Source organism: Chryseobacterium endalhagicum (assembly GCF_016745235.1).
GTDB classification, from domain to species: Bacteria; Bacteroidota; Bacteroidia; order Flavobacteriales; family Weeksellaceae; genus Chryseobacterium; species Chryseobacterium endalhagicum.
Genome location: NZ_JAELVM010000002.1, coordinates 288357 through 346027 on the forward strand (window position 1 = coordinate 288357; position 57671 = coordinate 346027).

General features: G+C 39.0%; 50 protein-coding genes (1 of these 50 only partly in view). 35 read left to right on the top strand and 15 right to left on the bottom strand.

The window, feature by feature from the left end; genetic code table 11:
• The 7 genes from JET18_RS11570 to msrA form a co-directional block, all read left to right on the top strand.
• A protein-coding gene (locus JET18_RS11570) for a TonB-dependent siderophore receptor (RefSeq protein WP_202091217.1) crosses the window boundary here: on the top strand, positions 1 to 921 show its 3' portion. 1254 nt of this gene lie to the left of the window's left edge; 921 of the gene's 2175 nt are visible here — the last part of the coding sequence; the start codon falls outside the window, past its left edge; its stop codon occupies positions 919 to 921.
• A 23-nt stretch (positions 922 to 944) separates the two neighbouring features.
• On the top strand, positions 945 to 3089 hold the full coding sequence (locus JET18_RS11575; protein WP_202091219.1) for a TonB-dependent siderophore receptor: 2145 nt from the start codon (positions 945 to 947) through the stop codon (positions 3087 to 3089).
• A 40-nt stretch (positions 3090 to 3129) separates the two neighbouring features.
• Entirely contained in the window at positions 3130 to 4326 is a 1197-nt protein-coding gene (locus tag JET18_RS11580) for a PepSY-associated TM helix domain-containing protein (RefSeq protein WP_202091220.1), read from the top strand.
• Positions 4326 to 6443 (top strand): TonB-dependent receptor, encoded by a 2118-nt coding sequence (locus tag JET18_RS11585; RefSeq protein ID WP_202091221.1) that lies wholly within the window; start codon positions 4326 to 4328, stop codon positions 6441 to 6443. The genes JET18_RS11580 and JET18_RS11585 overlap by 1 nt, the downstream gene beginning before the upstream one ends.
• Before the next feature lie 50 nt (positions 6444 to 6493).
• Positions 6494 to 7705, top strand: coding sequence for a PepSY-associated TM helix domain-containing protein (locus JET18_RS11590; RefSeq protein ID WP_202091222.1), 1212 nt, complete (start codon positions 6494 to 6496; stop codon positions 7703 to 7705).
• A gap of 83 nt (positions 7706 to 7788) precedes the next feature.
• Positions 7789 to 8760 carry an ROK family protein gene (locus tag JET18_RS11595; RefSeq protein ID WP_202091224.1) on the top strand — a complete coding sequence of 324 codons (972 nt, stop codon included), beginning with the start codon at positions 7789 to 7791 and terminating at the stop codon, positions 8758 to 8760.
• 478 nt (positions 8761 to 9238) lie between these two features.
• Complete coding sequence (gene msrA / locus JET18_RS11600; RefSeq protein ID WP_202091225.1) at positions 9239 to 9793, top strand: peptide-methionine (S)-S-oxide reductase MsrA; 555 nt, start codon at positions 9239 to 9241, stop codon at positions 9791 to 9793.
• A gap of 46 nt (positions 9794 to 9839) precedes the next feature.
• Here the strand turns inward: msrA and JET18_RS11605 are convergent, their stop codons facing one another.
• Positions 9840 to 10697 carry a hypothetical protein gene (locus tag JET18_RS11605; RefSeq protein ID WP_202091226.1) on the bottom strand — a complete coding sequence of 286 codons (858 nt, stop codon included), beginning with the start codon at positions 10695 to 10697 and terminating at the stop codon, positions 9840 to 9842.
• 384 nt (positions 10698 to 11081) lie between these two features.
• Here JET18_RS11605 and JET18_RS11610 point away from each other — a divergent pair, with 384 nt between their 5' ends.
• The 5 genes from JET18_RS11610 (at position 11082) to JET18_RS11630 (ending at position 14689) form a co-directional block, all read left to right on the top strand.
• On the top strand, positions 11082 to 11270 hold the full coding sequence (locus tag JET18_RS11610) for a hypothetical protein (protein ID WP_202091227.1): 189 nt from the start codon (positions 11082 to 11084) through the stop codon (positions 11268 to 11270).
• Between the two features lie 44 nt (positions 11271 to 11314).
• Positions 11315 to 12964, top strand: a complete 1650-nt coding sequence (locus tag JET18_RS11615) for a tetratricopeptide repeat-containing sensor histidine kinase (protein WP_202091228.1) — start codon at positions 11315 to 11317, stop codon at positions 12962 to 12964.
• Between the two features lie 14 nt (positions 12965 to 12978).
• Positions 12979 to 13644 (top strand): response regulator, encoded by a 666-nt coding sequence (locus tag JET18_RS11620; RefSeq protein ID WP_202091229.1) that lies wholly within the window; start codon positions 12979 to 12981, stop codon positions 13642 to 13644.
• 359 nt (positions 13645 to 14003) lie between these two features.
• Entirely contained in the window at positions 14004 to 14378 is a 375-nt protein-coding gene (locus JET18_RS11625; protein ID WP_202091230.1) for a DUF6232 family protein, read from the top strand.
• A gap of 14 nt (positions 14379 to 14392) precedes the next feature.
• Entirely contained in the window at positions 14393 to 14689 is a 297-nt protein-coding gene (locus JET18_RS11630; protein ID WP_202091232.1) for a hypothetical protein, read from the top strand.
• Between the two features lie 136 nt (positions 14690 to 14825).
• Here the strand turns inward: JET18_RS11630 and JET18_RS11635 are convergent, their stop codons facing one another.
• The 3 genes from JET18_RS11635 to JET18_RS11645 form a co-directional block, all read right to left on the bottom strand.
• Positions 14826 to 15275 (bottom strand): GNAT family N-acetyltransferase, encoded by a 450-nt coding sequence (locus tag JET18_RS11635; RefSeq protein ID WP_202091234.1) that lies wholly within the window; start codon positions 15273 to 15275, stop codon positions 14826 to 14828.
• Positions 15268 to 15891 (bottom strand): ribosome biogenesis GTP-binding protein YihA/YsxC, encoded by a 624-nt coding sequence (gene yihA / locus JET18_RS11640; protein WP_202091236.1) that lies wholly within the window; start codon positions 15889 to 15891, stop codon positions 15268 to 15270. Before yihA ends, JET18_RS11635 begins: the two co-directional genes overlap by 8 nt.
• Positions 15892 to 15957: 66 nt before the next feature.
• A complete protein-coding gene (locus JET18_RS11645; protein WP_202091237.1) occupies positions 15958 to 16719 on the bottom strand; it encodes an alpha/beta fold hydrolase in 762 nt (253 codons plus the stop codon).
• Between the two features lie 272 nt (positions 16720 to 16991).
• Here JET18_RS11645 and mraZ point away from each other — a divergent pair, with 272 nt between their 5' ends.
• From mraZ to JET18_RS11730, 17 genes are all read left to right on the top strand, one after another.
• Positions 16992 to 17450, top strand: coding sequence for a division/cell wall cluster transcriptional repressor MraZ (mraZ, locus tag JET18_RS11650; protein ID WP_202091238.1), 459 nt, complete (start codon positions 16992 to 16994; stop codon positions 17448 to 17450).
• Positions 17451 to 17492: 42 nt separating this feature from the next.
• On the top strand, positions 17493 to 18386 hold the full coding sequence (gene rsmH / locus JET18_RS11655; protein WP_202091239.1) for a 16S rRNA (cytosine(1402)-N(4))-methyltransferase RsmH: 894 nt from the start codon (positions 17493 to 17495) through the stop codon (positions 18384 to 18386).
• 104 nt (positions 18387 to 18490) lie between these two features.
• Positions 18491 to 18856, top strand: coding sequence for an FtsL-like putative cell division protein (locus JET18_RS11660; RefSeq protein WP_034701184.1), 366 nt, complete (start codon positions 18491 to 18493; stop codon positions 18854 to 18856).
• Positions 18840 to 20831 (top strand): penicillin-binding transpeptidase domain-containing protein, encoded by a 1992-nt coding sequence (locus tag JET18_RS11665; RefSeq protein WP_202091241.1) that lies wholly within the window; start codon positions 18840 to 18842, stop codon positions 20829 to 20831. Before JET18_RS11660 ends, JET18_RS11665 begins: the two co-directional genes overlap by 17 nt.
• Before the next feature lie 67 nt (positions 20832 to 20898).
• Complete coding sequence (locus JET18_RS11670) at positions 20899 to 22359, top strand: UDP-N-acetylmuramoyl-L-alanyl-D-glutamate--2,6-diaminopimelate ligase (protein ID WP_202091242.1); 1461 nt, start codon at positions 20899 to 20901, stop codon at positions 22357 to 22359.
• An 84-nt stretch (positions 22360 to 22443) separates the two neighbouring features.
• The gene (locus JET18_RS11675; RefSeq protein ID WP_317193264.1) at positions 22444 to 22788 is read left to right on the top strand and encodes a four helix bundle protein; all 345 of its coding nucleotides are present in this window, start codon (positions 22444 to 22446) and stop codon (positions 22786 to 22788) included.
• A 39-nt stretch (positions 22789 to 22827) separates the two neighbouring features.
• Complete coding sequence (gene mraY / locus JET18_RS11680) at positions 22828 to 24069, top strand: phospho-N-acetylmuramoyl-pentapeptide-transferase (protein ID WP_202091243.1); 1242 nt, start codon at positions 22828 to 22830, stop codon at positions 24067 to 24069.
• Positions 24070 to 24153: 84 nt separating this feature from the next.
• Entirely contained in the window at positions 24154 to 25479 is a 1326-nt protein-coding gene (gene murD, locus JET18_RS11685) for a UDP-N-acetylmuramoyl-L-alanine--D-glutamate ligase (protein ID WP_202091244.1), read from the top strand.
• Between the two features lie 67 nt (positions 25480 to 25546).
• Positions 25547 to 26785 carry an FtsW/RodA/SpoVE family cell cycle protein gene (locus JET18_RS11690; RefSeq protein ID WP_202091245.1) on the top strand — a complete coding sequence of 413 codons (1239 nt, stop codon included), beginning with the start codon at positions 25547 to 25549 and terminating at the stop codon, positions 26783 to 26785.
• Between the two features lie 140 nt (positions 26786 to 26925).
• On the top strand, positions 26926 to 28038 hold the full coding sequence (gene murG, locus JET18_RS11695; protein WP_202091247.1) for an undecaprenyldiphospho-muramoylpentapeptide beta-N-acetylglucosaminyltransferase: 1113 nt from the start codon (positions 26926 to 26928) through the stop codon (positions 28036 to 28038).
• A gap of 61 nt (positions 28039 to 28099) precedes the next feature.
• On the top strand, positions 28100 to 29473 hold the full coding sequence (gene murC / locus JET18_RS11700; protein WP_202091249.1) for a UDP-N-acetylmuramate--L-alanine ligase: 1374 nt from the start codon (positions 28100 to 28102) through the stop codon (positions 29471 to 29473).
• An 83-nt stretch (positions 29474 to 29556) separates the two neighbouring features.
• A complete protein-coding gene (locus JET18_RS11705) occupies positions 29557 to 30522 on the top strand; it encodes a cell division protein FtsQ/DivIB (RefSeq protein ID WP_202091251.1) in 966 nt (321 codons plus the stop codon).
• 86 nt (positions 30523 to 30608) lie between these two features.
• Complete coding sequence (gene ftsA / locus JET18_RS11710; RefSeq protein WP_202091253.1) at positions 30609 to 31991, top strand: cell division protein FtsA; 1383 nt, start codon at positions 30609 to 30611, stop codon at positions 31989 to 31991.
• Positions 31992 to 32105: 114 nt separating this feature from the next.
• Positions 32106 to 34031, top strand: a complete 1926-nt coding sequence (gene ftsZ, locus JET18_RS11715; protein WP_202091255.1) for a cell division protein FtsZ — start codon at positions 32106 to 32108, stop codon at positions 34029 to 34031.
• An 84-nt stretch (positions 34032 to 34115) separates the two neighbouring features.
• Positions 34116 to 34562, top strand: a complete 447-nt coding sequence (locus tag JET18_RS11720; protein WP_202091257.1) for a GatB/YqeY domain-containing protein — start codon at positions 34116 to 34118, stop codon at positions 34560 to 34562.
• Positions 34563 to 35040: 478 nt separating this feature from the next.
• Positions 35041 to 35451 (top strand): BrxA/BrxB family bacilliredoxin, encoded by a 411-nt coding sequence (locus JET18_RS11725; protein WP_048505288.1) that lies wholly within the window; start codon positions 35041 to 35043, stop codon positions 35449 to 35451.
• A 105-nt stretch (positions 35452 to 35556) separates the two neighbouring features.
• Complete coding sequence (locus JET18_RS11730) at positions 35557 to 37071, top strand: GH3 auxin-responsive promoter family protein (protein ID WP_202091259.1); 1515 nt, start codon at positions 35557 to 35559, stop codon at positions 37069 to 37071.
• Positions 37072 to 37264: 193 nt separating this feature from the next.
• Here the strand turns inward: JET18_RS11730 and JET18_RS11735 are convergent, their stop codons facing one another.
• The 10 genes from JET18_RS11735 to JET18_RS11780 form a co-directional block, all read right to left on the bottom strand.
• Positions 37265 to 37642 (bottom strand): hypothetical protein, encoded by a 378-nt coding sequence (locus JET18_RS11735; RefSeq protein ID WP_202091261.1) that lies wholly within the window; start codon positions 37640 to 37642, stop codon positions 37265 to 37267.
• A gap of 40 nt (positions 37643 to 37682) precedes the next feature.
• Positions 37683 to 38045 (bottom strand): hypothetical protein, encoded by a 363-nt coding sequence (locus JET18_RS11740; RefSeq protein ID WP_202091262.1) that lies wholly within the window; start codon positions 38043 to 38045, stop codon positions 37683 to 37685.
• A gap of 4 nt (positions 38046 to 38049) precedes the next feature.
• The gene (locus JET18_RS11745) at positions 38050 to 39024 is read right to left on the bottom strand and encodes an endonuclease/exonuclease/phosphatase family protein (protein WP_202091263.1); all 975 of its coding nucleotides are present in this window, start codon (positions 39022 to 39024) and stop codon (positions 38050 to 38052) included.
• Between the two features lie 79 nt (positions 39025 to 39103).
• Positions 39104 to 40093 carry an endonuclease/exonuclease/phosphatase family protein gene (locus JET18_RS11750; RefSeq protein WP_202091264.1) on the bottom strand — a complete coding sequence of 330 codons (990 nt, stop codon included), beginning with the start codon at positions 40091 to 40093 and terminating at the stop codon, positions 39104 to 39106.
• Between the two features lie 8 nt (positions 40094 to 40101).
• Positions 40102 to 40830 carry a rhomboid family intramembrane serine protease gene (locus JET18_RS11755; RefSeq protein ID WP_202091265.1) on the bottom strand — a complete coding sequence of 243 codons (729 nt, stop codon included), beginning with the start codon at positions 40828 to 40830 and terminating at the stop codon, positions 40102 to 40104.
• Positions 40831 to 40832: 2 nt separating this feature from the next.
• The gene (mutL, locus tag JET18_RS11760; protein ID WP_202091266.1) at positions 40833 to 42632 is read right to left on the bottom strand and encodes a DNA mismatch repair endonuclease MutL; all 1800 of its coding nucleotides are present in this window, start codon (positions 42630 to 42632) and stop codon (positions 40833 to 40835) included.
• Positions 42633 to 43183: 551 nt separating this feature from the next.
• Entirely contained in the window at positions 43184 to 44011 is an 828-nt protein-coding gene (locus JET18_RS11765) for a YoaK family protein (protein WP_202091267.1), read from the bottom strand.
• Positions 44012 to 44046: 35 nt separating this feature from the next.
• Positions 44047 to 44541, bottom strand: coding sequence for a hypothetical protein (locus tag JET18_RS11770; RefSeq protein WP_202091268.1), 495 nt, complete (start codon positions 44539 to 44541; stop codon positions 44047 to 44049).
• Positions 44542 to 45116: 575 nt separating this feature from the next.
• The gene (locus JET18_RS11775) at positions 45117 to 46517 is read right to left on the bottom strand and encodes a sensor histidine kinase (protein WP_202091269.1); all 1401 of its coding nucleotides are present in this window, start codon (positions 46515 to 46517) and stop codon (positions 45117 to 45119) included.
• A gap of 3 nt (positions 46518 to 46520) precedes the next feature.
• The gene (locus JET18_RS11780; RefSeq protein WP_202091270.1) at positions 46521 to 47228 is read right to left on the bottom strand and encodes a response regulator transcription factor; all 708 of its coding nucleotides are present in this window, start codon (positions 47226 to 47228) and stop codon (positions 46521 to 46523) included.
• Positions 47229 to 47433: 205 nt separating this feature from the next.
• On the opposite strand from JET18_RS11780, the gene JET18_RS11785 reads away from it, so the two are divergent.
• The 6 genes from JET18_RS11785 (at position 47434) to JET18_RS11810 (ending at position 56732) form a co-directional block, all read left to right on the top strand.
• Complete coding sequence (locus tag JET18_RS11785) at positions 47434 to 48003, top strand: helix-turn-helix domain-containing protein (RefSeq protein ID WP_202091271.1); 570 nt, start codon at positions 47434 to 47436, stop codon at positions 48001 to 48003.
• A gap of 627 nt (positions 48004 to 48630) precedes the next feature.
• Positions 48631 to 51456, top strand: coding sequence for a TonB-dependent receptor (locus JET18_RS11790; protein ID WP_202091272.1), 2826 nt, complete (start codon positions 48631 to 48633; stop codon positions 51454 to 51456).
• A gap of 10 nt (positions 51457 to 51466) precedes the next feature.
• A complete protein-coding gene (locus JET18_RS11795) occupies positions 51467 to 52765 on the top strand; it encodes a DUF5690 family protein (protein WP_202091273.1) in 1299 nt (432 codons plus the stop codon).
• 11 nt (positions 52766 to 52776) lie between these two features.
• Complete coding sequence (locus JET18_RS11800) at positions 52777 to 53931, top strand: TIGR03364 family FAD-dependent oxidoreductase (protein WP_202091274.1); 1155 nt, start codon at positions 52777 to 52779, stop codon at positions 53929 to 53931.
• A 7-nt stretch (positions 53932 to 53938) separates the two neighbouring features.
• Positions 53939 to 54607: an HAD-IA family hydrolase gene (locus JET18_RS11805; protein WP_202091275.1), complete on the top strand. Its 669-nt coding sequence runs from the start codon at positions 53939 to 53941 to the stop codon at positions 54605 to 54607.
• Between the two features lie 271 nt (positions 54608 to 54878).
• Entirely contained in the window at positions 54879 to 56732 is a 1854-nt protein-coding gene (locus JET18_RS11810) for a LamG-like jellyroll fold domain-containing protein (protein WP_202091277.1), read from the top strand.
• Between the two features lie 405 nt (positions 56733 to 57137).
• On the opposite strand, the gene JET18_RS11815 is transcribed toward JET18_RS11810, so the two are convergent.
• Positions 57138 to 57623 carry a GNAT family N-acetyltransferase gene (locus JET18_RS11815; protein ID WP_202091280.1) on the bottom strand — a complete coding sequence of 162 codons (486 nt, stop codon included), beginning with the start codon at positions 57621 to 57623 and terminating at the stop codon, positions 57138 to 57140.
• Positions 57624 to 57671 lie beyond the last annotated feature (48 nt).

Sequence of the window (57671 nt, forward strand, 5' to 3'; positions counted from 1 at the left end):
TACAACAGCATGGCAGGAAATGAAAAACCGTACTTAATTACAGGAAAACAGGAGAACTATGCCGTATATGTTTCCAATGTACTTAATATCACCAATAACCTGAATGTGTTGATGGCTTTACGTGTTGATAATTTCGTCAATAAGCCTGACACTGCCGCAGGTGCAGATGAACGTAAAAAATTAAATCAAACCTTCTTCTCTCCTAAATTTGGGGTAGTATATGAAGTGATTAAAGATAAGATTTCCATTTTCGGAAACTATCAGAACAGCTTCAAAAATCTTGATTATTATACCGATGCTTCAGATGTTACAAGGACTCCTGTACCGGAACAGGCCAATCAGATGGAAGGAGGGATTAAAACCAGCCTTTTTAACGGAAAAGTATCTTCTACATTCAGTTATTATAACATCAAGGTAAAAGATGTTTTAAGAAGTGCTCAGATTGCAGCAAATCCGCGTGCACAAATACAGGACGGAACCATCGTAAGCAGAGGAGTAGATCTTGAAATCAATGCTTATCTGGTAAAAGGATTTACAGCAATTGCAGGATTCAGCTACAATGATTCAAAATATACAAAAGCTGACCAGAATGTTCTGGATAGAAGACCGAGTACATCCGGATCTCCATATCTGGCGAATTTATATGCAAGCTATCAGTTTTTAGATGGAAATCTGAAAGGATTAGGATTTGGAGTGGGCGGAAACTACGCCAGCGAAAATAAGATCTACAATTCTTCAGATGGTGTATTCTCTTTACCATCATACATCGTACTGAATGCCAGTGCTTATTATGATGCCAAAAAATTCAGAATAGGCGTAAAAGTAGACAACTTCACTAACGAGCGTTACTGGGTGGGCTACACTACAGCAAATCCTCAGAAGCTTATTAACGCAGTGGGAACTGTTACTTACAAATTTTAACATTTAGACACTACTTATTTACAATGAAAAAAATAACTATAGGAGCCGCATTATTAACATCTCTGTTAACTTTTGCCCAGGAAAAAGATACAATTAAGTCTAATGACATCGAGGAAGTGGTTGTCAATGGAAGATATTATCAGAAATATAAACTTAACGAAGTTTCAGGGTCTCTGAGGCTGCAGACTCCGCTTATTGAGCTTCCACAGAACGTACAGTCTATCAGTGGTCAGGTCTTAGCGGATCAGATCACCTTAAATATGTCCGAAGGAATTGTCCGTAACGTAAGTGGCGCCAGAAAAGTAGAACACTGGGACAACGTTTATTCCAATGTCTTTATGAGAGGAGCAAGTATCGCTACCTATATGAATGGAATGAATGTTTCTTCAACCTGGGGACCAATCAACCCTGATGCAGCGATTATCGACAGAATAGAGTTTGTAAAAGGGCCTGCTGGTTTCATGGGTTCTATGGGAGATCCGGCCGGATTCTATAATGTAGTAACAAAGAAACCTACCGGAAAATTTGCCAACAGCGTAAGATTCACAACAGGAAGCTATAACCTTTTCAGGGGAGAAGCGGATCTTGACGGCGTTATCGTGAAGGATGGTGTTTTGGATTACCGTTTAAATTTAATGGGAAGTTCCAACAAATCATGGTCAGAAAATGACAAAACAAGCAAAATTATCATTGCTCCGTCTATCACATTCAGACCTACAAAAACAACGACATTTACAGCACAGTATAACTATCAGTATTTAAAATTCAACCAGCCGGGAGCGTATCTGATGTCTAAGGACGGCTATGCTTCATTAAATGTTCATACCAACTTCAATGATCCTAATTTCAAAAAGACAGAAGTAAAAGATCAGAGTTTATTCTTAACCCTGGATCAGAAACTGTTCAAGGACTGGGTTTGGAGTACACAGTATGCCTATATGGATATGAACTATGACGGCGGTTCATGGTGGGGCGGTTTCTATGGTTCAGATCCAAATATCCTCAGCAGATCTTTAAGCAACTGGCAGGCTCTGGGAAAAAACAATATATTCCAGACCTATGTGAGAGGAAGTTTACAAACAGGGAATATTACGCATAAAATCATTGCCGGATTCGATTACGGGAATAGAAAATACCAGGCCGATTTCTCTTATTTAGGAGATGGAGGATCTATTGATGTTCATAACATTGTTTACGGTGTAAATCCAAGTACACTGCCTTCTGAAAGTGCTTATTATCTGAACAGAAATGCCGACTATTATAATGATCAGGGAGTGAAATATACTTCTTATTATGCTCAGGATCAAATAGAAATGCTTAATAAAAAATTACGCATCACACTTGCAGGAAGATATACCAGCGGAACAACATTCTCAGGATATCCTAATTTAGATCCTATAAAAGCTGATCAGGCTGGAGAGTTCACTCCAAGAGTGGGTGCCAGCTACTCTATTAAAGATGATTTTTCAGTGTATGGAGTTTTTGATAAAACGTTTGCACCTCAATCTGCAATGGGGATTCACGGCACTTCAATTACAGATCCTTTAAAAGGACAGAATATTGAATTTGGACTAAAAAAAGACTGGATGGGAGGAAAATGGAATTCTACCTTTGCAGTATATGAAATCCGAAGAAAAAACATTTTGGTTGCAGGAAATTCAAATGATAACAACGGAAATGCTTTTATGATTCCAACCGGGGAACAAAGATCCCGTGGTTTTGAAGCCGATATTAAAGGGGAAATTGTAAAAGGGTTGAATATTGTGGTAAACTATGCTTATACGGACGCCAAAACAATCAAAGATTCCGATGCAAGCAGAATAGGAGTACAGTCTCCCGGAAATGCCAAAAATGTTCAGAATACATGGTTAAGCTACAGATTTGAACATGGTAATTTAAAAGGATTCGGTATTTCTGCAGGCTATCAGTACCAGGGAGGAAGACAGTCATGGTTCGGAACAACGGCAAAATATGATCAGAGCCTTGAAGATTATTTTGACACCAACTTCGGGATTTCTTATGTGGCTAAAAAATTCGATGTCAATCTATTGCTGAATAACGTCCTGAACAGAAAGCTTTACAGCGGTTACAGATCAGATGACGGTTCTTATGCATGGATCTACAATGCTCCACGCAACTGGAGACTATCAATAGGATATAAATTTTAAATAATTAAAAGTTAGCCTCTTCGGAGGTTAACTTTTTGCTATGAAGAAAAAGCACGTTCATAAAAAGAAAATTTCCGGTACAAAGAAATGGTCTGCCAAACTGCATTTGTGGTTTGGTTTATCCGTTGGTATCATTGTTTTCATTGTAGCGCTTACCGGAACCATGTATGTATTCAAAGATGAGATACAAGGCGTTCTCCGGAAAGAAGCGATCTATGTAAAAGAAACGAAAGCATCAGCTATTCCGCTTACTGTTCTGAAGGAAAAAATCAGCCTGGAACTCAATGAGAAATTCCCGATCAATGCGGTGGAAATTCCTTTGGATAAAAATAAATCCTACCGCTTTTCTTATTATGAAAAGAACAAAAAAGGCTGGAATTATTTTCAAGAGGTTAAAATCAATAAACTGGTCTATGTAGATCAGTACAGCGGGAAAATTTTAGCCGTTTACAATGAAAAATATGATCTTTTTCCTATTTTAAAATCCATTCACTGGAGTTTACTCTTAAAGGCAGATTGGGGAAAATATGTCATCGGAATTCCCACCGTCCTGTTTATCATCATGCTGATCACCGGAATTATTCTGTGGTGGCCGAAGAATAAGAAAGCCAGAAAAGGACGCTTCTGGTTCAGCTGGGAAAATGTGAAGACCTGGAAACGCAAAAACTATGACCTTCATAATGTATTAGGGTTTTATGCTTCATTTTTAGCATTGCTGATGAGCATTACAGGGATTTATTTTGCCTATCCTTACGTGAAAAACACCTTCAATCTTGCATTATCCGGCACTCTGGAACTGCCGAAAGAAAAAGAAATCAAGTCTCCGGATTCCCTGATGGTTAAAAATGCCTCTGTTTTTGACATCACGGCTCAGGAAACCAGAAAACTATACCCCAACTCTTCCAGCTTCAGAATTCCTTTAAACGGAAAAAATAAGAAAGGGAAAGAATTAAAAAATATCCCGGTCACTATCTATGGCCAGGAAGGTCGTTACAGTGAGAGAAATACACTGGTCTTCGACAAATACTCAGGAAAATTACTGGCAGAAAAACCTCATCAGAAACTGGCCAATGCCGAAAAATATGCCAATGCCAATTATGATATCCATACAGGCTCCTATTTCGGGCTGTTTGGAAAGATTTTATGGTTCATCACCGGGCTCATCTGCACTTCACTTCCTGTAACAGGATTTTTGGTATGGTGGGGAAAACAAAAGAAACAAGGAAAGAAAATATAATGAAAAAAGCGCTATTATCAGTCGCATGCTTAGGATCAGCAACTATTTTTGCACAGGTTAAAGACAGCCTGCAGACCAATAATGTAGATGAAGTTGTAATGACGGCTTCCAGAAAAAAAGAAAGCATCAAAGAAATACCAAGCTCAGTAACGATTGTTGCAGAAAAGCAGATCCAGTCTCAGCTGACCGTTAATTCCGATATTACCAGCATTCTTCAATATACCGTCCCCAGTTTGGGAACCAATACGGGACAGACTTCCAACTCAGGACAAACTTTGAGAGGAAGACAGGTTCTTGTCCTTATTGACGGAATTCCACAATCTACTCCGCTGAGAAACGGAGCAAGAGACATCAGAAGTATTGACCCTTCCGTGATCGAAAGAATTGAAGTGATCAAAGGAGCATCATCCATCTACGGTAACGGTGCAGATGGTGGAATCATCAATTACATCACCAGAAGAAGCCAGTCCGACAAGAAAATTTCCGGCCTTACCCAGCTTGGTTTCACTGGCCAGACATATGGCGGAACTCTGGGAGTAAGAGCCAGCCAGCTTTTATCCGGAAAGGTGAATAAATTTGATTATGTTTTCTCCCTTGCCTATGAAAGAACCGGCTATATGAAAGATGCCGATGGCGTAAACCTTACCCCAACCTACAGCACTGCCAAAATGGACAACTACAACGGAATGCTGAAAGTAGGTTATAATATCAATAATGACCAGAGAATCGAGGCCTCTTACATCGGGTATTCTTCCAGATCTGATCTTAATTTAGGGTTGGTAACCGGAAAATACGGTATTAAGCCAACGATTGGTGAAGGTGTGGGAAAAAACCTTGAAACCACCCCTCAGGGAACGCCAAGAAACCATAATTTAAGAATCAACTACGACAACCAGAACCTTTTCTGGGGGACTACATCTTTGAATTTCAATGCTTATATGCAGGATTTCAGAACGGTGTACGGATACAGTGACACCTTTTTCGGAGGAGGACAGTCCAACGTGATTTCTAAAAAATACGGAGCCCGATTCAACTTCGATACAAAACTTTGGAACGCAGCCAATTCACAGGGTGAAATTATGTACGGAATGGATATTCTTAATGACCAGACCGTTCAGAAGCTGGAAGACGGACGTTACTGGACTCCAGATATGAATATGACGAACCTTGCCCCTTTTGTTTTGGTTAAAATTGATTTACTGAAAAAATTAACCATCAAAGGAGGTCTCCGCTACGAAAATATGAACGTTAAAGTAGGAGATTTCAATACGCTTTCTTCTATTAAAAGTGACGGAACCTTCACCACAAGTATTTTCGTGACAGGTGGTGAGTTAAAATACAATGCTTTGGTTGCTAATCTAGGCGTACGTTATAATATTGAACCTTTTGTTAATTTATTCGGAAGCTTCTCTCAGTCCTACTCTATCAATGAATTAGGAAGAATTCTGAGAACATCCACTCAGGGAACCATTCAGAATCTTGAAACCAAGCCCATTATTGTGAACAACTATGAGTTTGGTGCAACGGGACAGATTGCAAAGTGGGTTAATTATGAAATTACTTCCTATGTAAGTACCTCAAAACTTGGAGCCTCATTCGTACAGAGTGCAGACAGAGCTTTAACGATACAGAGATCGCCGGAAATTGTGTACGGTGTGGAAGGATTCCTGCATTTTACCCCTGCCAAATGGATCAATTTCGGAGGAAGCTACAGCTGGATGGAAGGAATTACATCCATAAAAGACGACGGAGATTATTCCGCAAAAATCAATAACAGCAGAATTTCTGCTCCTAAAGTACTTGCTTATATTCAGGCAAGACCCATCAAGACTCTATCTATAGGCGTTGATATGCTGCATGCATTCCAGCAGGACAGATTCCAGCCTAATGCAAAAACAGGAATGTTCGTATATGGAGAAGGTTATGTCCCTGAATACACTGTATTTAACTTCAAATCAAGCTATGAAATCAATAAAAACTGGAAAGTTTCAGTAGGGGTTGAGAATGTATTCAACAAAATGTACCAGCCGGCAATCGCCTGGTGGTCTGCCCGTGACAGCGAATTCGTGAATGCACCGGGAAGAAGAGGGACTGCCATGCTTGAGTACAAATTTTAATTAATCTAAATAAAAAGTTAGACTATCTTTGCAAGACTTTGAACTGCGATATGAAGAAAAAACATCATCATAAAAATAAACCGGGTTTCTTTAAAAAATGGTCTGCCAAACTGCACTTGTGGTTTGGTCTGGGGATAGGATTCCTCATCTTTATCATTTCCATCACAGGAGCGCTTTATGTTTTTAAAGACGAAATAGAAAACATCACCAGAAAAGATGTCATCTATCACAGCGAGCAGAATATAGAGCAGAAACAGGTTCTTCCGATCCGGATGCTGGAGAAATCCGTTGCCGCACAGGTAAAGGAAAAGTATCCTATACACTGGGTAAATGTTCCCATCGACAAGAAGATGTCCTATGTATTTTACTGGTATGAACACAACACCAAGGCCTGGAATTATTTTGATGAACTGCCGATTTATAAAGCAGCCTATGTAAATCCATACACAGGAAAAGTCCTAAGAACCTATGATGAAAGACTGGGCTTCTTCAATATTGTAAAAATGATTCACTGGAGTTTTCTGCTCAAGCAGGACTGGGGGCCGTATGTCGTGGGAATTCCTGTGATTATCTTCGTAATCATGCTGATTACCGGAATTGTACTCTGGTGGCCTAAAAACAAGGCTGCAAGAAAGCAGCGTTTTTCATTCAAATGGAAAAATATCAAAAGCTGGAAGAGAAAGAATTATGACCTTCACAATGTGCTTGGTTTCTACGCTTCCATCTTTGCTTTAATATTTTCAATTACCGGATTGTTCTATGCATATTTCGTGGTACAGGCCATTATTTACGTCATCTTCTCTGGTGGAGAAACAAAATATCCGGATTTCTCCCACATTAAAACAAAGGCTCCTATAGAATTACGAACTGAAGGAACGCTAGATAAAGTCATTCATACCGTGCAGGAAAAATATCCGGATGCTTTCGGATTTTCCATAGATTTGGGACATGAGCATATGGATGATCACGAGCACCCGAATTTCGAGGTTTATGTAAAGCATCTTTCCTATTCTTACCACAAGAGCAGCAGCCTGATCTTTGACGAAAACTCCGGAGAGCTTCTTCATACCCATGATCCGAAGGATAAAAATTTCGGGGAGAAAACAGTAAATGCCAACTATGACATTCATGTTGGAGCCATCCTGGGACTGCCTACAAAGATCATTGCATTCATTGTCAGCCTGATCTGTGCATCACTGCCGGTAACAGGATTTTTGGTATGGTGGGGAAGAAGAAAAAAGAAACCGGCCAGAACCGCTTAAAAGTTTTTTAAATAAAATTTTTGTTAATAATCCATTAATACAATCTTTTTTATAATTTTAACCCCCTAGAATGTATCAAAGAAATGTCATTAATAGATTTATCAAAACAGGTTGCCCTCGGAATTGATATCGGTGGAACCAATACCAAATTCGGAGTAGTAAACCACCGCGGTGAAGTTCTTGAAAAAGGAAGTCTGAGAACCGATGAATATGAGAAAGTGGAAGACTTTATCGATGCTTTATATGAGCATGTAAGTCCCCTGATCGAAAAACATGGTACAGAGAAAAACTTTGACGGAATCGGAGTAGGTGCTCCTAATGCCAACTATTATAAAGGCACCATAGAACAGGCACCCAATTTACCCTGGAAAGGCTTAGTTCCTTTCACGGACCTGATGAAGGCGAAATTCAACCTGCCATGCACCATCACCAATGATGCCAATGCAGCAGCTCTTGGAGAAATGCTTTTCGGAGCCGCAAGAGGAATGAAGGATTTCATTATGATCACACTGGGAACCGGCGTAGGAAGCGGAATTATTTCAAACGGAAGCCTGATCTACGGACATGACGGTTTCGCCGGAGAATTGGGACATACGATCGTAAAACCGGGTGGAAGAAAACACTGGAGCACAGGATCTGAAGGGAGCCTGGAAGCCTATGCCTCAGCAACAGGAATTGCCATCACCGCTAAAAAGATGAGAGCAGAATTCCCTGAATCCATGCTGAACCAGTATCCTGAAGAAGCGATCAATTCTAAAACAGTACATGAATGTGCCCTGACAGGAGATCCTATCGCGCTGGAAGTCTTCAGATATACAGGACAGAAGCTGGGTGAAGCTTTGGCCAATTTCGTGATGTTTTCATCCCCTGAAGCTATCCTTTTATTTGGAGGCGTAATCAAAGCCGGAGATTTTATCCTGAAGCCTGCCAAACTTCATATGGAAAGAAACCTTCTTCCGATCTTTAGAAATAAAGTTAAATTGGTTTTCAGCGAGCTGGATGAAGCTGATGCTGCCATACTTGGAGCTAGTGCCCTGGTTTGGGAAAAGAAATAGAGATAATTATTATACAATATATAGAGCATCCGTTTTTGGGTGCTTTTTTTGTTTGATACAGATTACTTATTTTCTAACCAAGCGCCTAATCCTCTGTTTTTTTTGTTGGTTATCGCAAAGGCGCAAGATTTCTTTCTGATTCAAATGCTTTAAGGCGCAAGGATTTTATCTCTGATAAAATTGTTTACCGCTGTCATTGCGAGGAGCGCAACGACGAAGCAATCTCATCATCATTTTACTGAAAACTTTCGACTTTCCTGCGTCTTAAAAACGTTCTTTAACGTAGAGCCTTGCGTCATTGCGTTTATCCAACTTACCAGGTTTATATTCCTGAACAATTACAAAACAGCGTGTAAATTCTGTTTTAAATCATCGTATTCCTCACCCAAAATGAAAAACTTTTCCTTATTTTTGATTGGTTTTTTACTCATTTAGCCAAAATCTAACGGGTAAAACTGCAAATAAATAATCAACAATAATGGATAATAATAATTTAGAACAGGTTACTTTCGGGGGCGGATGCTTCTGGTGTGTGGAAAGCTGTTTCAATATGCTTAAAGGCGTTCACTCTGCCATCTCCGGCTACTCCGGGGGCCACAAAGACAATCCTACTTATGAAGAAGTGTGTACAGGAGAAACGGGACATGCAGAAGTGGTACAGATCACTTTTGATCCCCAGATCATTTCTTATGCGCAACTGATGGATGTTTTCTTTTTCCTTCATGACCCAACCCAGCTCAACAGACAGGGTAATGACATCGGTACGCAATACCGTTCTGTCATTTATTACAAAGATGAAGCGGAAAAACAAAATGCGGAAGAAGCGCTTAAAAAATCTGAAGCTTCAGGAAAATGGCCCGGAACATATGTAACGGAAGTTACCCAGTTTGAGAAATTCTGGCCTGCAGAACAGTATCATCAAGGTTATTATAATGAAAATCCTACACAGCCTTACTGCAGCGCGGTGGTAGGTCCTAAAATCCAGAAGTTTAAGAAACATTTCGGAGAACTGGGAATGCTGAATGTAGAGTAAATAAAAAGCGAATATCTGGTTGATATTCGCTTTTTTTATGCAAAATTTATTCTTCTATTTCTACCGAATCTTTCTGCTTTCCGGCATATTTGTAAATAATCAGCGAGGTAGATTTCCTCAATTCCCGCCCGTTATCAGGATCTATACCGTCATCGGTAAAGAACTCAACTTCGTTGTTATATTTTGAATACCAGGTTCTTCCCAAGGCATTTACATCTGTCAGGGTATCCTTTCTCATAATCTTCTTAAAATGAAGAAACTGATGCTCATTCATCGCCACCACATCAAGTCCCGGTCTGATATAACTACTATCTGTCGCAATATACTTTTCCCCATTCCAGTACATATATTTTTTCTCAATCCCTGACTGTATACCTGACATAAAGCCTAATGGAAATGACGAAGTATTGGTCATTTTCTTGTTATTAGAAAATACAACATTTCCTGTTACGAGACAGATCAGTAAAGCGATTTCCATAATACCCAAGCCATTCTGCTTTAAAAACTCAGGCATTTTAAAATGCTGCTCATTGGTAATATTAATATTCAGATTCGAGAATTTGTCAGATAATGACTGTTCATCTTCGTCTACTTTAATTTTAACGGTTGTTTTATTAGCCATTTCATCTTTCTTCACGAAAGTTCTGGAAAAGTCACTAAAATCTTCATACCCGATATATTTACTAAATATATCCAATTTGTAGGGCTCAATATTCATTTCCTTTATGGTCTCTGCTATAAATGCATCATAATACCTCACAAGAGTTCTTTCATCAATACTCAATTTCAGAGTTTCCTTTAAATACACACTTAAAAAAACAGCGATCCCATTCTTTTTATTTCTTCGGGAATCAATTTCTCCCTGCTTGAAAACCTCATGGATTAGTAGTTTTATTTTGGACATAATTAGTTTTTAAGAGTAATTACAAAATAGGTGATTTTCTACCATGTCGCATTACGGATTCCCATAATACACTCCCTGTCTATTTCCTGTCTATCGATGTCCATGTTTTGCCTAACACCTGCGTCATCATTTGTCGCAACTTTGCCATAGAAATCAGTGAGAAACAAAACATTACAAAAACAAAAATACGAAACTGATTTCAAAAATCACCAGATAAAACGGAGGAAAACTCCGGGTTGGGAAGCAGATGTTTCTCCTCCGTTTTTGAAGGTTTACTTCCCAAAAATTTAAGAAGCGCTTCAATTTTTTTTAACCGTGTAACACTGTCTGCGATCTGTTTCGCAGGGAAGAACACCAGTGCCAATTTTTTAAATTTTTAAACCAATGTTAGAATTAATATTGATGCTACTGGGATTAGCATTTTCAAATAACAACGCAAACACAACACCAACAGATAACAATCAGACACCACCGGTAACCATAACCGCAGACTCCGGCTCAGGAACAGTACCGACTCCAGACCCAGGAGATACGGGAGGAGAGACAGGAACAACACTACCTCCTAAAAAATAAAATTTTGACCACTCTTTTAGAGTGGTTTTTTTTATTTTAGTAAAATGATACGAAATTTATTATTTTCCCTTTTTTCATTCTTTCTTATTGCTTCATGTAAGGAAAATTCCAAAACGCATTCCAATATAGAAAAAGCAGATAAATTGTATGAAGAAGCCATTAAACTTCTTGAAAAAAATGATGTTAAATCCTATGAAAAACTTCAGGTAGCCATAACCTATTATAGTAAAGAAAATGATTTTTCTAATATTTCTAAAAGTTTAATTGTACAAGCAAACGCTCAAAAAAACAGAGGTGATTTTTTAGGTGCAGAATCAACATTAGTAGAAGCCCTAAAAATGATGACGGAAAACGATGAAAGCCTTTATTCATTATATGATACGATGGCGACTTTGAAATTAAATCAAAATCAATATTCTCAGGCAATTGAATGGTATGATAAGGCTCTTTCTGTTAAGATTGAATCAGAACAAAAAAGACTAAGTATATTAAATAATAAATCTGTAGCAGAATATAAATTAGGAAAATATGGACAAGCATTGGATATTTTACAAAAACTTGATTTATCTAAACTTACAGATCTAAACTTAAAGAACAGGATTAAAGACAATATCGAATACATAAAATGGCTTGACAACAATAATGCAGAAGCTCAAACTAATATAGAAAATATACTAAAACTTAAGCTGGAAAATAATGACTTTTGGGGAGCCAATTCAAGCTACTCCCATTTGGCAGAAATAAATAAGAAATCAAATCCTGAAAAATCACTTTACTATGCAAAAAAAATGCTTGATATTGCTCAATTAAACAAAAGTCCTGAAGATAGACTTGAAGCTATTGAAAGAATAATCTATGTTGAGAAACCGGCAAATACAAATAGTTATTTTCAAATATATAAAAACTTATCAGACAGCATACAAACAAGTCGTAATGATTACACAACTAAGTTTGCCTTTATAAAATATGAAAATACAAAAGTTAAGGCTGAAAACGCTGAAAAAGAAAACCAACTATTATGGCAGTATTTGCTCTCAGGATTACTTGTTGCTCTATTAATAATTATTATCATTTTATATAAGAAAAGACAAAAAAAACTTCAACAAGAAAAAGAAATTGAAGTGAAAAACACTCAGCTCAAAATATCCAAAAGAGTCCACGACGTAGTAGCCAATGGAATCTACCAAGTAATGACCAAGATCGAAAACCAAGAAAATTTTGATAAGGAAAATGCATTGGATGAACTGGAATTCGTTTACGAAAAATCGAGGGATATATCTTATGAAAAGCCAGACCCTGAAAATGACAAGAAGGATTACAAGGAAGAAATTTCCAGCCTTATAGCCTCCTTTAAAAATGAAAATACTGAAACTTATACCGTTGGAAACGAACATGAGATCTGGGCAGATGTTTCTCCATCTGTTTTTACAGAAGTATACCAGATCATCCGGGAACTTTTGGTGAATATGAAAAAGCACAGCCAGGCATCCCGGGTTATTTTCAAATTTGAGAACATAAATCATCATATTAAAATTCAATATTCAGATGACGGAATCGGGATTCCCGGGGATATGATCTACAAAAACGGACTGACAAATACGGGAACCCGTATTGCAGCTATCGGTGGAGAAATTATTTTTGACAATAAATCCGAAAAAGGACTGAAGGTCATTATTTCATTTCCTGTTTCTTAAAAGCCCAAAAAAGAATGTTTAAAAAAATTTTAATAGCCGAAGACCACGAAAGCAGCAGCATTTCCGTTCAGAAAACACTGGAAGATCTCAATATATCCCACACCGATTATGTGTATTATTGTGATGATGCACTGGCGAAAGTAAAAAAATCTATCCGTGAGGGCAACCTGTACGATTTACTAATTACAGACCTGTCTTTTGAAGAAGATCATCATCAGCAAAATATCAAAGACGGAAAGGAATTAATTCAGGAAGTCCGGAAGCTGATCCCGGATTTGAAAGTCATTGTGTTTTCCGGACAGCATAAATCAGGAATCATAGACTCTCTTTTTAACAAGTATAAGATCAATGGTTATGTCCGGAAAGCCCGGCATGATTCCAAAGATCTGAAAAAAGCCATCTCATCCGTTTGCATCAACGAGAAGTATCTATCGCTGGATCTCCGGCAGGAAGTAAAAAAGCTGAACAACTACGAGTTTACATCCTATGATATTACCTTGGTCTCTTTATTGGCTCAGGGAGTACTGCAAAAAAACATTCCAACGTATCTACAGAACAATAATATTAAGCCCAACAGCCTGAGCAGCGTAGAAAAAAGGCTGAACAGCTTAAAAGAGAACCTTAATGTAGCCAGTAATGAACAGCTAGTCGCTTTCTGCAAAGACTTGGGAATTATTTAATTCTGCTTTTATCATGATATACAAACCTTTCAGATTCTTTGGAAGGTTTTTCTTTTTTTACGGAATCCCGTAAGGAATAGACTTACACACGTGATACTTTTGAAGTATTAAATAAATTAAAATTTTAAATATGGAAAGATATTCAAATAGCAATGGTGATTCAGGAGTTTCCGCATACTCTATAGGACCGGATTTTATACAAGTAGAGTTTTCAACTGGCAGTATCTATGAATATACCCACTCTAGCGCGGGGAAGTCTAATATTGACATGATGATAAACTTAGCCCGGTCAGGAAGTGGTCTTAATGGGTTTATAAATAAATATGTAAAAAATAAATATTCAAGAAAAATAAGATAGCATGGAAACTCAAAATGAAACTAAATTTTATCAGGATAGTTCCGTTACTGTAACACAATCCCGATTTGTAACACAATCAAAAACATATGCAATGAGAAATATTTCCTCTGTTCATGTTTTTGAAATTATTAAGAGTAAAACAAAAGCAGTATTGATGATCATTTTTGGATTACTCTTCCTTTTTTCCAAAGATATTTTCTGGGTAGGTCTTATAATTATTGCACTAGGAATATGGTGGCTAGTTTCAATTAAAAATGAGTATGCAGTGAGAATAAGTACAAATGCAGGAGAGGCCAACAGCATTATTTCAAAAAACAAAGATTACATTCAAAAAATTGTTAATGCACTAAATAGTGCAATCATTCACAGAGGATAATAAAACTAATAACCATGAAAAAACTACTATTCACAGCCCTTTTGGCTACAGGACTGCTTATTCCGGCAAGCTTTACAGCAACAGGAAACACCGCCATTTCCAAAACAGAACTATCTTCTAAAAAACAAAAGAAAAAGGCAAAAAAGAACAAAGGCAGTTCCAGCTCTAAAAGATCAAAATCTTATTCACAATCCAAAGGATGTTCTTATAATGGAAATCAACTTTACGTTGGTTCAAGAGGAGGCTGCTATTATTATACCGGAAGCAGCAAACAATATGTAGACAGATCATATTGTTCCGGATGCAACTAATCTAAAGTCATGTGGGAGTCACAAAGGGAAATTATATTGAACTTCTAAGCTCAATAATTTCCCTCCTCCAGCTTCGAACTTCCTAACTAAAAACACTCACCATAAATAAAAAAGCGAAGATCCCTCTTCGCTTTTTCTATTTTCTTATCATTTCCGTATGGGGAATATCGTCTTCCAGATATTTCTTTCCGGTATCTACAAATCCGAATTCGGAATAAAATCTCAATAAATAATCCTGCGCGGAAATCTTGATCTCAGACGTATGGAAACGGTTTTCTATAGTTTCCACCGCATATCGGATCAGTTGTCTTCCCAAGTTTTTACCTCTCGCTTTCTCTGTCGTAAGAACCCTTCCGAAAGAAGTTTCATCATATTTGATTCCTTTATCAAAAACACGGCAGTACGCAAGAATTTCTCCGTTCTCTTCAGCCCAGATATGAATACCTTTCTGGTCGTTATTATCCAGGTCAGGATACGGACAGTTCTGTTCAATCACAAAAACATCAATACGCGCCTTCAGGATGGCATACAGTTCAGGAACCGTAAACTCATCGAAGGTTTTAATTTTCCAGATTATATTACTCATCGAAGCTTACATTATTATTTTTCAGGAATTCATTCGTTGTCTGGATAAAATTAAGGATTTCCTCACCTCCCGTTTTCTTTTCCGCAGAAGTCAGATACAATTCAGGAAGATCATCCCACGTTTTATGCAGCTCATTTTTATAATTTTCTACATTTTGAATGGCTACATTCGGTTTCAGCTTGTCCGCTTTCGTGAAAACAATCGAAAAAGGAATTCCGCTTTCTCCGCACCACTGGATAAATTCAAGATCGATCTTTTGAGGTGTATGTCTGGAATCTACCAAAACAAAAAGATTCACCAGGTTTCTTCTGTTCAGGATATAATTCGTGATTAATTTTTCAAAATCTTTTCTGATGGATTTTGAAACTTTTGCATATCCATAACCCGGTAAATCCGTCAGGTACCAGTCTTCATTCACTAAAAAATGATTGATCAGCTGGGTTTTACCCGGGGTTCCGGAGGTTTTTGCCAGATCTTTGTGATTCATCATCGCATTAATCAGTGACGATTTTCCCACATTAGACCTTCCGATAAAAGCATATTCAGGCATAGTAGGCTCCGGGCATTCCTGCCATTTCCCGCTACTCTTTACAAAATTTGCTGTTTTAATAACCATCTTTCGAATATTTTTTAGAAAAACAAACCATTAAGAAAAGCTCTTAATGGTTTGTTATTATTTGTTTTAAACTTTATCTTTTAACCAGCTGTAGAGAATTTCATTGAACTCATCCGGTTTTTCCATCATCGCAGCATGTCCGCACTGCTCTATCCAGAACAGATCTGAATTCGGGATAAACTTATGCATATCCTCAGCCACTTCAGGAGGCGTTACATTATCCTGTCTTCCCCAGATCAGACACGTTGGCGTTACAATCTTTGGAAGATCGTTCAGCATATTGTGTTTGATGGCGCTTCTGGCCAGCATGACCGTCTTTATCCCTTTCATTCTGTCATTCACTACAGAAAAAACTTCGTCTACAAGATCTTCTGTGGCAATAGCCGGATCATAGAACACTTCTTCCGTTTTCTTTCTTATATAGGAACGGTCGTTCTTTCTCGGGAAACTGTCCCCGAAAGTTCTTTCATATAATCCCGAGCTTCCTGTCAAAACAAGATTCTTTACCAGATCCGGTCTTGCGAGTGTCAGGATAAGACCCACATGGCCGCCCATAGAATTACCTACAATGGTTACAGGTCCGGAGATATGACTCTCTATAAATTTGATAATATATTTTGCAAGTGTAGTCAGATTTGTATTGAGTACCGGCAGATCGTAGATCGGCAGCTGGGGAACATATACCCTGAACCCTTTTTCCGAAAAAAAATCTACCATCTTATCGAAATTACTCAAACCACCCATTAACCCGTGCAACAGCACCAATGGATGTCCTTCTCCCGCCTCTACAAAAGTATATTTCTTTTCTTTTTTTGTACTAAATATCATAAAATGCCTTAATAAAGCTCTGCAAAAATACAAATTAAACCTCAAAAAAATTTTGATTACCCTAATTTAAAGTAAAAATAATATAATATCCCCCTTTTTATTGACTTTTTTCAAAACCCCTTTGCTATGGGCTGAATAATAGTTTTTACAACACTCAAAATATCAAATACTTACCCTGCCGAAATTCAATCTTTGATAAAACTTATTAACATTAAGTCAAAAAGTGGGAAAAAGTGGGAAATTTTGGAAATTATTATATAAATTTGTCCCAAATGAAAAGTTTCATTGGAACATATGAGTGTAAAATTGACGACAAAGGCCGGTTAAAAGTTCCCTCCTCCCTGATCAAACAGATGGAAAACTTCGACGATAAGGCGTTTGTAGTCAAGAGATCTGTGTTCCAACCTTGCCTCGAAGTCTATCCCATGAATGCATGGGACAAACTGATGGGCAAAATAAATAAACTGAACAGATTCATTAAAAAGAATGCTGATTTCATTCGAATGTTTACGGCAGGGGTAAAAACCGTGGAGCTGGACAATGCAGGAAGACTTCAGATCTCAAAAGATCTGGTGAATTTCGCAAACCTTCAGAAAGATACCGTGATTACCAGCGCAGGAGAGCTTTTTGAGATTTGGGATAAAGAAGCCTATGAAAAGGTAATCTCTACCAATGAAGCTGATTTTGCGAGCCTGGCCGAAGATGTGATGGGCGCTTTCGATGAAGAATAAACCGCGTCTGCTGTAAAAAGCAGAGTAAAAACACAATTTAGTATGTACCACAACCCCGTTTTATTGAAGCAGAGCGTTGATGATTTGGTGACGAATCCTGACGGAATATACGTGGACTGCACTTTTGGAGGAGGAGGCCACTCAAGGGAAATCCTGAGCAGACTTTCAGAGAAAGGAAAACTTTTCAGTTTTGACCAGGATCTGGATGCGCTTAAAAATACAATCGATGATCCCAGATTTACGCTGGTGAATCAGAATTTCAGGTTTCTGGAAAATTCCATGCTTGCGTATGGGATTTCTCAGGTTGACGGCGTATTGGCCGATCTTGGCGTTTCATCTCATCAGTTCGATGAAGCAGAAAGAGGTTTTTCCACAAGAAACAATGCTCCTCTGGATATGAGAATGAATGTGATGCAGAGCCTTGATGCCAAGAGAGTGATCAATGAATATGAGGAAACCGAGCTTGCAGACATCTTTTATCATTACGGAGAACTGAGAGAAGCAAGAAAACTGGCGAGAGACATCGTTCACCACAGAAAAACAAAAACCATAACCACTACTGAGGATCTGAAGAAGCTTTTCAGCTACCTTCCGCCTCATAAAGTGAATAAATTTTATGCACAGCTTTTCCAGGCAATAAGAATCGAGGTGAATCAGGAGCTTGAAGCACTGAAGGAGATGCTGGTTCAGGCACTGAATGTTTTGAGACCGGAAGGAAGACTGGTTGTAATTTCTTACCACTCACTGGAAGACCGTCTGGTAAAAAGATTCCTGAAAAACGGAATGTTTGAGGGAGAGCAGCAGAGAGATATCTACGGGAATTATAAAAAGGTATTTGAATTGCTTAAGAGTAAAGCCATCATCCCGGATGATAAGGAAATTGAGGAAAACTCAAGAGCAAGAAGTGCAAAAATGAGAACAGGAATAAAGGTGTAAACGTGAATAAGTGAATTGTCAATTGTGAATTGTGAATTTGAAACTCATAATATTGACCATTGACAAGCAAAGCGGATTCACTGCAAAGCAAATTGACATAAAAATTGGCAAAAAGAACAACAAACCGCCCTCAGAAGAAGCTCACTTTTATAGACATTATAAAAGGAAACTTTCTGAACCGTGATGAGATCAAAACTCATTACAAGTATTTTTTACTGTTGTTCATTCTGATGATGGCAATGATTTACAGCAATCACCTCGTCAACAAAAAGATCAAAATTGTCAACGCTTTAAAAGAAGAAACAGAAGAATATAAATCGAGAAACGCTTACGCCCAGAGTAAGCTGATCAAAGTAAAAATGGAATCACAGCTGGGGAAGGAAGTAGCAAAGGACTCACTGATGACTTTGGAAAACCATCCTCATAAATTACTGATAAAATTAGACAGTACAGATGCAAAAACAAAATGAGTACGATAACAAACGTAAAAAAACGTTAAGGTGGGGCTACCTCTTCGCAGTGGGAGCTCTGTGCGTATTTGTGATGTTTCTTACCAGGATTGTAATCCTGCAAAACACTAATGTTCAGGAAATTAAAGACGATTACATTAATAAAAATTACCGGGAAGCCACTTTAAAAGCTGCCCGCGGAAACCTGTTTGCCTCGGACGGTTCCATTCTGGCCACAACTGTGATGCGCTACGACATCTATCTTGATTTTAAAACAATGAAAGATACGATCTACAGCAACAATATCGGGGCGCTGACAGATTCTTTAAGCAAGATGTTCGGGAAATCAAGAGGAGAATTCAGACAGAAATTCGACGAACAGAAGAAAAAGAAAAACCAATACTACACCCTGGTGAAAGGCCTTGATTTTGACCAGTACGACAGGATCAGAAACTTTCCAATCTTTAAAAAAGGTAAAAATAAAGGCGGTTTTATCGTAGACCGAAATTATAAGCGTGAACTTGCCACCTCAGAGATCGGATCCGGAACTATCGGTATTGATAACGGTGAAGTAAAAGCAGGTCTTGAAGGGGCTTTCTCAAAGTATCTTACCGGAACTGATGGTAAAAGACTAGAACAGAGAATCAACTCCTCCCAATGGAAACCGATTGATTACTGGAAAGTAAAAGAACCGGTGGACGGAGAAGATGTGTATACTACCTTAGACCTTAGAATTCAGGACATTGCCCACTCCGCTCTGGAGAAGCAGCTGATCACTTACGAAGCCAAACACGGAACCGTGATTGTGATGGAAACAGAAACCGGAAAAGTAAGAGCTTTGGTGAATCTGAGAAGAACGGACGAAGGAGAATATGAGGATTCTTACAACTACGCCTTAAAAGATAATATAGAACCTGGTTCCACATTCAAAACGATTTCTCTTTTGGCCGCTATGGACGACGGATTTATCGATGAAAACACAACCGTAGACGTAGGAGGAGGAGTCTGGACCTATGCAAAGCAGAGAATATCTGACGGACACGGAGGCGGAACTTACGATATCAGTGATGTTTTAGCGAAATCAAGTAACGTAGGAACGGCAAAACTGATCACAAAGTATTATGCTGAAAAACCTCAGATCTTCCTTGACCACCTGAAAAGATGGAAATTATTTGACAAAATGGACATCGAGCTTCCGGGAATCACAAAACCGAAGATCGTAACCCCTCAGAATAAAAGATGGAACGCCGCAACACTGGCTTCCATTTCATACGGATATTCATCAAATATCAACCTATTGCAATTAACAACTTTCTACAACGGAGTTGCTAACGGCGGTAAAATGCTTAAACCATTATTCATCGACAAGATCATGAAAGATGGTAAAATAATGTACAGCGCAAAACCTGAGGTAATGGTGAACAAAATGGCCTCAGAAAAAGCCATTAAAATGATGACCAGCGCACTGACCAAAGCAGTAGAAAAAGGAACAGGACGAAGCATCTTCACCCCTAACCTTAAAATGGCCGGAAAAACGGGTACCGCAAGGTTTGAATACTGGCTTCCTGGTCCAATGAAATACCGCGCATCATTCGCAGGCTTCTACCCGGCAGACCATCCGAAATACACCTGCTATGTAATGATCAGCGAACCGAACACAGCAAAAGGTTTTTATGGAGGATCAGTTTCAGCACCGGTGTTTAAGGAAATTGCAGGAAAAACATTCCTGAAGACACCGCAGAACATAGAAAAAGAAATGCTGGTAGACAGAAAGGTGAACCTGAGTAAAATGGTAGAGCCTAATGTAAAAGTAGCAGTCAATAATAAACAGATGCCCAATGTAGTAGGCCTTATCGGGAAAAATGTAATTCCCCAACTGGAAAATTTAGGGTACCGTGTAGACTATAAAGGCGTTGGAAGGATCAAAGAGCAATTTCCACTGGAAGGCACAGCGATCAGCAGAAACCAGAGAATTTATTTATCTCTGCAAAATTAAAATAAAAGAAACCAGTCCCAAAGGGACGATTTAATAAAGGGCAGGAAAAATTCCTGTCAAATAAAAAATGATAATAACAGAATTATTAAAAAGAATCCCAGTTGTAGAAATTCACGGCAACAACAGCCGCGAAATTTCAGAATTGGTATTCGACAGCAGGAAGATCACGGAAAACTCACTCTATGTAGCAGTGAGAGGAACCGTTGCAGACGGACATTCATACATTGCATCATCTGTTGAAAAAGGTGCAAAAGCAGTGGTGTGCGAAGAGTTTCCGGAAGATTTGAATGAAAATGTAACCTATATCAAGGTAAAAGATTCATCAAAAGCATTGGGACATCTTGCCTCTAATTTTTACGGAAATCCATCCCAGAAACTTAAATTAATAGGCGTTACGGGAACCAATGGAAAAACATCTGTATCCACCCTTCTTTTTGATGTGTTCAAAAATTTAGGCTATGATTCTGCATTGCTTTCCACGGTGGAAATCCGTATTGGCGAAAAAATTATTCCTGCTACCCACACGACTCCGGATGTTATTACAATCAATAAGATCTTAGCTCAGGCTGTTGAAGAAGGCTGTGAGTTTGCTTTCATGGAAGTAAGTTCTCACGGAATTTCCCAAAACAGAATTGAAGGGTTTCATTTTAAAGTGGCCGGTTTTACCAATCTTACCCACGATCATTTGGATTACCATAAAACGTTTGATGAATATCTGAAAACGAAAAAAAGGTTTTTTGATGACCTGGAAGATACAGCCGTAGCCATCACGAATGTTGATGATAAAAACGGAATGGTAATGCTTCAGAATACAAAAGCTAAGAAAAAATCTTATGCGCTGAAGACCATGGCAGATTACCACGGAAAATCTTTAGAAATTGATTTCAACGGAATGCTGCTGAATTTCAATGGAAAAGAATTCTGGACCACACTCACAGGAAGATTCAATGTATATAACCTCTTGTTGGTGTTCGGAATTGCCGAAGAGCTTGGTTTTGAACAGGACGAAATCCTTCAGGCAATCAGCAAACTGAAAAGAGTTTCCGGAAGATTTGAAACATTTAAATCAGACGGCGGAATTTTCTTCATCGTGGATTATGCACACACGCCGGATGCTTTGGAAAATATTCTGGACAGCATTAATGACATCAGAACAAAGAATGAGAGACTGATCACCGTTTTTGGATGCGGAGGCGACAGAGATCACTCCAAAAGACCTGAAATGGGAAATATTGCCACTAAAAAATCAACGCTGGCAATCATCACTTCAGATAATCCGAGAACAGAAGATCCTGCGCAGATCATCAAAGAAATTGAAGCAGGTGTTGAATCTCAGAACTTCAGCAAATACACTTCAATTCCCGACAGAAAAGAAGCGATAAAAATGGCAATCAGGTTCGCAGAACCAAAAGATATAGTATTAGTTGCCGGAAAAGGCCACGAAAACTATCAGGACATCAATGGCGTAAAACACCATTTTGACGACAAAGAAACGATCAACGAACTTTGGAAGTTAATGAGTAAATAAACTGATATTAATTTAAAAATTGAATTTATTTAATGATTTAAAAATTTGATGATGACTAAGAATTTTGAAAATTTCCCGGTTTAGATCAAGAGTTTAGATCTTATTGAAAAAGTGTATCAGTTTATCAGAAGCGGAAATTTAGAAAGAGAATTTGAATTTAATAACCAAATAAAAAGAGCCGGATTTTCAATATCCAACAATATTGCAGAAGGCTCGGAATATAATAATAACAGACAGTTTATTAAATATTTAAAAATTGCAAAAGGCAGTTGTGCCGAAGTTAGAAGTATGATGATTGTAAGTAAAAGATTAAAACTGGGAGACGAAAACAAGGCGGAAGAAATCATTAATCTTTCACGGGAAGTTTCTTCTAATATTTCAAACTTTATTAAGTATTTAAGTGAAAACATGGAGAAACCCCATCTTTAATCTTTAAATAAATTAAATTTTTAAATTAAAAAAAAGGACATGCTATACTATCTATACGAATATCTAACCAGTCAGGGAATCCACATACCGGGATTGGGAATGCTGAAATACATTTCTTTCCGCGCCGGGATTGCTGTGCTGTTTTCTCTTATCATTGCATTGGTCTATGGAAAGAGAATCATCAACTATCTGAGAGCAAAACAGATGGGCGAGCTGGTACGTGACCTTGGATTAGACGGACAAAAGCAAAAAGAGGGAACCCCAACCATGGGAGGACTGATCATCATTATTGCCACGATTATTCCCGTACTTCTGTTTACCCGCATCACCAATGTATATATCGTCCTGCTGCTGGTTTCAATGTTGTGGATGGGTGCCATAGGTTTCGTAGATGATTATTTGAAGAAAGTAAAGAAAAATAAAGACGGGCTTAGCGGAAAATTTAAAATCGTAGGCCAGGTCGGATTGGGGCTAATTGTCGGAATTACAATGTATTTCCATCCCGATATTACCGTTAAAAGAAAATATGCAGATGCAAAAGTAGTAAACAGAAACAATGTAGAGCAGAATTTCATGCCTACCGAAAAAATTACTGTTTCTACCGTTCCGTTTGCCAAGAATAATGAATTCGATTACAGTGGAATTTTGTTTTGGATGAATGATAAAGATGCCCATGAGTGGGCATGGATTGTCTTTATTCCAATCGTTATTTTCATCGTTACAGCCGTATCAAACGGAGCCAATATTACGGATGGGATCGACGGGCTTGCGGCAGGGACCAGCGCCATTATACTGCTTACCCTCGCCCTGTTCGCCTACCTTTCCGGGAACATCATCTTTGCAGACTATCTGAACATCATGTTCCTCCCGAATATGGGGGAAACCACGATTTTTGCAGTAGCCATGGTAGGTGCCGTGATCGGGTTCTTCTGGTACAATACCTATCCTGCCCAGGTTTTCATGGGCGACACCGGAAGTCTGATGCTGGGAGGAGTGATTGCCGTTTTAGCCATCATCCTGAGAAAAGAACTTCTGATTCCGGTTTTATGCGGGATCTTCCTGATTGAAAATATATCTGTCATGCTGCAGGTTATTGTTTTCAAATACAGAAAAAGAAAATACGGGCTGGAATATGCCCAGAATAATAGATTTTTTAGAATGTCACCATTACACCACCATTATCAGAAAGGCGGGTTCCATGAGAGCAAGATCGTCAACAGAATGATCATCATCGGAGTAATGCTGGCTATTGTATGCCTGATCACATTAAAAATGAGATAAAACTTTGTGTAAAGTATGAAGTGTTAATACAAATCCAAATTACATTAATACATTATACATTATACATTTTACAAAAGAATAGATATGAAAATAGTTGTTTTAGGAGGTGGAGAGAGCGGATGCGGAGCTGCTTATTTAGCAAAAAAACAAGGTCTGGAGGTTTTTCTTTCAGACAAAGGAGCTATTAAGGATAACTATAAGCAGTTTTTAGCCGAAAATGAAATTGAATTTGAAGAAGGAAACCACAACGAAGAAAGAATTTTAAATGCCGACTGGATTGTAAAAAGCCCGGGAATTCCAAAAAAAGCGGAAATCGTTAATAAAATTCACGAAAAAGGAATAAGACTTTCCTCTGAAATTGAATTCGCTTCAGAATTTACCGATGCCAAGATTATTGCCATTACAGGAAGCAACGGAAAAACAACCACCACTTCCCTGATCTACTATATCCTGAAAAATGACGGACTGAACGTAGGACTGGGAGGAAATATAGGATACAGCTTTGCCAAGCAGGTAGCCGATGAAAACCATGAATATTATGTACTGGAAGTAAGTTCTTTCCAGTTAGATGATATCCAGAATTTCAGACCCTACATCTCTTTGCTGCTGAACCTTTCCCAGGATCATCTGGACCAGTACAACTACAATTATGAAGAATATGCTCTGGCTAAATTCAGAATTGCAGAAAACCAGGAAAATGATAATTTCTTCATCTACAACAAAGATGATGAAATGAGTAAAAACATCCTGGAGAAGCTGGAAATAAAGGCGAAAATGATTCCTTTCTCCACAAAAGAAAAACTGGCTGAAGGAGGTTTTATCAATGATGATGAGATCGTGGTAAAAATGAAGGACGAATTCTCAATGAAAATTGACAAGCTTTCCCTTCTTGGAAACCACAATGTAGCAAACAGCTTAGCCGCTTCCATAGCCGGTAAAATACTGGAAATCAACAATGAGAGCATCAGAAACTCATTAATGACTTTCCAGGCGGTGGAGCACAGACTTGAATTCGTAACAGAAACCAATGGTGTAAAATACATCAACGACAGCAAAGCAACGAATGTAAATGCCACCTACTACGCTTTAGAAAGCATGAAAACACCGACAGTCTGGATCGTAGGAGGATTAGATAAAGGAAACGACTACTCGGAAATTGAGGAACTCGTTAAAAGAAAAGTAAAGGCCATTGTATGTCTGGGAATAGACAATACAAAGATCATCAACTTCTTCAAAGACAAAAAAGAATTCATCTACGACACGTCAAGCATGGAAGAAGCCGTGAACATATCAAAATCACTGGCTAAAAGCGGAGATACCGTTTTACTTTCCCCATGCTGCGCAAGTTTTGACCTTTTCAAAAGCTATGAAGACAGAGGAAAACAGTTTAAAGAGCAGGTATTAAAGTAAGTAAAAAGTAAAATGTCGGGTGTAAAAAGTACATTTTACTTTGTACATCATACATGAATACAAAAATATGGACGAACAGAACACAGAAAACAGAATTGAATTTCTAAAGGGCGATAAAGTGCTTTGGATGGTCATCCTTGTGATCTCCATTTTCTCTATCTTCCCGGTATACTCTGCAAGTTCAAATCTGGAATATATCGTGAACAACGGGACCACCACAGGTCACGTGATCAAGCATATGTTCTTTGTGGTCTTAGGTCTGGTGATTATGAGAGTCGTGGGAATGGTAAAATACGAGTACATCGGAAAGCTCAGCAGCATTCTGCTTGGTTTAATGATTGTCCTGCTCGTTGTCACCATGTTTACAGGTCAGACCATTGATGGTGCCAGTGCTTCAAGATGGCTGAAAATCCCGGGAACACCCATCTCATTCCAGCCCTCATCATTTGCATTTTTAATGCTGATTATTTATCTGTGCAGGTACCTTACCAAAAAGATAACACGGGAAAGACTTCCGATAGAGAACATTATGTATATCTTCGGGCCTATCCTTCTGGTTTTTGTACTGGTTGCAAAAGATAACGGTTCAACAGCATTGATGATTCTGATGGTTTCCGTAATTGTTCTGATTATCGGACAGCTCCACTGGAAATACATTGCAGGTTTTATCTCATCCTCATTTGTAGCCATCATCCTGTTTCTGATTATAGCACTGAATACCAACCTCATCGGTGGTAACCGTGTCCATACATGGATGAGCCGTATAGAAACATTTACCTCCAGTAAAGCAAAAACTGCTGATGTAGATGACGAAAGCGTAAAGGCAAAAAACTATCAGGTAATGCAGGCAAAGGCAGCCATCGTTCACGGCGGAATTACCGGAATGGGACCAGGAAAAAGTGCTTTAAAACAAATGCTTCCACAGTCTGCCTCCGACTTTATTTTTGCAGTAATTGTAGAAGAATATGGATTAATTGGCGCAGCATTCCTGATCAGTCTCTATCTCATCATGATGATCCGGATCGTAATGATCGCCAGTAAAATGCCTGCCTTTTTCGGATCGTTGCTCGTGCTCAGTCTCGGGGTGATGATCTTCATTCAGCTAGCAGTGAATATTGCTGTAGCAGTCAACCTGATCCCGGTAACAGGACAGCCCCTGCCACTGATAAGTTATGGAGGAACCTCCATGCTGGTCACCTACCTCCAGCTTGGAATAATTTTAAATATAAGCTCAAGGATCCAGATATACGATGAAGAAGGAATGGGCAAAAAACAAAGCGTAGCAGAAATTAACGATATCGCATAACCCATAAAGAGTCCCAACGGGACGACTTATACCAGGGTAGGATAAAAAATCCTATCTAAAAAATGAAAATAATAAAAAAGAGTCCCAACGGGACGATTTAACAAAGAATAGGATAAAATCCTATTATATTTTAAAAAAAAATGAACAAAAAATTAAAAGTAGTATTATCCGGCGGCGGTACAGGAGGACACATCTTCCCGGCCATTGCCATTGCAGATGAAATCAAAAAAAGATTTCCTGATACCGAATTTTTGTTCATAGGTGCCAACGGAAAAATGGAAATGGAAAAAGTTCCGCAGGCAGGTTATAAAATTGAAGGAATTGATATCGCCGGAATCGACAGAGGAAACTTATTATCCAATATCGGGCTCCCATTCAAAATTCTGAAAAGCTTGTCCAGATCGAAAAAGATCATTAAAAACTTCGCTCCGGATTTTGCAGTAGGAACAGGAGGTTTTGCCAGCGGACCGGCTTTATATGAAGCAAGCAAATTGGGAATTCCAATCTTTATTCAGGAGCAGAATGCCCATGCCGGTGTAACGAATAAAATTTTAAGCAAGAAAGCCAAAGCTGTTTTTACGGCCTATCCTAAAGTAGAAGGTTTTCCCGCTGAAAAAATAAAATTCCTGGGTAATCCTATTCGTGAGAATATCATTACAGGAATGCAGGAAACTGCCCAGGCAAAAGAAAAAATGAATCTTGACAAAGGCAAATTGACGATTTTATCCGTCGGTGGTTCTTTAGGCTCAAGAACATTAAACAATGGTTGGAAAGAAAACCTGGAAAACCTTAAAGAAAAAGGCTATCAGTTAATCTGGCAAACCGGAAAACTGGATTACAATGAATTAAGCAGTGAGTCCCGGATCTCGGAGCTCGGATCTCAGGTTCAGTTGAAAGAGTTCATCAAAGATATGGAACTGGCCTACTCTGCAGCTGACATCATTGTTTCAAGAGCAGGAGCCATTGCCATTTCAGAGCTGGCAGTAGCGAAAAAACCGGTTCTTCTGGTCCCTTTCCCGTTTGCAGCGGAAGACCATCAGACCAAAAATGCCATGAATCTGGTTGAAAAAAATGCAGCCAGAATGGTAAAAGACTCTGAAATGCAGGAAAAATTCTGGAATACTCTGGAAGAAATCTGCAGCAGTGAAAAGGTAAGAAAAGAAATGTCTCAGAACCTGGAATATTTTGCCAAGCCAAACGCTGCAAAAGAAATCGTAGACGAGATATTTAAAACTGTAAAAAGTACAGTGTAAAATGTATTAACGACAAAAACATACATCAATACATTGTACATCATACATTAATACAAAAAGAATGAACATTTTAGAAACATATCAAAATTATTACTTCGTAGGAATCGGAGGTATAGGAATGAGTGCTTTGGCACGCTATTTCAATGCTTCCGGTAAGAAAGTGCTGGGCTACGACAAAACCAACACCAAGCTTACTGAACAGTTAATGAAAGAAGGAATTGATATTGTTTTCGAAGATCATATTGACAGCAAAGTAACTGCGCTGCAAAAAGAAGACACCTTGGTGATCTATACCCCGGCTATTAAAACTCTGGGAATTCTGGATTATTTCAACCAGAATCAGTTTCAGGTTTTAAAACGCGCCAAAGTATTAGGCCTCATCACAGAAAATACAGACTGCATCGCTGTAGCAGGAACCCACGGAAAAACAACTACTTCTACATTGGTTTCACACTTATGCAAAGAGGCAGATCTTCCGTTTTCATGCTTTTTAGGTGGTATTTCAGAGAATTTCAAGTCAAATTTCCTTTATAACGGAACACAATATTCTGTTGTTGAAGCAGATGAATATGACAGAAGCTTCCTGAACCTCTCTCCGGACTGGGCTGTGGTAACTTCTACAGATGCGGACCATCTGGATATTTATGGAGATAAAAACCATATTGAAGAAGGTTTCAAACAGTTTGCGGCACTTGTCCCGGATGATCAACAGTTATTTGTAAGAAAAGGACTGGATATTGGCCGCGACCACAAAACCTATGCGGTGAATGAAGAAGCAGATTATTATTCAGATAATCTCCGCATGGATCATGACAAGATCTATTTTGATTTCCATACCCCATCCGAAACGGTAAAAGATTTTGTGTGGGAAATTCCAGGAATCCATAACGTGGAAAATGCGACTGCAGCATTAGCCATTCTTCACAATTTAGGAGTAGATTTTGAAACCCTGAAAAAGGCGATTGCCAATTTTAAAGGAATTAAAAGAAGATATACCAAGCATATCTATCCGAACGGTAAAATTTACATCGATGATTATGCCCACCACCCCACAGAAATTAATGCGGTAGTAAGCTCAATCAGAACGTTTTATCCGGATAAAAAGCTTCTGGTCGTTTTCCAGCCGCACCTGTTCAGCAGAACCAGGGATTTCGCAGATGGATTTGCTGAGAGCTTAAGTAAATCGGATGAATTGATCCTTCTCGACATCTATCCTGCAAGAGAACTTCAGGAAAATTTCGAAGGGATAACCTCCGGATGGCTATTGGAAAAAGTGAATTTGGATAAAAAAGAAAGATCGGATCTGTCCGGTGCTTTTGAAAAAATAAAAGAAAAAGATTTTGACATCCTTCTCACCGTAGGCGCAGGAAATATTGATACCCTGTATGATCCTATTACAGAATGGATAAATTCTTCTGTACAAAGTAAAATGTAAAAAGTACAATGTACAGAGATCATTTAATAAAATAACTAATTGAAATACACAGTACATTGTACTTTATACATTGTACAAAATATATGAAAAATAAATACAGAATATTAAAAATTGCTGTCACAGTGATCATCCTTGGATTACTGCTGAGTTTCTCATTGAAGAGATTCAGCGGCCAGAAGATCACGGACAATAAGATTTCTGTAAAAATGAATGAAAAAACGCCCGTATACTTCATTGATGAAAGAGATATCCGGGAAATTGTAAAAAAAGAAAACCCTTCCGGAAAAGTAGGAGACCTGAATATTCCCGTACTTGAAAAGAAGATCAATGCGCTTCCGGCTGTAGACAGTGCCAATGTCTACTTAAACTTAAATGGAAAGCTTTATCTGGATATCAGGCAAAGAGTGCCCGCATTCAGATTGAATAAAGACGGAAGAGACTTTTATGTAGACGAAAAAGGAACCGAGTTTCCCATTTCAAAAACATACTCCCATCCGTGCATGCTGGTAACAGGAAACGTAAAGCCCGAGGAGTATGAAAAGCTGGCAGAACTGGTGAATAAGATTGATAAAGATGATTTCAGCAAAAAATTCTTTATCGGAATTTCAAAAAGCAAAGACGATTATAATCTCCTCACCAGTGACGGAAATTATAAAGTAGAAATAGGAGATCTGGATAATATCGAATTCAAAGTAAAAGGACTCAAAACCTTTGTCGAAAAATATCTGGTATTCCAGGATCCTCAAAAATACAGCATGGTCTCAGTGAAATACCAGAACCAGATTGTAACCACTTTAAATCCTTATTTCAAAGAAAACGACAGTATTCTGAAAGCAGGAAATAAAGAACTGGCAAAGACCCCAATCCTCGCAGCAGTGAAGAAACCGGACATCATGCCAAAAACCGCTGATATCAAAAAGGCAAAAACAGCATCAGCAAAACCTAAGGAAAAAGCAAAGCCAAAAACGACCGCCAAACCAAAGGAAACAAAAAAAACTGAGAAAAAGCCCACGGTCGCAAAGCCCAAAGCAAAAGTAAAAATAGAATAACACAGAGTCCCGAAGGGACGATTGAACAAAGGATAGGATAAAATCCTGTCAATGGATAAAAAGGAAAAAAATCAAATCGACATAAAATGGAAAATCAAGAGTATTCAGTAGGTCTGGACATCGGGACAACGAAAATTGTCGCGATTGTCGGAAGGAGGAATGCACACGGGAAAATAGAAGTTCTCGGGGTTGGAAAGGCCAAAAGTCTTGGAGTTCATAAAGGAATTGTGAATAATATTTCACAGACTATTAATTCAATCAAGGCAGCCGTTTCCGAAGCACAATCCAGCGCAGGAGTTCCCATCCGTAAAGTTACGGTAGGTATTGCAGGAAAGCACATCCGCTCTCTGCAGCATTCCGACTATATCATGCGTGAGCATCCGGACAAGTTCATTACAGATGATGACATCGAAGCACTGAAAGATCAGGTAAAAAAGCTGGTTATGCTTCCTGGAGAAGAAATTATCCATGTCCTTCCACAGGAATATAAGGTAGATTCCGAGGGCGAAATTCAGGAGCCGGTAGGAATGCATGGAAAACGTTTGGAAGCCAATTTCCACGTGGTGGTAGGACAGATGGGCAGCATCAGAAACATCGCAAGATGTGTAAGAGAAGCAGGCCTTGAAATGGAAGCCCTTACCCTGGAACCTTTGGCCTCTTCAGAAGCTGTGCTTACAAAAGAAGAAAAAGAAGCCGGAGTGGCTATTGTAGATATCGGTGGCGGTACTACGGATATTGCCATCTTCAAAGACAACATCATCCGTCATACCTGCGTAATTCCTTACGGAGGCGGTATCATTACGGAAGATATCAAAGAAGGCTGTTCCATCATAGAAAAACATGCAGAACAACTGAAGGTAAAATTCGGTTCTGCGGTTCCTGAACTGGAAAAAGACAGCACATTTGTTACCATTCCCGGCCTTCACGGAAGACCGGATAAAGAGATTTCCCTTAAAACCCTGGCGCAGATCATTAATGCCAGAGTAGAAGAAATCCTGGAAATGGTGAATACAGAATTAAAAGCTTACGGAGCATTCGAGCAGAAGAAAAAACTCATCGCAGGAATTGTTCTTACGGGAGGTGGATCCAACTTGAAACATCTTCGCCAGCTGGCCAACTATACAACAGGTTTTGACAGCAGAATTGGTTTTGCCAACGAATATATCGCCAACGATAAAAACCAGTATCTGAAAGGCCCGGAATTTGCTACTTCAATCGGTTTATTAATGGAGAGTTTAAAGATCCGTGACAAGAAGCAGGGTGCCGAAGCAGACGAGGTTGTTGAAGAACAGCCTGCCAAAACAGAAGCTCCTGTTACACAGACAGAAACAGCCCAAACCATTCAGGCCGCGGCTGTAGTTCAGGAACAAACCGTTGTAAATGAGCAGCAGGAAAACAGAAGAGCGAAGCTCACTTTTGGGCAGTCGCTTATGGAAAAAGTTAAAAAATTCTTTGAAGAAGTAGAATAAAGTTATAAATGATAGAAGATTATTGATAATTGATAAATAAAAAGCTTATTGCCCAACGCCAGTTATCACTCATCAATTATCATTCGTCATTCATCAATTATAAAAAGCATAGTTATGGAAAATATAGGTACACAAGGATTTTCATTTGATTTGCCAAAAGGAAATTCATCCATTATAAAAGTAATCGGTGTAGGAGGTGGTGGAAACAACGCCCTTAAACACATGTACGAGAAAGGGATTTACGGAGTAGACTTCGTAGTCTGCAATACAGATGCCCAAACGCTGGATAATAACCCGGTTGCCAACAAAGTACAGCTTGGTACTACCATCACAGAAGGTCTTGGTGCCGGTGCCGATCCTGAAGTGGGGGAAAAATCTGCTGTTGAAAGCATCGAGGAGATCAAAGCATCTATGGGCCAGAATACCAAAATGGTGTTCATCACTGCCGGAATGGGTGGTGGTACAGGTACCGGAGCAGCTCCTGTGATCGCTAAGGTAGCCAAAGATATGGGAATTCTTACCGTAGGGATCGTTACCGTTCCTTTCAGTTTTGAAGGTAAAAGAAGACTTGAACAGGCCGAAATTGGTCTTGAAAAGCTAAGAAATAATGTGGATTCACTTATTGTGATCAACAATGATAAACTGAGACAGCAGTTCGGAAACCTTGGATTCAAACAAGGCTTCTCAAAAGCCGATGAAGTTTTAACCAATGCCGCGAAAGGAATGGCAGAAGTTATTACCGGTTACTTCGATGTAAACATTGACTTTAGAGATGCCAAATCTGTACTTCAGAACTCCGGTACTGCCCTGATGTCTACAGGAATTGCTTCCGGGGAAAATAAGGCCGAAGAAGCCGTTAAAAAAGCACTGGATTCTCCATTGTTGAACGACAATAAGATTACAGGAGCTAAAAACGTACTTCTACTGATCAGAAGTGGTGCTGAAGAAGTAACCATGGACGAGATCGGGGTGATTATGGACCACATCCAGAAAGAAGCAGGAAATACGGCCGATATTATTTTCGGGGTAGGTGCTGATGAGGAATTGGGAGATTCTGTAAGCGTTCTTGTTATCGCTACAGGTTTTTCAAATGACAGCAAAAGATTCGCAGGTCCTACAGAGAAGATCAGAATCAGTCTTAATGACAGTCTGGAAGCTCCAAAAACATCGCCTTTTAAAACAAGAGAAGAAAGAGAAACTACTCCTGAAACCAATCGTGATTTCGGAGGAAAACATACCTTCAGACTGGATGATGAGGACAGTGATGTGCCACAGTTCGGGATGAAGTCTTCTGAAAAAAAAATGATTATTGAAGAAGAAGAAATCAGGACGGATATAAAATTCTTTGATAAAGAGGAAGATACACAGAACAACAGCCCGGTGAATAAATGGAGAAACGAAGAAGAGCCTCAGGAAGAGTCTTACAGCTTATTCTCTTATGATGATGAAGCAGAAGATCCGAATGACCTGGAAATCGAATCTTTTAAATTTGATTTTGATGCTAAAAAAGATGATGCTCCTTCTACTCCTTCATCAGGTGGTTTCTCAGATCAAAAACCTGTTGAATTCAGTTTCTTTGTAAACAATCAGCCTTCTTCCAACGAACCGAAAACAGATTTCGGACAGCCAAAAGCAGAATTCACAGCTCCGGCAAGCGCGGTAACTGAAATCCCTGTTCAGGCTCCTGAAACCATCTTTCAGACCAGACAGGAAGAACCGAAAGCGGAAACAAAACCTGCTTTCGAAGAAAAAGTAGAAATTGAAACGCCAAAACCTGCAGAATCTGAATTCACGTTTGTGAATAAAGCAGTAGATCAGGACAGAATTCTGGAGCGAAGAAATAAATTAAAAGAATTCAATTCCCGCTATCAGAGTTTCGACAGCACCAGCGAATTCGAATCTGTACCGGCTTTCAAAAGAAAGAACATCGCTATAGACGGAACCAATGCTTCAGACCAGAATATCAACACCTATCTGTCTGACAACAACGGATCTATGCAGGTGAGAGAGAACAGATTTTTAAATAAAGACGTAGACTAAATAATGTGATGATGAGTTGATTGGATGATGCGATAATTCATCGTCAAATCAACCCGTCAGCATATCATCAAATTACCAAAAACCATGAGTTTAGAAAATATCATCAGCGAAGCTATTAAAACAGCAATGAGAGAGAAAGACAGAGTTGCTCTGGACTCTCTGAGAGCTGTAAAAGCTCAGATTTTAAATCTACACACTGAAGCGAGAGGAGTTGAAGTTTCTCCGGAGCAGGAGATTGCCATTCTGCAGAGAATGATCAAGCAGCGTAAAGATTCCTTCGAACAGTTTTCTGCACAGGGAAGAAATGACCTTGCAGAAGTGGAAGAAGCCCAGATGAAAGTGATTGAGAAGTTTTTACCTCAACAGCTGACTCCTGAGGAACTGGAAGCAGAAATCAGGAATATTATTTCACAAACCGGAGCTGAGTCTGCCAAAGACTTAGGGAAGGTGATGGGAGCCGCTTCAAAAGCATTAGCAGGAAAGTCTGACGGAAAAAGTATTTCCGAGATGGCTAAGAAGCTCCTTTCATAAACGCGTTTTTGCGTTCCGGGTTCCGGGTTTTTTACTGAATGTTTTAAAGCTTGTATCCCGTAACACGCATCCCGCAACACACCAGGATATCCAACCTTTGCATATCGATTTGATTAAAGAAGCCCGGAACAGATTTGTTCCGGGCTTCATTTTTTTGGATATTCATAATTATTAATTCAGTTCATCGTGGTTCAAAACTGAATACGTTTCTCACGTAACCCCTGAAAATCAGGTTGTGTTAAATAATTTGAGTGCTCGAGGGAAAGCAGTAAATGTTTTTTTCATGGTCGTTGGTTTTCAGAATCATTTCAAATTTAATAAATTATTCTCATTATTCATAGTTTTATTTCATTTTATTTCGAATATTATTGAAATATTAATATTGCATTAATTTTATCTGACTAAACGATTGATAGTTTTTATATATTGAAGAAAAGCTCAGAAATGTTTAACTTTGTAGTGATAAAAAACAAAATATATGTACCCAACAGATTTGGTAATGCCTATGAAGGCAGAACTTACAGATAAAGGTTTCGAAGATTTAACATCTCCAGCACAGGTAGAAGAGGCTCTAAAGCAGCCGGGAACTACCCTGTTGGTTATTAATTCAGTTTGCGGATGTGCAGCAGGTGCAGCAAGACCTGGCGTAGTATATTCTTTAACCGGAGAAAAGAAACCTGATCATTTAACGACAGTTTTTGCAGGATTTGATACAGAAGCGGTAGCAGAAGCAAGAAAACACCTAGCTCCATTCCCTCCAAGCTCTCCATGTGTAGCGCTTTTCAAGGATGGTGAACTGGTTCACATGCTGGAAAGACACCACATTGAAGGAAACCCTGCAGGTGCTATTGCAGCTAATCTTCAGGCTGCTTTTGATGAGTATTGCTAAGAAATAATAATTTCAGATACAGAACCGTTACATAATATGTAGCGGTTTTTTTATTTTACACGATAAAAATTCTCTGAAAATCCAAATATTATTATATTTGTTGGAATGGCAACAAAGGCACTTTTCAATACTGTCGTCAACTGGTTTATCCGTCAAAGGATAGATCAGATTCAGAATTTCATGGATCATCCTATTGAAACTCAGAAAGGTATACTTTTCTCTCAACTGTTTCATGCAGAAGACACCGAATACGGCAAAACGTACGGCTTCAATTCTATTTCCAGCTATCAGGACTTTAAAAACAAGGTTCCGATCGTTACCTACGAAGATTTTGAGCCTTATATCGAAAAAGCAAGACAGGGGCATAAAGATGTAAGCTGGCCGGGGTATATCAAGCATTTTGCAAAATCCTCCGGAACCACCAATGCCAAAAGCAAATTTATTCCTATTTCCGCGGAAAGCCTGGAATACTGCCATATGAAGGCCGGAAAGGATATGGTTTCCATTTACGCCAATAATCATCCCGAAAATCAGCTGTTCACCAATAAAAACCTGCGTCTGGGCGGAAGCTCGGAACTTCACGCGGATTTCAACACCAAATTTGGAGATCTTTCTGCTATTCTGATCGATAATCTTCCTTTCTGGGTAGAGATCACCACAACGCCCAGTAAAAAGGTTTCCCTGATGTCTGAATGGGAAAGCAAGCTTAAAGCCATCACTTCAGAAGTAAAAAATGAAGACGTAGGAAGTATTCTCGGGGTACCGAGCTGGATGATGGTTCTTCTTCAGCGTGTTTTAAAAGAAACCGACACTCGAAGTATTTCCGAGCTGTGGCCGAATTTAGAGGTGTTTTTTCACGGTGGAATCAGTTTCAAGCCATACAAGGACCAATACAGGCAGATCATCGGAAAAAAGATCAATTACTACGAAATTTACAATGCTTCCGAGGGCTTCTTCGGAATACAGGACAGGCCGGACAGTGATGAAATGCTGCTGATGCTGGATTACGGGATTTTTTATGAATTCATCCCGATGGATCAGTTTCATTTTTCCAATCCGAAAGTAGTCAGTCTCGAAGATGTAGAAATAGGGAAAAACTACGCCATGGTTATCACAACGAATGGCGGATTATGGAGATATTTGATCGGAGATACCGTTATATTTACCTCCATCAATCCTTTCAGAATAAAAATTACAGGAAGAACCAAGCATTACATCAATGCATTCGGGGAAGAGCTGATGATCACCAACGTGGAATCTGCTTTATCCAAAGCCTGCGAGCTTACCGGAGCAAGCATTACCGACTTTACGGGAGCGCCGGTCTTTATGAAAGAAAACGAAAGCGGCGCCCACGAATGGATCTTCGAATTCAGCCAATATCCGGATGATCTGGAACGTTTTACCGATGCTTTTGATCTTCATTTAAAAACGATCAATTCCGATTATGAAGCCAAAAGATACAACAACCTGACGCTGAAAAGGCCTATCATCCATATTGCAAAACCGGATCTCTTCTATCATTGGCTGGAATCCAAAGGAAAGCTGGGCGGCCAGAACAAAGTCCCGAGACTGAGTAATGACCGGGAATATATAGACCCACTGCTGGAACTTAACAGATAATAACATAGGAAAGGAAGCCTGATGCAAGAAGATGGAAGTTATAAAGGTCTAAAAAACCAATATTTAGGTACTTTATTTAATATTAAAGACAATTTCTCCCTAATCCCTAAATCCTACTCCTAGCCCCTAAAAACATTACATAAAAAAACGCAGTCAAAATTCCGACTGCGTTTTCTGTATATGTAGTATTTCACTATTTCTTTAAATCCTCCTTCAGCTTTTTCGCGCCTTCTTCAACTTTGGCAGCTCCTTTTGCGGCAGCATCTTTTACATCCTGACCTACTTCTTTTGCCCCGGCTTTGATATCTTTTCCGGCTTTATTAAGATCTTCTTTCGTCTTCTGGGCAGCTTCGTCTATTTTGTTTCCTGCTGCATCTACTTTAGCTTTTACATCTTCCTTCGCCTTATCTATTTTAGCGGTATCCACATGAGGCGTTGTTTCAGAAACGGTAGTCGTGGTGGTCGTTACAGATCCGTCAGTTCCTTCAACCTGTTCTGTTTTAGTGGTAGATTTTGTGCATGATACAGCAAATAGTGCTACGGCAGCTGCTGCTAAGATTTGTTTTTTCATATTTTATATTTTTTTTAATGTTTTTTAATGTGAATGGGTTCTATTCCGTTTTAGCTCCGGTTGCAGGCGGACTGTCAGCCGTTTTTTGTTTCTTCTCTGCATCCGTCTTCTTTTTTTCTTCTTCCAGCTTCTTTTTATTTTCCTTTTCCAGCTCTTCTTTCAGTTTCTGCTCTTCCTTCTGAAGTCTTTCTGCTTCTTTTACAGAATCCTGGTATTTCTGGGAAGACATCCTGATCTGGCGGACAATATCTATAGAAGTTGCTCCCGCTGAAAATGAATCTACAGCCGCGGTATCATAGTGAACTTTCACTTCCTGATCCGCTGCAAAACCGGGTGTTTCTTTCTTTGAACAAGCCGACAGCAACAGCAGTAAAACAAAAACCGCAGAGAGTAAATTTTTCATGGAACTAATTTAGCAGAAATTCCGCAATTACAGGATAGTGATCCGATAATTTTACAGAATGATCTACCTTATAGCTTAAAGGAATAATGGATTTTGAACTAAAGATATAATCTATCCTCAAAGGGACTTTATAATCATGAAAGCTCGTAGAAGCCCCGTTTCCTACTGTCAGGAAAGCATCCTGAAGGTCTTTGCCCAGATTATAATATTCATAGGAATTGGGAACGGAATTAAAATCACCGGCCAGTATCACAGGATACGGTGAAAAATCTATCACTTTTCTGATTTTCTTGATCTGGTCCTCATGCGCTTTAAAGGTAGGCGTCATATGGGAGAGAAGGGTTGCAATCTTTCCGCCTTCTTTGGCGATTCCATCAAATTTAAGCATAGATTTATGCAGTCTGAAAGGTTCCAGATATACATTCACCACTCTGATAATTTTCCCGTTGATATCAACATCGGCATAGAAAGAATTTCCTCTTGCCTGGTCTTCAATCAGCGCTTCCTGTCTTAAAATCTTATGTTTTGTTTTGAGAATTACTGAAGGATATTTTACCATATCCTTTCTTATCGCTCTGTTCGTATCTTTTTCCTGAACAAGAATGATATCAGCATCCTGATCCTTGATGTATTTTTTTACTTTTTCCCAGCCAAAATCTCCATATTTTACATTGAAAGTAAGGACTTTAATGTCTCTTATCGTTTTAAAATTTTCTGTTTTAGGAGAAAAATTAACCCATCTTCTGATAGGATTATAAAAAAGAAGAATTCCGGCAGCAAAGGCAAAGGCTATTTTTTTTCTTTGGAAAACCCAGATTAAAGTAAGCAGAACATACACAATAATCAGGTACGGGAAGCCCAGGGAAAGCAGATTAAGGGATCCCAAAAAATTAGGTGGAATCCACGCATTTCCCAATGTGCATAGGAGCAACACGGCTACAACGATATGAACAAATAGCAATAACTGGTTCGGCTTCATGAAAAAACAGTCTAGGGTACGCTATTCTTTTCATCAAAAATCCTACCAACAAGTAATCCTTTAACTAATTTTATGATTATTAATTATTTAACGAAAAAGTTCCGATCACCGGATAATGGTCTGAACGCTTTATCGTTCGGTCTACTTTATACGTCACCGGCTGTATTGTTTTTGAAGTAAAAATATAGTCGATTCTGATCGGGAATTTGTAGTCGTGGAAGCTGGTCCCGCTCCCTTTCCCTGCTTTTACAAAAGCATCCTGAAGTCCTTCAGACAGATGATAATATTCGTAAGAATTGGGTACGGAATTCAGGTCTCCCATCACAATGACGGGATAGGGAGAATTTTCAATTCCTTCCTTTATACTTTTTACCTGATCCTGGTGTTTTTTAAAGACAGGGATCAGTCTTTTTACAATATTTTTCAGCTTTTGCTCGTCTTCTTCCTTCACTCCATCTATTCTGATCATTCCTTTTTCAAACTTAAAAGGCTCCAGATAGATATTGATAAAGCGGTATATTTTCCCTTCAATTTCAATATCTGCCTGGGTAGCATAGCCGTTATTAGTCTCATAATCACTTTTGATGAGCTCTTTGGAGTCTATAATTTTATGCTTTGAAAAGACTTTGAGGATTCCGCTCTTGTCAACGACATTCATCCCTTTGACAGAAACTTTGCTACCTGCTTCCTGCAGCATGATTACATCAGCATTGGAAGCATTCAGATATTTTTCAATATCGGAAGCCCCTAAAGAACCAGCTTTGATATTAAAGGAAATCACTTTCAGATCCGCTGTTTCCTTTTTCCCGGGAGAAAAATTCACCCACCGCTGTACAGGATTCATAAAAATGAGCCCGATCAGCATAAACACAAAAGTTCTTTTTTTCCAGCTGAAAAGCCAGAAAAGTGTAAAAATGCAATATATAATAATGAGGACAGGAAAACCTAAGGAAAGCAGATTGAACCACGGAAATATTTTAGGCGGTACATAAGCATTCAGTAAAGTGCCCAGCAAAAGGAACAAAACGCCCAGATGCAGGATTAATATGACAAGACGGACAACTTTCACAGAAATTTCTAATTGAATCTATACAGATGTTTTTTCCATATCCTAGCAAGAATCCAGCCAACCAGTGCGCCTCCAACGTGAGCCAGGTGGGCAATACCGCCTCCGTTTCCGGAAACACCCAGATATACAGAGACTACAATCACGACAGGCATCAGATATTTTACCTTTATTGGAATGGGAATAAACATCATCATAATTTTTGAATCAGGATAAAGCGTAGCAAAAGCAGCAACAACCCCGAAAATAGCTCCGGAAGCACCAACCATAGGCGTAGCTACAATCCCTTTAAAGCTCTCCAGCAGCTCTTTCTGTTTGATAATGGATTCTGTATTTCCACTGAAGCTTACATTGGCTCCTGATAAATAAGCATTAACATTGAAGCCTAACTGCTGTAATTCACTGGTAATCTGCTGAGCCTCAACAAAATTCCATAAATTAAACAGAAAAAAAGCGCCTAATCCACTCAGAAAATAAAGGATCAGATATTTTTTATCTCCCAGTGTCTGTTCCAGAATAGGTCCGAAACTATACAGAGTCAGCATATTAAACAAAATGTGCATAATGCTCCCATGCATGAACATATGGGTAATGATCTGCCATGAATGGAAAAACGGGGAGAAAGGATAGAATCCGGCCAGGTAGCCGATGACCTGGTTTCCAAGAAAATAAGTCCCAACGAATACGATCACATTTATGATGATAATATTCCTGGTGATAGGCGGTATATTGTTAAACATTTTTAAAATTTGTTTTTAAAATCATTAAACGGAACTTCATAAAAGCATCTTTTGCCATCCGGTAAAAATTCCGGGAAGCCTAAGGCTGTAAAATCTTTGATCATCTGTTCCGCATCTTTTTTATAGATAAAATCAAAACGGGATTTCGACTGCATTTTGTTCCACTGGTTGAGATAGAACTGCATAAATTCTTCTTCCGTTTTATATTCCAGGATCTCAAAAAGGTTCTCCAGGAACTTCATGGCCTGGGTTTCTTTCAGTCCTTCAGGAAGTGCATCTATTCTCAGCACGCTTTCATGTGCAATTTTCATGTCAAACCCGAGTTCCGGAAGAAATTTTTTAAAAGAATTGTATTTGTTCTTCTCAATTTCGTTCATGTGGTACTCCAGCGAAAACAGCAGGGCATGGCTGTTTGGGTTGGTATTGGTGTTCGCTTTCTTTGATGTTTTATTGTTTTCAGAAACTACTAATCTGTGCATTCTTCCCAAATCCAGCATTAGAGTCACATCTCCTTTATTGAACAGCCAATATCCGTTGGGTAACCTCATCAGGTCTTCATCAAAATCCTCATCTTCAAATAAATTGATCTTTGACGGTTCTGCGGTAATATTCTGGTGGTACATTTCCGTGAGATTCTGAATCTCTTCCGGACGTACGTTTCTTTCTTCTATGAATGGATTATAGTCTTTGTCTACAATGATTTCCGGCATTTTGATCACACCTCCTCCACTGCCGTTGCTTTTACTTGGAAATGGCTTATTCATCATCGCATCCAGGTCCGGATCTTTGTCAAAATCAAGGCTTGGAGAAACGTTGTAAATTCCCAGAGATCTTTTAATGGTAGAACGGAGAAGGGCAAAGATAAGATGCTCATCTTCAAATTTCACTTCTGTTTTCTGCGGATGGATATTCACATCTATTTTTTCCGGATCCAGTTCCAGGAAAAGGAAAAATGTAGGCACATAACCCGGCAGAAGCAGTCCTTCAAAAGCTTCCTGAACCGCTTTATTAAAATACGGGCTTCTGAAATATCTTCCGTTGACGAAAAGAAACTGCTCGCCTCTCGATTTTTTTGCGCCTTCAGGTTTTGCCACAAATCCGTGAAGCCTGCACCAGATAATATCTTCTTTGATCGGGATAAGCTGTGGCTGCAGTTTACGTCCGAATACATCCACAATACGCTGCATCTGACTTCCTTTTCTCAGCCTGAAAACAGCTTCATCATCATGAAACAAGGAAAATTCCAGGTTTTCATGGGCTAATGCAACCCGTTGGAATTCATCAATGACATGTCTGAATTCAACGTTATTGTTTTTAAGGAATTTTCTTCTGGCCGGAACATTATAAAACAGGTTCTTCACCAGGAAATTGGAGCCGTCTGCCGTTTGAATCGGGTCCTGAAACTGAAATACACCGCCTTCAATATAGATATTTGTTCCAATCTTAGCATCATTCTGCTTTGTTCTCAGTTCAACCTGGGAAACTGCAGCGATAGAAGCCAGTGCTTCCCCTCTGAATCCTTTGGTTGCAATCTTAAAGATATCTTCCGTCCCTCTGATTTTTGACGTAGCATGTCTTTCAAACGCCATTCTGGCATCCGTCTCAGACATTCCCTTACCGTCGTCCACCACCTGGATCAGGTTTTTTCCGGCATCCCTGATGATCAATTCTATCTTGGATGCACCGGCATCAATAGCATTTTCCAAAAGTTCCTTCACAATGGACGCAGGTCTCTGCACCACTTCTCCTGCCGCTATTTGGTTGGCTACATGATCCGGTAAAAGCTGAATAATATCTGACATAAAACGTATAATCAACTTACAAAAATAGTCAATGGAAACGGGAATTAAAACAATAAAACCGTGAATTAAAATTTAATTATCAACATTTTAATCACAATCTGATACCTCACCCTGTTTTTAAGCTACAGGGCAATTTTAACTGACAATATTTTTAAACACAAATTTCACAAATGAATTCACGGATAACACGAATCTAATATGCAAAAAAAATCTGTGAAATTTGCGTGATCTGCGGGAGACTTTAACGCAAAGTTCATGTTCGAATCTTTTTACTTTAAGGAAAGCAAAGAATGGCGGCTACACCGCTGATTAAGCTCATGGATAGAACGAACGCTTCATCGAATCAATTAAAATTGATTCTTTCCTTTGCCTCTTAAAATACAAAAACATGATATATAAACTTTGCGTTAAATAAAAGGTTCTAAAAAACAGCTTGCTTAAAATTCCTGATTTAATTAAAAAACAACACCCTTTTTCTACCATCGAAAAAGGGTGTTTCACAGCTAGTTTACACAAAAATAATACTGATATTTATTTTATTTCTTTCCCGCTTATTCATCAAAGACAAACGTTCGTTTTTCTTTTCTTTTTGGAATTCCATGCACCTTATCATACAGGTACGCCAGTAAATTCGGCTTTTTATAGATTCTGCTGTGACGGTATCTGGTATTAAAGTGTCTGATATGAATTTTATAGGCATCATACCCAATCACCACCAGCAAACAGAAACTGATCACGTAAAATACTCTGAATTCAAGATAATAATACGTAAGCCCTGAGAATACTGCTCCTAAAACATAGGCTGCCATAATACTCATCAGCAGTTTTGCTCTTGCAATCAATTCCCCGTTCTTTCTGTATTTCTTCTGGGTAAACATGGAAAACAGAATTCCAAGGTCGGTAGTGGTACCCGTAAGGTGGGTGGTTTTTACCGAGAAATTGGAGATACTTGCCGTAAGTCCGTTCTGAAGCCCGGTTGCAAAAAGCATCAGTGCTACCAGATATTCCGTTTCTTCCAGTGTTTTCTGATAATAAAACTGGCCATATATTCCTACGAACAACAGACAGATGATCTCCAGCACAATGGGCATGGAGTGGGCAAAATACTTACTCCTTTTATTAAAATTGATGACGATGAAGTTGGATACAAAGCTTCCGAAGAAGAACAGGAAGATCCACGCTCCCACTACGGCTACCTGCGTCCAGTTTCCTTTACTGATTTCAGCGGCAAGGATCGCATAATGCCCTGTCACGTTTGATGTAAAAGAGAGGAATATCAACAGAGAGGCAATATTTATAGTACCTGCAGTAAATGCAGTCAGCGTCCCCAATCTGATATTGTCTCCCAACGTTCGGCTGTTACTATAATTTCTTAACATTTTTTTATTCTTTTAATAGGTGTTTTTATTTATTCTCAGACCTCAACAAAGATCTCAGCCAGTCTTCCTCTTTCCGGAAGTCTCTCAACGATTTCCACTTTAATTTCCTGAACCTGAAGTTCTTTGCATTTCTTAATGTAAGGCGCAATATCAAATTTTCCTTTGCCCTTACTTTTAATAGCCGGAGAATAGTAAGCTTCCTCAATATTCGCTGCTTTCACATAATTGTTGAATGTTCTCTGAAAGCTTCCTGTGAAAATATCGCAGACGATTTTATTAACCAGATGCGGATATTTATTTTTGATGATTCCATACGCATCACAGAACTCCTGCGGTCTTATTTTATTGAAAATTGTGCTTTTTGTATTGAACAGGAGGTCTCTGATGGAATCTCCGGCTTCATATCCTGAAACCAAAAGAATGTTATACTGATTCTGGTCTTCCGATGCTTCTTTCTCTTTCAGTACTTTTTTTAATATATTCAGTGACTCCAGAGAATAATCCGTTGCGATTAAGATTGTTTTGGTCATATCTTTTAGATTTAGGTTTGTGTTATCTTATTTTGATGATACAAAACTAAAGCGGCAAGATTAGAAGCCTTTTGGAATGGAATTAAAATGTGATTAAAGAGATTAGAATGAGATTAGAATATTGTTAATGCCCGTTAACATATAGAGACTTCAGATGTCAGATATCAGACATGAGACTTTTAGGTTGGGATTATAAGTAAGAAAGTGAAGGGTGAATTTTGCTTCGCAAGTGAAGGGTGAATTTAGTTATAAGAAACAAGAGCCAAGAATCAAGATGCCAGACGTCAGATATCAGATATCAGACATCAGACATGAGACTTTTAGTGTAAGATTGGGAGTAAGAAAGTGAAGGGTGAATTTTGGGATATGAAATTTCAGACGCAAGACATCAGATTTCAGCGTAAGCCTAAGATTGAGAATGGTCAATGGTCAATTTTGCTTCGCAAGTCAATGGTGAAAAGCTTCGACCTCTAAGACCCACGTTACATAACTCATAACTCATCATTTATAACTCATAACCTCCCGAAACTCTCAAGCCCTAAAACACTCAAACTCTCAAACTCTCAAACCCCACCTTAACTTTCCGGCATCGTACTATAGAAGTTCGGGAAACGCATCTGTACCGTGGTTCCCTGGTTTTCGTAGGAACTTACGATCAGTTCGCCCTGGTGCATTCTTACGATGTTTCTGGCCAGCGGAAGTCCTATTCCGTAGCCTTCGTAGTTTTTGGTATTGGAAGCCCTGAAGAAGGGATCATAGATTTTGTTCATTTCTTCCTCAGGAATCCCGATTCCGAAATCTTTTACAATGATATAAACATCCGTATCGGTGGCGCCCAGGGACACTTTTACCTGCTGGAAATTAGAATATTTACAGCCGTTATTGATGATATTGGCTACCGCGAGATGCAGTAACTGTTCGTTGCCCTGTACTTTTAATTTTTTAGGATTATCCGGAAGCATACTGATATCCAGATAGATATTATTACGGGAATCTATTTTCCTTAGCGTTTCAATGACATCCCAGAGCAGCTGATCGATTCTTACCTTATCCATTTTCTGGATTTTACCATCGAAACCGGTCTGAGCGATCATCAACAAAGCTTTGATCTTTTTATCCAGTTTCTCCGCTTCATCCAAGATGATTTCCAGCGTATCTTTATATTCATCTGCGGTTCTCGTGATCGAAAGGGCCACGTCAGCTTCGCCCATAATGGAAGTGAGAGGCGTTCTCAGCTCATGCGAAACATTCCCGATCAGATGGTTTTGGGTTTCAAATGAGGTTTCAATACGGTTCAGCATTCCATTGAATGTATCTACCAGCTCATTTAATTCTTTATTATCCGGCTGTGGCTCCAGTCTCAGGTGAAGGTTTTCAGAGCTGATCTCTTTTACCTTACCCGTGATTTTTAAGATCGGTTTGAATAAAGTTTTAGACAGATAAAAAGAAAAGATCATACTGAAAAACAGTGAAAGCACAATACAGGTGACCAGCGTTCTCTTTAAAAATCCGAGATAGTAGATCACATAATGATTCTTCGCGGAAGCAATGGCGATATAGTCTTTATGATCATATCTGAAGGTCTGCCCGATATAATAGAATTCTTTATCATTATAATTGGCCTCCCCTTTTTTAACGATACTTTTGAAAAAATAATCCGGAATGTGAACTTCCTGCGAAATTTTCCTGAAATTGGAATCTGCAGGAACCGCAAAAACATAATCCCTTTCCATGGGAAGCTCCTCGTCATTCAGGCTGTTGAGGATATAGTTCTCGGGAAGATCCAGATGGTCCTTGCTTTTTTCAATCTGAACAATGGTGGCTGTACGGATTTTAAGCAGCTCATAAAACCTCTGATGCGAAAAGTTGACAATCGAAAAGTAAACCAATCCGCTGAACAGCAGAATGATGACCGTAAACACCAGCATTAAAAGCACCATGGTTTTAGTCTGGTTTGTGACAACTTTATTAAACATCCGTTAAGGTTTTTTCATTACATAACCCATTCCTATAACGGTATGGATCAGCTTATTATCATCCTGACTATCCAGTTTTTTCCGTAAATAATTTACATACACATCCACTACATTGGTTCCAAGTTCATAGTTTACTCCCCAGACTGCATCCAGAATTTCTGCCCTGGAAATTACTTTTTCGGGATTGTTCAGGAAATACAGCAGAAGTTTATATTCGGTAGAAGTCAGTGTAATATCTTCTCCGGCGCGGGTGACTTTTTTTGTATAGTCGTTAAGGATCAGGTCGGAAAACTGAAACACATATTCATTATCCGGCTCCGGCTCAACAATTTCCTGGGGACCGTTTCCATTGCTTCTTCTCAAAAGGGATTTTACCCGGGCTACCAGTTCAATGAATTTAAAAGGCTTCACCAGATAATCATCGCCCCCGCTTTCCAGTCCCAGCACAATATTTTCAGAAGTTCCCAGAGCCGTTAAAAAAAGGATCGGAACATGCTGGTTGGTTTTCCTGATTTCTTTACAGACATCCAGCCCGTTCATTTCCGGCAGCATAATATCCAGAACCACCAGGTCAAAATCATTGGCCTGTACCAGCTGTACCCCTGTACGCCCGTCAAAAGCTACGGAAATTTCGTACCCGCTTTCCTGAAGCCCTTTCTTTATAAAAGAGACAACGCTGGTTTCGTCTTCAATGAGGATAATCTTTTTCATATGAGGAATGAGGAATTTCACAAAAATAAGGGAAAAGGGTGAAAGGGCAAAATGAGAGGTGACTATTGAGAGGAAAGAGTCTCTCCTTCCCAATAACAATTTTCAGTGAATTGATTCCCTACCCTGCATAAGCTATATAGAATAATACTAACTTTGCTTTTCATATATTTAATGAAGAAATAATTTAGGTTAAATTGGAAACACTATGAATGATTTTTTAATAGGTATCGGTAAAAGACTGAAAGATATCAGGAAAAAGAATAATTTAACCATTAATGAACTGGCTTCCAAAGCGAATGTAAGCAACGGTCTTGTATCCAGGATCGAGAACGGAAGAACCATTCCTTCACTTCCGGTACTGCTTGATATGATTCAGTCTCTGGAAATTGATGCCAGCTATTTTTTTGAAGGGGTTGAGAAGAAATCCAGCGCCAAATTCATTTATCTTCCCAAAGACAGCCAGCAGGTTATAGAAAAAGAAGTGGAAGCTGAAGGGTTTAAATATATGCATATTTTCAGCAAAAGTCTTCATTCTTTAGGTTTCGAAGCAGTTTTGCTTACACTGGAGCCCAATTCCAAAAGGGAAAAAGTGATCACCGATGCCTGGGAGTTCAAATATATTCTGAAAGGAGAAGTAAAATACATCATCGATAATGAGGAAATCATTTTAAAAGAAGGAGATTCTCTTTATTTCAACGGAAAGTTTCCGCATGTTCCGGTAAGCATCAGCGATGAAAGCTGTGTTATGCTCGTGCTTTATTTTTATACTGCATAGTTTCTGGATTACTATACAACTCTCTTTATAATACTGTATATTTTTCAAACGCAAAGATTTATTTAAAAAGCTTTCTACTTCAAGCTGAGCAAAGAATTATGGCTGTGCCATTGATGAAGCAGACGTTTTTTTGCACACGCTTCATCGAATCAATCGAAGATTGATTTTTATCTTTGCAGAACTCAAAATATGCGGTATTATGATAAAATCTTTGCGTTAATAAAAACAGAGAAACTTTCCACATCTAAAATTCATATTTTCATCCCTAATTCCTTTACCTAATTCTTCATTTTCTTCTCTAGCTTGATTCTATTCAGATCAAAATTTTACAAATATGCAACTTTTGCTTTTCCACTTTTTCCTAAAATGAACGGAATATTAACGAAAATAGAGCTTTTTTCTAAAGATTTACAGTCTCTCTATTTTAAAGATATATCACCAAAAAAAGCCGAAAGAACGAAGTAAGCCTCTGTTTTGCAACAATTTTTACAGGTTTTGTTTAATGTCTTTTCAGGTAAAATAAGCGTAACAAACAGGGGGTATTTGTTAAACAATACTTAATACAAAATATTTATATATATTAAAATTATTAGCTTGATTTGCATAAAAAATTTAATATATGTAAAAATGAAAACAAAATTAGAGAAATTACTTACCCTTGCTTTTGTCTGTTTCACAATTTTTGTTTCAGCGCAGAAGCAGTTAATTATAGGAACTGTTTTTGACGACAGCCAGCCTCTTCCCGGCGCGTCCGTTAAAATAAAAAGTTTATCAAAAAATACAGCCACGGATATCGATGGAAAGTTTGCCATCAATGATATCAAAGAAGGCCATTACAGCCTGCAGGTCAGCTACATTGGTTATGAAACCACAGATATTGAAGTAGATGTAAAACCCGGAGAAACCATTGATCTGGGTGCTGTAAAATTATCCCAGCAGAGAAAAAATATAGACGAAGTTGTGGTTACCGGAACTTTGAAAAATACGGAAGCACGGGCTTTAAACCTACAGAAAAATGCGGTGAATATCACCAATGTCATCGCCTCGGACGGAATCGGAAAGCTTCCGGACAGGAATGCCGCAGAAACGGTTCAGCGGGTTCAGGGTGTTTCTATTGAAAGAGACCAGGGCGAAGGAAGATTCGTTTCTTTAAGAGGACTTCCGCCATTCTGGGCATCCACGACCATCAACGGAAACAGGCTTCCTACCGCAGAGGAAGAAACCACTTCCAGAGCGACAGCCTTTGACTTCTTCCCTACCGAACTGATCTCCTATGTTCATGTCAATAAGTCGTTTACTCCTGATATGGAAGCAGACGGAATTGGTGGCGGCGTGAACTTTATCACGAAAACACCCCCGATGAAAACAGAGTTTAAAGCAACTTTGGGAAGCGGTTACAATGCAAAAGCAGACAAAGGCGTTTACAACCTTGGATTGCTTTATGGAGGCCGGACGAAAGATAAAAAATTCGGGTATTTATTTAATGTGGCGCATTTTATAAGAAACTGGTCCACCGATAATTTTGAGGCGAGAAGAAGCGGTGATGAAGGGGTTTTCAGAATGGAACTGCGTGATTATAACGGGGTTAGAAAAACAACTGGTGTAAACGCAGCTTTTGAATACGTCCTTTCTCCAAAAAATACATTTTATTTAAAAGGAATGTACGGAACGCTTTCGGATGATGAAACGCATTATAAACACAGGATCAGATTTGATAAATTCAGTGCGGCTAATAATACAGCGAGAGTAGAGCTTCAGAACATCCATAATCTGCTGATCACTGAGCTTACCTCTATCTCTTTAGGCGGAATCCATACTTTAAATAAAGGAAAAATCGACTGGGATCTATCCTATTATGACAACCGTTTCAAATACGGGAATATTCCGGACAAACAGAACAATTCTTATTATGTGATCAAATACACCCAATCCGGAGTAGGGATCAATCCTGACTATATTTCCAATCATGGGAACGGGCCGAGAGCATACTGGAAAGCAGACGGCGGTAAATTAGACTACAAAAATCCTGATGCCTTATTTGGATTCTACAGCAATCCGGACTTTAAAATGGAAGCTTCCCAGATGAGATTTACAGACCTTGAATTTTACAAAGTCTTTGTGGAGGAAAAGGATAAGATCGTGGCCGCATTCAATCATGAGATCAATGCATCGGATAAACTGACGTTAAAATATGGGTTTAAATACAGAGACAAAGAGCGTAATGCGAGATTCTCTGATATTTTTTACAACTGGAACGGCGGAACGGCTCCCCTTCTGTCTGATTATGCTCCATACATCACCACACAACCCAACGGACCAAAATATTTAAGCGAAATGAACGCTCACATCGGAAACACGTTCGGGCCGGTACTTTCTACCTCAGGAATGGATCAGTTCTGGATTCAGAATCAGGGAAACCTGAAAATTAACCCGGCAGATTCTGAAGCGCTGGAATACAATAAAGCTTTGGGAAGAAACTTTGATGTTTTTGAAAAGCATGCCGATGCGTACGGAATGGGAACCTATAAACTGAATGACAAGATCATTATTTTAGGAGGAATCAGACTATCCAATACGAATACAAAAGTAAGAGGATATAATGTGGCGGACAACGTTCTTACTCCGGTAGAGCATACCAAAAACTATCTGGCCGTGCTTCCGATGTTACATATTAAATATACCTTAAACGATAGAACCAACCTTCGTTTTGCCGCAACCCGTACTTTTTCCAGACCTAATTTCGGGGATCTGACACCGGGCGGAACGTACAGCGAAGCGGATAATGAATTTAAAGGAGGAAATCCAAATCTTAATCCAACCTATTCCTTAAACTTCGACCTGATGGGAGAATATTATTTCTCCAATGTCGGGATCGTAAGCGGCGGGGTTTTCTATAAATCCATCACAGATCCTATTTTCCAGGATTCATTCATCGGAAACTACAATGGAATGACCGGCGTACAGTTTACGGCTCCAAATAACGGAAAAGCGGCATGGCTGGGCGGTGTAGAGCTTGGAATCAACAGAAGATTCGACTTTTTACCAGGATTTCTTCAGTATTTCGGAACACAGCTGAATGCTACGTTCATGACTTCTGAAATGGAAAAACCAAGCGGAAGACAGGTAGCCCTTCCTTATCAGGCCAAGCAGTTGTACAACGTACAGGTTTTCTTTGAGAAAAAAGGGTTCAATGCAAGACTGGCCTACAATTACAAAGGAAAGTACGCGGTAGAATATGCTGAAGATGACATCAATGACTCTTATTACGGAAAATATAGCAGCTTAGATTTCGGGGGATCTTACCAGTTCACGAAACACCTGATGCTGTATGCTGATGTGAACAACATTCTGAACAAACCTTTGATTTATCACTTCGGAAAAAATGAAGACCGTCCTGAGCAGGTGGAATATTACGGAGTACGATGTAATCTGGGTATAAAACTGAACTTTTAAACCATACTCAATGGCAAAAAGCATCAATAAAAAAACAATAGTAACACTGAAGGCCGCCCTGGCTGCTTTCGGTGTTTACTTCTGCATGTATGGATTCCGGAAACCATTTACGGTAGCCTCTTTTGAAAGACTGGCTTATTTCGGGGTTGATTATAAAATACTGATCATTATTGCCCAGGCGGTAGGTTATTTTATTTCAAAATTCATCGGAATTAAATTTATTTCCGAACTGAAACCGGAAAAAAGAATTACTTATCTATTGGCATTCATTGCGGTTGCAGAATTGGCCCTGTTGGGATTTGCAGCAGTTCCCGCTCCTTACAATATCGTTTTCATGTTCATCAACGGGATTCCGCTCGGCATGATCTGGGGCATTGTTTTTTCCTATATTGAAGGGAGAAAAACCACTGAAATCATCGGACTTTTTCTATGCTCAAGCTTTGTGGTTTCCTCGGGGTTTACAAAATCTGCCGGAAAATTTTTAATGGATTATTTTCCGGTTTCGGAATTCTGGATGCCCTTCTGTACGGGATTAATTTTCATCTTTCCTCTGATTATTTTCGCCGTTCTTCTGGAAAAGATTCCCAAACCAACGGAAGAAGATATTCTGCTTAAAAGCAAAAGACAGCCTCTGAACCGGACCGAAAGAAAAGCGTTGATCCGTCAGTTTTTCATCCCGATCGTCTGTATTATTTTTCTTTATATCTGTTTAACGGTTTTAAGGGATTTCAGGGATAATTTTAACCGGGAAATCTGGGATGGTTTGAATTTTACATTTGACAGCTCTATTTTCACACTGACGGAGATTCCTATCGCGGTAATGGTTCTCCTGATCCTGAGTTTCATGGTGAAAGTGAAGAACAACAAAAAAGCTTTTGCGTATTACCATTATATTCTTTTTGGCGGGATACTGACTGTAGGATTCTCCACCTATTTATTTCAGAATGCTTCTTTATCTCCTTTTATGTGGATGGTGATATCCGGTTTTGGAATGTATATCTGCTACATTCCGTTCAATGGAATTTATTTCGACCGGATGATCGCAGCATTTGATATTAAAGGAAATGTAGGCTTCCTTATTTATACCGTAGATTCTTTCGGTTATCTGGGAAGCGTTCTGATCCTGCTTTACAAGAATTTTGGCTCTGCACAGACTTCGTGGCTCAGTTTTTATATTCACCTGAATTATATTATCACGGCCGCCGTTTTTATTCTTTCGGTGACTGCTTTTTTAGCCTTCAGAAAAAAAGGGAAACCGAAATCAAACTCTAATCCATTCATTAATTTCGATACGTCGAAAATCTTATAAATTAAAGTACAATGACAGCAAAATTTGATTTAATCGTTGTGGGAGGTGGTATTTTAGGTACATTTCATGCCTATCATGCCCTTAAGAAAGGTCTTACGGTAGCTTTACTGGAAAGAAATTCGGTTCCTCAGGGTGCAACGGTGAGAAATTTCGGACAGGTAGTGCCTTCCGGAATGGATCTTAAATGGCAGAACTTCGGAAGAGAAAGCCTCGCCATTTACAATGAACTTCATGCCCAGGCAGATCTTACAATAAGAAAAAACGGTTCTGTATATATCGCCTCCAATGATGAGGAAATCCAACTGATAGAGGAACTGTACGAAATCAACAGGAATAATGATTATGAATCTGTTCTGTTATCCAAAAACGACTGTATCAAGAAATTTGACGGGCTCCGTTCGGATTACTGCAAAGGCGGACTCTTTTTTCCGCAGGAACTTTCAGTAGATTCCGCAGATATGATCGTAAAGCTTCATAAGCTGCTGCAGGAAAAGCTGGGACTTCAGATTTTTTACAACACAACCATTATTGAAACCGGAGAAAACGGGCAGAGCTGCAGCGCAGTAAGTGCAGAAGGAACTGAATTTACCGCCTCAAAAATCATCATCTGCGGCGGCCATGAATTCAAAACATTATACCCTAAAGTATTTGATAACAGCGATTTGGAAGTGAGTAAGCTTCAGATGCTGCAGACCAAACCTCAGGGCATTTATTCGCTGCCGGGAAATATCCTGACAGGACTTTCCATCAGGAGGTATGAATCATTCAGTGAATGTGCTTCTTATCAGAAAATCAAAGCATTAGAAGACCCGAAGTCGTTTGAGAAAAAGTTCGGGGTTCATATTTTATTTAAACAGGCGCTTGACGGTTCTATCATCCTGGGAGATTCCCACGAATATGCGGATGCCAGAAATGCAGATGACCTTGGCTACGACCTGAATATGGAAATCGATGAATTTATGATCCACGAAGCAAAGAAAATTATTGACCTTCCTACGTATGAAATTCAGAGAAGATGGTTCGGCGTGTATTCCCAGTGCAAAACAAAAGATATTTTTGAACACAATCCTTCCCCGAATATCCACATTATAACCGGTATCGGAGGAAAGGGAATGACGGGAAGCGGTGGCTTTTCCCAATTTAATATAGATAAAATTTACGCATAAAATTTCAATGAAAAATATAGAATTACTGGTTCTGGATATGGCCGGAACAACCATTGACGAAGATAATGTAGTGTATAAAACTTTAACGGATGCTGTGAACAATCACGGCTATCATGTGACTTTAGAAAAGGTCCTTTCAAGCTGTGCCGGAATGGAAAAACTGGAAGCCATCACCAGCCTGCTAAAGGAAATTAATGGTAATGAAACAGATGCTCCCGCTATTTTCGAACATTTCTCGGAGCAGCTGAAAGAAGCATACCGGAATCTGGATGTGAAACCGATCAATGGAACTGAAAATTTTCTGCTGAAAATGAAATCCCTGGATAAAAAAGTAGTCCTGAACACCGGCTATACCACGGAAATTGCCCGCCAGCTTCTGGATAAGCTGCAATGGAAAGAAGCTGTTCATTATGATGCCCTGATCACAGCAGATGATGTATCTGAAAGCCGTCCAAGCCCGGAAATGATCAATCTTGCGATGAAAAAATTCAATATCAGTGAGCCTGAAAAAGTTTTAAAAGCAGGGGATTCGGTGATTGATATTGAAGAGGGGAAAAACGCGGGCTGCGGACTTACGATAGCCGTTCTTTCCGGGGCACAAAACAGAAAGGAACTGGAAACGGCACATCCCGATTATATTTTTAATACCATTTCTGAGGCTGAAAATATACTTTAAAACTCTTCTTTCAAATTATACTTACTTATTTCAGCCTCATTTTTTTTACTTAAACACTAATGACACTAATATTTTTTCACAAATAACACCAATTTATAATTCGTGGAAATTTGTGGAAAGTATTAGTGCTGTTTGTGTTTATAACCGTAAACCTTTAGTTATCAATTTGTTAACCTTAAGTTCACGCATGTTTACAAATAGTAAATTAATTTTACAAAAGTTAATAATTAATTACTATTTGTAAACATTTCTTTTTTAAAACCATTATCCAATGAAAACAAAACTCTTCTCAATGGCCGTTCTTGTGAGCTGTTTATTCAGTGCTCAGAAGAAAAAAGTTCTTTTTATCGGTATCGACGGATGCCGTGCGGATGTAATGATGTCCAGCAATGTTCCGAACATCCAAAACCTTGTTAACCAATCCATTTACTCTCTTGACGGACTTTGTGCCGCCACCACATGGAGCGGAAACGGCTGGAGCACCATGCTTACCGGTGTATGGCACACGAAACACAATGTTCAGGACAACAATTTCACCAGCCCGAATTATGTGAATTATCCGGATTTTTTAACAAGAGCGGAAACTTTTAATCCCAACTTAAAAACAATCTCTCTGGCTCATTGGGCGCCTATCAATGACAAAATCATACAGAATGCGGATGTGAAAAGCAACCTGGCTTCGGATCTGGCTGTAAAAAATGCTGCCGTAACAGCGCTTCAGAGTGATAATCCCGATATTCTTTTTGTGGATTTTGATGATGTAGACCATGCCGGGCATTCGTACGGCTTCGCTTCCACGGTTCCGCAGTATGTTTCTGCTATCCAGACCATCGATTCTTATATTGGAGATATCGTAACCGCTATGAAAAACAGAAGCACTTATAATAATGAAGACTGGCTGGTTGTTTTAACGACCGACCACGGCGCAATTCAGAGTTCGCATGGCGGCGGAAATCTTTCTGAGCGTAATATCTTCACCGTTTATTCCAATCCGGGATTTACCCCTCAGCAGATCAGCAAAACCATTCTTGAATCCAATAAGACCTTTAACCAGCTGAGCTTTCCGGCAGGAACTTATGCCAAACCGGCTAATCAGGCTCCTTTCGATTTTGGAACCAGTCAGGATTTTACCGTTGAATTCTGGGTTAAACCCAATGCTTCCTATTCGAGCGATCCGGTAATGATCAGTAATAAAAACTGGGCAAGCGGGAAAAACAAAGGCTTTGTAATTTCAGGATATTCCGGACAGACTTTTAAACTGAATATAGGCGACGGAACGAACAGAATTGATCTTGTAGGCGGAAAAGTGGAAACCAATAAGTGGAAACATATCGCGGTTACTTTTGACAGAGACGGGCTTGTCACTCTTTATGAAGACGGAGTTCCGGTAACTTTTGCTAAAATGAATACGATCGGAAATATTAATTCCGGACTTCCTCTGACGATCAATCAGGACGGAACGAATACCTACGGCGAAAACCTTGCCGCCTCTTATAAAGACATCAGAATCTGGAAATCTGCGCTTCCGAATAGTGTAATCGTTAACTGGGCCAATCAGGACATTACGTCTTCCCATCCTTATTATTCGCAGCTGCTGGCAGACTGGAAATGCAACGGAACTTCCGGAAACACTTTGACGGATTCAAGCCCGAATGCCAATAATCTTGCAGTAACAGGATCTCCGGCTTATGCTGCAGGTACAACGAATGCCTTCAAAATTTACGATTACACCTCAACCACAAGAGAGACTGACCATTTCCCAACGGTACTGAACTGGATGTGTATTCCGGTACAGGCTGCATGGGGCATTGACGGAGTAAACAGAATTCCGGTGTGCACAAATGGAAGCTTAGCAGCAAAAGAAACTGTAAAAACAACTGATGATTTTAAAATTTATCCGAATCCGGCTTCTGAAACGTTAAACATTCAATATCAGTCTGATGATAAAGAAATTAAGGCAGAAATCCTAGATAGCAAAGGCTCATTGATTTCAACAAAAACCTTAGAATCATCCAATGGATCGTTCAACGGAAAAATAGATATTCAGGCCCTTACAAAAGGAATTTACTATGTGAAACTGACTGGAAGTAAGAAATCCCTGACCAAATCTTTCATCAGGAAATAAGACAACAAGCAATTAGATTTAATTTTTTGATATTAGAACAAGGATATTGTTTCCGAGTTCTAATATCTTTTTTATTAAGAGGCTGGAAGACGAATGCTGAAAGTTATTATCGGGCATTCGCATTAAATAACCTGAGTTCGGGATAAGAAGTTAAGATTAAAAGGCTGGAAGCTGGAAGCCTGAAGAGGGAAGTAACTATTAGCCATTGATATTAAACATTTACCTTTAAATTTGCTGAACCGAATTAAAAAAATTAGTAAAAGCCACAGTATATTTCTACCTCTGGACTTCAATAACTTCCCTCTTCCAGCTTCAGACTTCCTAACCAATCTTAAAAAACAAAAATACCTTATCCCGAACTCAGGTTAAATAACTTCCTCTTCGGGTTTCAAGCTTCAAGCCCCTTTAAATATCAAAGGTCAGCAGCATTTGGGTATCACAGCGGTCATACACGGAGTCCGATACCGGCATATGCTTAAAACCCAGTTTTTCATACAGCCTGATCGCCGGAACCAGCACTGAATTTGTTTCCAGAAAAATACTTTCTGCCTTTAGTTCTCTCGCTTTATCTACCAATGCCTGTCCTACCAGATAACCGATTTTCTTTCCCTGGACCTTAGGACTTACTGCCATTTTAGAAAGCTCAAACTTAAGGGGTTCATCTGCCAGCTTCACCAAAGCACAGGTTCCTACAGGTTCATCACTTAAAAGGGCAAAAACGATATATCCTCCTTTATTGATGATGTGCTCTTCAGGATTGTCCAGGAGTTTATAATCGCCGGTTTCCATTTTGAAAAAGGTTTTGATCCATTCTTCATTTAAAGCTCTGAAAGCTTGTTTATACTGAGGATCATAGGGTATTATTTTTACTTCATTATTCGTATCATTCATTGCTATAAGGTTTCGTTTATTTACTGTTTATATTTAAAAACTTGTGTG

Coding starts and splice junctions, on each gene's coding strand:
- mraY (WP_202091243.1), top strand. CDS start 22,828: ATGCTATACTATCTATACGAATATCTAACCAGTCAGGGAATCCACATA.
- JET18_RS11625 (WP_202091230.1), top strand. CDS start 14,004: ATGGAAACTCAAAATGAAACTAAATTTTATCAGGATAGTTCCGTTACT.
- JET18_RS11575 (WP_202091219.1), top strand. CDS start 945: ATGAAAAAAATAACTATAGGAGCCGCATTATTAACATCTCTGTTAACT.
- JET18_RS11605 (WP_202091226.1), bottom strand. CDS start 10,697: ATGTCCAAAATAAAACTACTAATCCATGAGGTTTTCAAGCAGGGAGAA.
- JET18_RS11805 (WP_202091275.1), top strand. CDS start 53,939: ATGAAAAATATAGAATTACTGGTTCTGGATATGGCCGGAACAACCATT.
- msrA (WP_202091225.1), top strand. CDS start 9,239: ATGGATAATAATAATTTAGAACAGGTTACTTTCGGGGGCGGATGCTTC.
- JET18_RS11740 (WP_202091262.1), bottom strand. CDS start 38,045: ATGAAAAATTTACTCTCTGCGGTTTTTGTTTTACTGCTGTTGCTGTCG.
- JET18_RS11770 (WP_202091268.1), bottom strand. CDS start 44,541: ATGACCAAAACAATCTTAATCGCAACGGATTATTCTCTGGAGTCACTG.
- ftsZ (WP_202091255.1), top strand. CDS start 32,106: ATGGAAAATATAGGTACACAAGGATTTTCATTTGATTTGCCAAAAGGA.
- JET18_RS11810 (WP_202091277.1), top strand. CDS start 54,879: ATGAAAACAAAACTCTTCTCAATGGCCGTTCTTGTGAGCTGTTTATTC.
- JET18_RS11635 (WP_202091234.1), bottom strand. CDS start 15,275: ATGAGTAATATAATCTGGAAAATTAAAACCTTCGATGAGTTTACGGTT.
- JET18_RS11595 (WP_202091224.1), top strand. CDS start 7,789: ATGTCATTAATAGATTTATCAAAACAGGTTGCCCTCGGAATTGATATC.
- JET18_RS11670 (WP_202091242.1), top strand. CDS start 20,899: ATGATAATAACAGAATTATTAAAAAGAATCCCAGTTGTAGAAATTCAC.
- JET18_RS11780 (WP_202091270.1), bottom strand. CDS start 47,228: ATGAAAAAGATTATCCTCATTGAAGACGAAACCAGCGTTGTCTCTTTT.
- mraZ (WP_202091238.1), top strand. CDS start 16,992: ATGAAAAGTTTCATTGGAACATATGAGTGTAAAATTGACGACAAAGGC.
- JET18_RS11705 (WP_202091251.1), top strand. CDS start 29,557: ATGAAAAATAAATACAGAATATTAAAAATTGCTGTCACAGTGATCATC.
- ftsA (WP_202091253.1), top strand. CDS start 30,609: ATGGAAAATCAAGAGTATTCAGTAGGTCTGGACATCGGGACAACGAAA.
- murG (WP_202091247.1), top strand. CDS start 26,926: ATGAACAAAAAATTAAAAGTAGTATTATCCGGCGGCGGTACAGGAGGA.
- JET18_RS11615 (WP_202091228.1), top strand. CDS start 11,315: ATGATACGAAATTTATTATTTTCCCTTTTTTCATTCTTTCTTATTGCT.
- JET18_RS11620 (WP_202091229.1), top strand. CDS start 12,979: ATGTTTAAAAAAATTTTAATAGCCGAAGACCACGAAAGCAGCAGCATT.
- JET18_RS11745 (WP_202091263.1), bottom strand. CDS start 39,024: ATGAAGCCGAACCAGTTATTGCTATTTGTTCATATCGTTGTAGCCGTG.
- JET18_RS11730 (WP_202091259.1), top strand. CDS start 35,557: ATGGCAACAAAGGCACTTTTCAATACTGTCGTCAACTGGTTTATCCGT.
- JET18_RS11815 (WP_202091280.1), bottom strand. CDS start 57,623: ATGAATGATACGAATAATGAAGTAAAAATAATACCCTATGATCCTCAG.
- JET18_RS11630 (WP_202091232.1), top strand. CDS start 14,393: ATGAAAAAACTACTATTCACAGCCCTTTTGGCTACAGGACTGCTTATT.
- rsmH (WP_202091239.1), top strand. CDS start 17,493: ATGTACCACAACCCCGTTTTATTGAAGCAGAGCGTTGATGATTTGGTG.
- murD (WP_202091244.1), top strand. CDS start 24,154: ATGAAAATAGTTGTTTTAGGAGGTGGAGAGAGCGGATGCGGAGCTGCT.
- JET18_RS11580 (WP_202091220.1), top strand. CDS start 3,130: ATGAAGAAAAAGCACGTTCATAAAAAGAAAATTTCCGGTACAAAGAAA.
- JET18_RS11775 (WP_202091269.1), bottom strand. CDS start 46,517: ATGTTTAATAAAGTTGTCACAAACCAGACTAAAACCATGGTGCTTTTA.
- JET18_RS11795 (WP_202091273.1), top strand. CDS start 51,467: ATGGCAAAAAGCATCAATAAAAAAACAATAGTAACACTGAAGGCCGCC.
- mutL (WP_202091266.1), bottom strand. CDS start 42,632: ATGTCAGATATTATTCAGCTTTTACCGGATCATGTAGCCAACCAAATA.
- JET18_RS11800 (WP_202091274.1), top strand. CDS start 52,777: ATGACAGCAAAATTTGATTTAATCGTTGTGGGAGGTGGTATTTTAGGT.
- JET18_RS11690 (WP_202091245.1), top strand. CDS start 25,547: ATGGACGAACAGAACACAGAAAACAGAATTGAATTTCTAAAGGGCGAT.
- JET18_RS11645 (WP_202091237.1), bottom strand. CDS start 16,719: ATGATATTTAGTACAAAAAAAGAAAAGAAATATACTTTTGTAGAGGCG.
- yihA (WP_202091236.1), bottom strand. CDS start 15,891: ATGGTTATTAAAACAGCAAATTTTGTAAAGAGTAGCGGGAAATGGCAG.
- JET18_RS11790 (WP_202091272.1), top strand. CDS start 48,631: ATGAAAACAAAATTAGAGAAATTACTTACCCTTGCTTTTGTCTGTTTC.
- JET18_RS11755 (WP_202091265.1), bottom strand. CDS start 40,830: ATGTTTAACAATATACCGCCTATCACCAGGAATATTATCATCATAAAT.
- JET18_RS11720 (WP_202091257.1), top strand. CDS start 34,116: ATGAGTTTAGAAAATATCATCAGCGAAGCTATTAAAACAGCAATGAGA.
- JET18_RS11610 (WP_202091227.1), top strand. CDS start 11,082: ATGTTAGAATTAATATTGATGCTACTGGGATTAGCATTTTCAAATAAC.
- JET18_RS11585 (WP_202091221.1), top strand. CDS start 4,326: ATGAAAAAAGCGCTATTATCAGTCGCATGCTTAGGATCAGCAACTATT.
- JET18_RS11665 (WP_202091241.1), top strand. CDS start 18,840: ATGCAAAAACAAAATGAGTACGATAACAAACGTAAAAAAACGTTAAGG.
- JET18_RS11725 (WP_048505288.1), top strand. CDS start 35,041: ATGTACCCAACAGATTTGGTAATGCCTATGAAGGCAGAACTTACAGAT.
- murC (WP_202091249.1), top strand. CDS start 28,100: ATGAACATTTTAGAAACATATCAAAATTATTACTTCGTAGGAATCGGA.
- JET18_RS11735 (WP_202091261.1), bottom strand. CDS start 37,642: ATGAAAAAACAAATCTTAGCAGCAGCTGCCGTAGCACTATTTGCTGTA.
- JET18_RS11590 (WP_202091222.1), top strand. CDS start 6,494: ATGAAGAAAAAACATCATCATAAAAATAAACCGGGTTTCTTTAAAAAA.
- JET18_RS11785 (WP_202091271.1), top strand. CDS start 47,434: ATGAATGATTTTTTAATAGGTATCGGTAAAAGACTGAAAGATATCAGG.
- JET18_RS11765 (WP_202091267.1), bottom strand. CDS start 44,011: ATGTTAAGAAATTATAGTAACAGCCGAACGTTGGGAGACAATATCAGA.